We start from the raw sequence: 56928 nt of genomic DNA, 5'->3' as shown, positions 1-56928 counted from the left end.
CCGCGGTTCTTCCGCTGGCGCAAGCACGCCGCCCGGCTGGCCGCGAAGTGCGACCTGGTGGTGCTCGGCGGGGGAGCGACGGCGGCCGGGCCGCTGCTGCTGTGCTCGCTGCGGGCCCTGGTGGAGCGCACCGAGGACGTCCTGCTGCCGCTCGGCCCCGGCCTGCACCGGCGCGGCTTCGCCACGGCGGTGGTCCGGTTCGGGGCGGTCCGGCTCGGGGTGATCAGCACGCACCTGTCGCTGGAGCGGGAGGAGCGGGGGCAGCAGACGGGGATGCTGCTGGAGCGCGTCGCGTCGATGGACGTCCCGTACGTGATCGTCGGGGGCGATGTGAACGAGACTCCGGTCGGGGATGCGTTCGGGAGGTTGGCCGGGGTGTTGCAGGACTGCTGGGCGGTGGCGCCGTGGGGTGGCGAGCACACGTTTCCGGCGGGGCCGGGGGTGCGGGCCGATCGGCGGATCGACGCGGTCTTCGCTTCGTCGGGGGTGGAGGTGTTGGCCTGCGGGGTGCCGGTCGGGTTGCCCGGGGTGGCGGACCGTGATCTGGGGGCGGCCACCGATCATTTGCCGGTGCTGGCCGTGCTGCGGCTTCCGGCGGGGCCGTAGGGCGGTGGCCCCGGGGCGGCCGCTGCGCGGGCCCGCTCCCCGCCCCGCCCTTTCGCCGTTTTCCGGGACCGCGCCCCGGCCCCCGTCCGGGGGCTCCGCCCCCGCAACCCCCACGCCTCAAACGCCGGGGGGCGGGGGCCGGCGGGCGCCGTTCGCCCGACGTGGGTGGGGGTGGGGCGGGCGTCGCGCCGGCCGCCGCGCCGGACGGGGCCGGCGCGGCCGCCGGGGCGGCGCGGGTCAGACCACCGCGCCGCGGCCCGGGTCGTCGTCCTCGTCCTCGTCGCCGTGGGCCATGCGGGCCACCAGGGTGGCGAAGCCGCCCAGGAAACCGCCGATGCCCAGGGTGGTCAACCACCAGGTCATGTTCCACTGGAGCAGCACCGCCAGGAGCAGCAGCACCGGGCCGCCGATCACCGCCAGCCACGCGAACTTCGCCGTCGTGTCCGCGGGCGGGAGCTCCGGCTCCGGCGGGACGAAGTGACCCTCCTCCGCGCCCGGGTCGTCGTCCTTCGGTTCGGCCGGCGAGTGGTCCCGGGGACCGGTGCCCGGCCCGGTCGCGCCCACGCCCGGGGCGAAGACCACCGAACTGCCCAGCGGCGGCAAGGGGTCCGGGTCGGTGCCCTTCCCCTTCCCCTCCCCCTTACCGTGGTCCTCGTCCGCCACCGGCGCCGGCGGGGCCGGCTTCACGTCCTCCTCGGGCAGCATCAGGTTCTCGATCGGCCGGAACGGCCGGGCCCCGGGCGGGTCCGGGGGCTCCTGTCCGTACCCGGCGACGATCGCGGCCCACGCCGCCTCCTCGTCCAGCGGGGGAACGCCCCCGGACGACTCCTCGTGCTCAGCCACCGCTGGCCGCCCCCTCCCTGCCGACGCTCTTCGCGAGCCGACCGACGAACGCATAGCTGTCCGCGAAGATCCGCTCCGCGTCATGGTCCAACGTCGCGACGTGGTAGCTCTGTTCCAGCAGGGTCTCGGTGACGTCCGTGGAGGACACCCGGGCCAGGATGCGCGCCGAGTCGACCGGCGGTACGACGTGGTCCTGCGGGCTGTGCAGCAGCAGCACCGGCTGCGTGACCTGCGGGAGTTCGGCGTCGACCAGCCGGAAGAACGTGCGCAGCGAATGCGCGGCCCGGGTCGGGACCCGGTCGTAGCCGATCTCGACGGAACCCGGCTTCGCGATGTCGCTCGTGATGCCCGGGGTCGAGCGGATGAAGTGCTTGGCCACCGGGAGGGCGACGGCGAGCCGGTCGTGCACCTTGTTGGCCGGGTTGACGAGGACGATGCCGCTGATGTCGTCCCCGTGCTTGGCGGCCAGCCGCAGGGTCAGCGCGCCACCCATCGACAATCCGAACACGAACACCTGCTCGCAGGAGTCCAGCAGCTCCCGCAGCGCGCGGTCCACCTCCGCGTACCAGTCCTGCCAACCCGTGAGCTGCATGTCCTGCCAGCGCGTCCCGTGCCCGGGCAGCAGCGGCAGCGACACGGTCAGGCCGCGCGCGGCCAGGTACTCGGCCCAGGGGCGGAGCGACTGCGGCGAACCGGTGAAGCCGTGGCAGAGAAGCACGCCGACCTCTCCGCCCTCGTGGCGGAACGGCTCTGCTCCAGGGAGGACGGGCACCAGAGTCTCCTTAGTCGATCAGGATGCGCGGGGGTACGGGGAGCGTTGCGCTGTGTGACTTCACCGTACGCGACGGGGGTGGTACCGACCAGGGTCGTAGGGCCGCCGCGGGCGGAGCCAGGGGATAAGGTCTGTTCGACAGATACAGGAAGGCTTTCGAGTTGATCTACGGCGCAATGAAGTTCTCCATCGGCGGGTCCCTGAAGCTCGCCTTCAGGCCGTGGGTGGAGGGCCTCGAAAACATTCCCGCGGAGGGGCCGGCGATCCTCGCGAGCAACCACCTGTCCTTCTCGGACTCCTTCTTCCTCCCGGCCGTGCTCGACCGGAAGGTGACCTTCATCGCGAAGGCGGAGTACTTCACCTCCCCCGGGGTCAAGGGCAAGCTGACGGCCGCGTTCTTCAAGGGCGTCGGTCAGCTTCCGGTGGACCGCTCCGGTGCGCGCGGTGCGGGCGAGGCCGCGATCAAGAGCGGCATCGACGTCATCGAACGCGGGGAGCTGTTCGGTATCTACCCCGAGGGGACGCGTTCACCCGACGGCCGCCTCTACCGCGGCAAACCCGGCGGTCTGGCCCGGGTGGCGCTCGCCACCGGCGCTCCGGTGATCCCCGTCGCGATGATCGACACCGAGAAGATCCAGCCCCCGGGCAAGGTGGTCCCGAAGCTGATGCGCCCGGGCATCCGGATCGGCAAGCCGCTGGACTTCAGCCGCTACCACGGCATGGACGGGGACCGCTTCATCCTCCGCTCGGTGACCGACGAGGTCATGTACGAGATCATGAAGCTTTCCGGCCAGGAGTACGTCGACATCTACGCGACGGCCGCCAAGCGGCAGATCGCCGACGCGGAGAAGGCCGAGAAGGCCGATAAGGCCGATAAGGCCGATAAGGCCGATAAGGGTGACAGGCCCGACAGGGGCGGCAAGGGCGACACCGTCGCCGAGTAGGTGGGCGGCGGACGTACCGCCCGCGGGGGGTGGGGGAGATGGCGAAGCGCGAGCGCGTCGTACGCATGTCGGTCGAGCAGCCGCTGTGGCGGGCCCTGACCGCCTACCGGCTGCTCACCGTGGTCTACGCGGTGCTGCTGTTCGCCTTCTCCCACAAGGAGTTCGACCGGCCCGGCGTCGCGATCGGCTACCTCTGCCTCCTCGCGGTCTGGACCCTGGCCACCCACCCCAGGGTGGCGAACGCGGCCAGTTGCACCCGGGGCTTCCTCGGCGCGGACCTCACCGTCGCGCTGACCGGGATCCTGCTCACCCCGCTCGCCGACTCCCACGAACGGATAGCGGACGGCGGCTCGACGCTGCCGAGCATCTGGACCGCCGGATCGGTGCTCGCCTTCGCCATCAAGGGCGGCTGGCGCTGGGCCGCCTTCGCCTCCTCCTTCGTGGCCGCCGCCAACCTCGTCATCCACGCGGGCCAGCCCACCCGCGACACCCTGCACAACGTCCTGCTGGTCTGGGTCGCGTCCATCGCGATCGGCTACGTCGTCGAGGTCGCCCGGGCCAGTGAGGCCACCCTCGCCCGCGCCCTGGAGATCGAGGCCGCCACCCGCGAACGCGAGCGCCTGGCCCGCGACATCCACGACGGGGTCCTCCAGGTCCTCGCCATGGTCCAGCGGCGCGGCACCGAACTGGGCGGCGAGGCCGCCGAGCTGGGGCGGATGGCGGGGGAGCAGGAGGTCGCCCTGCGCACGCTGGTCTCCACCGGCCTCGTGCACCCCTCACGGGTCTCCCGCGACGAGTCCCTCGGCGCGCTCGTCGACACGTACGAGGTGGACGAATCGGAGTCCGGGACCGGCGAACTGGACCTGCGCACGCTCCTCGCCCCGCACGCCGGGTCGCGGGTGAGCTTCGCCGAGCCGGGGACGCCGGTGATGTTGCGGGTGCCCGCGGCCCGGGAGCTGGCCGCGGCCGTCGGCGCCGCCCTGGACAACGTGCGCAAGCACGCCGGGGACGGCGCCCGGGCCTGGATCCTGGTGGAGGACTGGGGCGACGAGGTGATCGTCACCGTCCGGGACGACGGCCCGGGCATCCCGTCCGGCCGGCTCGACCAGGCGGCGGGCGAGGGCAGGATGGGGGTCGCCCTGTCCATCCGGGGCCGCCTGCGCGAGCTCGGCGGCAGCGCCGAGCTGGTGTCCGTCCCCGGACAGGGCACCGAAGTGGAACTGAAAGTACCGAGGGGGAGGACCCAGTGAACGCGCCGAACGAGCCCCATGGCCCGAACGAACTCCACGACATCAAGGTGATGGTCGTCGACGACCACCCGATGTGGCGCGACGCGGTCGCCCGCGATCTGGCCGCCGCCGGGTTCGACGTCGTGGCCACGGCCGGCGACGGTCCCGAGGCGCTGCGCCGCGCCCGCGCCGTCGTCCCGCAGGTACTGGTCCTCGACCTCAACCTGCCGGGCATGCCCGGGGTGCGGGTCTGCAAGGAACTCGTCGGCGCCGATCCCGCCCTGCGCGTCCTGGTCCTGTCGGCCAGCGGGGAGCACGCGGACGTGCTGGAGGCGGTGAAGTCCGGCGCGACCGGCTACCTGATGAAGTCCGCCGGAGCGCAGGAACTGATCGACGCGGTCCGCCGCACGGCCGCCGGCGACCCGGTGTTCACCCCCGGGCTGGCCGGCCTCGTGCTCGGCGAGTACCGGCGGCTGGCCACCGATCCCGCCCCGGTCGCCGCCGACGAGCCCAAGGCCCCGCAGCTGACCGACCGGGAGACCGAGGTCCTGCGGCTGGTGGCCAAGGGGCTCTCGTACAAGCAGATCGCCGAACGCCTGGTCATCTCGCACCGCACGGTGCAGAACCACGTCCAGAACACCCTCGGCAAGCTCCAGCTGCACAACCGGGTGGAGCTCGTCCGGTACGCCATAGAGCGCGGGCTCGACGACGCCTGACCGGACCCGCGCCGCCGCCGCGGTCCACGCCGGCCCGCCGGATCGCCGCGAACCGGGTGTCGAACGTCGTACTTACGTCTTCGTACGAGTGAACCGATGTACGCGACGCCCCGCGATTCCACCTGAATCGCCCTCGCCCGACCCCTTGCTGTGACGTGGGTCACCACTAGCGTGACCGTCATGGCGAAGGGAGATTCCATGAAGGTCGGAGTGCTCACGGGCGGCGGCGACTGCCCCGGACTCAACGCGGTGATCAGGGCCGTCGTCCGCAAGGGCGTGCAGGAGTACGACTACGGGTTCATCGGGTTCAAGGACGGCTGGCGCGGGGCCGTCGAGGGCAACACCGTCCCGCTCGACATCCCCGCCGTCCGGGGCATCCTCCCCCGGGGCGGCACCATCCTCGGGTCCTCGCGCACGAACCCGTTCAAGACGGAGAACGGCGTGCGCTCCATCAAGGAGAACCTCGCCAAGTTCGAGGTCGACGCCCTCATCGCGATCGGCGGCGAGGACACCCTCGGCGTGGCCGCCGAGCTGTACGCGGAGTACGGCATCCCCTGCGTCGGCGTCCCCAAGACCATCGACAACGACCTGTCGGCCACCGACTACACCTTCGGCTTCGACACGGCCGTGGGCATCGCCACCGAGGCCATCGACCGGCTGCACACCACGGCCGAGTCCCACATGCGGGTCCTGGTCGTCGAGGTGATGGGCCGGCACGCCGGCTGGATCGCCCTGCACTCCGGCCTCGCGGGCGGCGCCAACGTCATCCTCATCCCCGAGCAGCGCTTCGACATCGACAAGGTCTGCGCCTGGGTCACCTCCCGGTTCAAGGCGAGCTACGCCCCGATCGTCGTCGTCGCCGAGGGCGCGATGCCGACCGACGGCGAACTGGTCCTCAAGGACGCCACCACCGACTCCTTCGGGCACGTCCGCCTCTCCGGCGTCGGCGAGTGGCTGGCCAAGGAGATCGAGGCGCGCACCGGCAAGGAGGCCCGTACGACGGTCCTCGGGCACGTCCAGCGCGGCGGCACCCCGAGCGCGTTCGACCGCTGGCTGGCCACCCGCTTCGGGTTGCACGCCGTCGACGCCGTGCGGGACGGGGACTTCGGCAAGATGGTCGCGCTGAAGGGGACCGACATCGTCCGGGTGCCGATCATCGAGGCCACCTCGAAGCTGAAGACCGTGGACCCCGCGCTCTACGAGGAGGTCGGCGTCTTCTTCGGCTGACCGGCCCGGGATTCCCGACGAACGCGGGGGCTGGGTTGCCGGGCGCCGCCGGACCGTGGGTCGTATCGTGACGAACGACCCATGGTCCGACATACCGTACGGGAGCACGCGTGGAGATCCTGGCCTTCGGAGTGACCGCCGACGAGAAGCCGCTCCTGGAGCGCGCCTTCGCGGGGGAGCACGAGGCCCGCTGCCTCGAAGTCTTCCTGACCGAGGACACCGCGCCCATCGCCGCCGGGTACGAGATCGTCTCCTCCAGCGTCAACGCCGACCTGAACGCCCGGGTCCTGAACATCCTCGCCGCCGGCGGGACCAGGATGATCGCCCAGCGGTCCACCGGCTTCAACAACATCGACCTGGACGTGGCCGCCCGGCTCGGCATGACCGTCGGCCGGGTCTCCTTCTACTCGCCCTACTCGGTGGCCGAATTCGCCTGGACCCTGGCGATGGCCGTGAACCGGCGGATCGTCCGCGCCTCGATCCGCACCCGCGACTTCGACTTCCGGCTGGACGGGCTGATGGGCCGCGACATGCGCGGCCGCACCGTCGGCGTCCTCGGCACCGGCAAGATCGGCGAGGCCTTCACCCGGATCGCGCACGGCTTCGGGATGAACCTGCTCGGCTGGGACGTCGCCGAGAACCCGGCCTGCGCGGCCCTGGGCATGACGTACGTGCAGAAGGAGGAACTGTTCGCCTCCTCCGACCTGATCAGCCTGCACGTGCCCCTGCTGGACTCCACCCACCACATCATCGACGCGGCCGCCCTGAAGGCCATGCGCGACGACGCGATCCTGGTGAACTCCAGCCGCGGCGGACTGATCGACACCGAAGCCCTGGTCACGGAGTTGCGGGCGGGCCGCTTCAGCGGGATCGGCCTGGACGTGTACGAGGCGGAGGCCGGGGTGTTCTTCCTCGACAAGTCCCTGGAGACCGTGGAGGACGACACCCTGGCCCGGCTGGTCACCTTCCCGCACGTGGTGGTCACCTCCCACCAGGCGTACTACACGAGCGACGCCGTGGGCCAGATCATCGAAACCACCGTGCGGAACGTGGCCGACTACCTCGCCGGCCGCCGCTCCGAGAACACCCTCGTGCCCGGCCCCGCCTGACCGGGCCCGGGCGGGGCCCACACCGCGCTCACACCGGCGCCCGCACCCCGATCAGCAGGTCGCGGACCAGCTCCACGCCGCGCAGGGTCAGCACCGACTCGGGATGGAACTGGACGCTCGCCACGCCCGCGGCCGGCGACCGCAGCGCGTGGACCTCACCCGTCACCGGGTCCCGGGACACCTCCACCCCCTCGGCGGCCAGCCGCGCGGCCAGGTCGTCGGCGCAGTGCGCGGTGTACGTGTTGTAGAAGCCGACCACCTCCTCGGCCCCGAACAGGTCGATGCGGGTCTGCGCACCCTGCGCGGGCTCCGCCTTGCGCACGAGCGGCAGACCCAGCTCGGCCGCCAACAGTTCGTGCCCCAGGCAGACGCCCAGGATCCCGCCCCGGTGCGCGGCCAGCAGCTCCCCGGTCAGCGCGCGCAGCGTCCGCATCTTCGTGTCGTCGGCGTCCGCCGGGTCGCCGGGCCCCGGGCCCAACACGACCGGGCCCTCCCAAGCGGTCGCCGCCGCCCGCAGCCCCGGGTCGTCGTAGCGGCGTACGGTCACCTCCAGGCCGGTCACCCGCAGCAGGTGCGCCAGCATCGCGGTGAAGGTGTCCTCGGCGTCCACCACCAGGGCGTGCCCGGTGACCCGCGCCGGGCGGTCCTGCATCCGCAGCCAGAACGGGGCCAGGTCCCGGCGCCGGGCCGCGAGCGCCTCCCGCACCCGGGGATCGTCGGCCGCCCGGGCGCCGGCGAAGGCCGGCCGGGGCGCGGCCTCCCGCACGCCGAGCGCGGCCAGCACCCCGGCGGCCTTCGCGTGGGTCTCCGCGACCTCGCCGGCCGGGTCGGAGTGCCGGACCAGGGTGGCGCCGACCGCCACCCGCAGGGCGCCGTCCGGGGCGATGTCGGCGGTGCGGATCAGGATCGGGGAGTCCAGGGTCTGCGCTCCCGCCGCGTCCGTGCCGAGGAGCGCCAGCGCCCCCGCGTAGTAGCCCCGGCCGCCCTTCTCGTACCGCTCGATGACCCGGCAGGCGTTCTGCACGGGCGAGCCCGTCACCGTCGCCGCGAACATGGTCTCCCGCAGCACCTCGCGGGCGTCCAGCGAGGACCGGCCGCGCAGCTCGTACTCGGTGTGCGCGAGGTGCGCCATCTCCTTCAGTCGCGGCCCGACGACGACCCCGCCCATGTCGCCGACCGTGCACATCATCTTCAGTTCCTCGTCGACGACCATCGACAGTTCCTCGGTCTCCTTGCGGTCACCGAGGAAGGCGAGCAGCGAATCGACCGTCGGGCCGCCCGCGGGATACCGGTACGTCCCGCTGATCGGGTTCATCACGACGGTGCCGCCCGACATCCGTACGTGGACCTCCGGACTGGCCCCGACCAGGGTGCGGTCCCCGGTGTGGACGACGTACGTCCAGTACGCGCCCCGCTCGCCCTCCAGCAGCCGCCGGAACAGGGCCAGCGCGTCCGCCCGGCCGAAGCCGTCGATCCGGCCGCCGTAGGTGCGCCGGATCACGAAGTTCGCGCCCTCGCCGCGGCCGATCTCGTCGCGGATGACCCGCTCGACGGTGGCCGCGTACTCCACGTCGCCGACGTCGAAGCCGCCGCCCTCGACCCGCACCTCGTGCGCGGGCAGCGCGGCCAACGCCTCGGCGAGCGGCACCTCCCAGGCCTCCTCGGCGGCCAGCACGCTCAGCGGGGTGCCGTCGTCGCGCACGTCGAAGCCGCGCTCGCGGATCTGCCGGAACGGTACGAGGGCCAAGGTGGGCAGCGGGCCGACGGGCAGGTCGGCGAGCCGCTCGGCCTCGTGGACCGGACCGACGAGCACCTCGACGGTGTCGTGGTCACGGCCCGGGGTCCGCCGACGCAGCAGCGCGAACGGCGGGGCGGAGTCGTGGAGCAGGCGGCTGAATCCCGTGGTCATGGTGGGGCGTCCTTCCGGAGGGAGGGACGGCCCGGGCTCCTGCGCGGTGCAGGTCGCACCACATGCGGAAGGCCGCCCCTCGGGGCGGCCTTCGCGTCACTCGTACGTGTCAGTGGGTACGCGCGAGGAGTGGGCCGCCGGAAGCGGGCCACCACCAGTTCTGGTGCGAGTGCGCGTACATGCCGACGACCCTAGCCCACACCGCGCGCGTCCGGGGAGATGGTCGTCTCACGTAGTGGGCAACGGGCTGGACGGGACGTAGGACGCCGTAATGTGTACGAGGTGACCGTGAACGCTGAAACCCAAGCCCCCGCCGCCAAGGCGACCTGGCGAGACCTTCCCGCGGCGCAGCAGCCTTCGTACCCCGATGCCGAGGCACTGCGCGCTGTCGTCGCGGACCTCGAGTCGTATCCTCCCCTCGTCTTCGCGGGTGAGTGCGACCAGCTGCGCGCCCGTCTGGGAGCCGTCGCCAAGGGCGAGGCGTTCCTGCTGCAGGGCGGCGACTGCGCCGAGGCCTTCGACGGGGTGTCCGCCGAACACATCCGAGCCAAGCTGAAGACGCTGCTCCAGATGAGTGCCGTCCTGACGTACGCGGCCTCCGTGCCGGTCGTCAAGGTCGGCCGCATCGCCGGCCAGTACTCCAAGCCGCGCTCCAAGGACACCGAGACCCGCGACGGCGTCACCCTGCCGACCTACCGCGGCGACTCCGTCAACGGCTTCGCCTTCACCGAGGCGGACCGCATCCCGGACCCCGAGCGGCTGAAGCGGATGTACCACGCCTCCGCCTCCACGCTCAACCTGGTGCGCGCCTTCACCACCGGTGGTTACGCCGACCTGCGCCAGGTGCACGCCTGGAACCAGGACTTCGTGAAGTCCTCCCCGTCCGGGCAGCGCTACGAGCAGCTCGCGCGGGAGATCGACAACGCGCTCAACTTCATGAAGGCCTGTGGCACCGACCCGGCCGAGTTCAAGGCCGTCGAGTTCTACGCCTCCCACGAGGCGCTGCTCCTCGACTACGAGGGCGCGCTGACCCGCACGGACTCGCGCACCGGCAAGCTGTACGACACCTCGGGCCACATGGTCTGGATCGGCGAGCGCACGCGCCAGCTGGACCACGCGCACATCGAGTTCTGCTCGCAGATCGCGAACCCGATCGGCATCAAGCTCGGCCCCACGACGACCGTCGACGAGGCCCTGACCTACATCGACCGCCTCGACCCCGAGCGCGAGCCGGGCCGGCTGACCTTCGTCGTCCGCATGGGCGCCGACAAGGTCCGCGACAAGCTCCCCGAGCTGGTCGAGAAGGTCACCGCCTCCGGCGCGACCGTCGCCTGGGTCACCGACCCGATGCACGGCAACACCTTCGAGGCGGCCTCCGGCCACAAGACGCGCCGTTTCGACGACGTGCTCGACGAGGTCAAGGGTTTCTTCGAGGTCCACAAGGCGCTGGGCACCCACCCGGGCGGCATCCACGTCGAGCTCACCGGTGACGACGTCACCGAGTGCGTGGGCGGCGGCGACGAGATCTTCGTCGACGACCTGCACCAGCGCTACGAGACGGCCTGCGACCCGCGGCTCAACCGCAGCCAGTCCCTGGACCTGGCGTTCCTGGTCGCCGAGATGTACCGGGACCAGTAGGGATCACTCAGTACCTTCGTACGACGATGGGGCGCGGATCGATGTGATCCGCGCCCCATCGTCGTATCGAGGGCTTTTAGGGTTGCCTAACTTTGGGTACGGTTAGGTAAGCCTCACCGAATCGGGGAGGGCCGTCGAACCGTTCCTCGCCAGGGAGGTGAACCGCGTGTACGTCTGCTCGTGCTTCGGGATCACCGACAAGCAGGTCAAGGACCACGCGGCGGCCGGGGCCTGTACCCCCCGCCAGATCGCCTCGGCGACGAAGGCCGGCACCGACTGCGGCTCGTGCGTGCGCACCATCCAGGGCATCCTGGGCCGCGGGGCGTGCCCGCGCCGGGAACTGCTGGACCAGGGCCGGACGGCCGCCGTCCTCTCGGCCGACGAACCCGCGCTGGCCGAAGCGGCCTAGAGTCCGGGGTCCCGGCGGCCTAGCTCTCCGGCTGCTCGATCAGCTGCGCGATGTAGAGCGGCTCGCCGATGCTCTCGATCAGTTCCAGCTGGGTGTCGAGGTAGTCGATGTGGTGCTCCTCGTCCTCCAGGATCTCCTCGAAGAGCCGCGCCGAGGTGACGTCACCCTTGCCGCGCATGACCTCGATGCCGCGCTTGAGGCGGTCGATCGCCTCGACCTCGACCTGCCGGTCCGCCTGGAACATCTCCGTGAGGGTCTGACCGACGCGCACGTGGAAGAGACGCTGGTAGTTCGGCAGCCCGTCGAGCATCAGGATGCGCTCGGTGATCTTGTCCGCGTGCTTCATCTCGTCGATGGACTCGGCACGGGTGTAGTTGGCGAGCTTCGTCCAACCCTTGTTGTCCTGGATGCGGTAGTGCAGCCAGTACTGGTTGATGGCGGTGAGTTCGCCGGTCAGCTGCTCGTTGAGAAACTCAAGGACCTCGGGGTCGCCCTGCATCGCAGAAGCTCCTTCCAAGCAATGTCATCTAAGTGACTGGGCAGGTGCGCGCATCCTTGCACCGCCGCCGGAGGCCGTCCAGTAAGTGCCTCCTTAGTGGGAGTTGCCAGGACTTGCCCTGATGGGCCCGGACCTGGTCATGACCACCCTGCCCAGTCTGTCACCATGGACTCATGGGTCAGCCGGAAAACCGGGAATCTCCGGGAGCAGAGCAGTTCGAGCTCCCTCCGGGGCAGCGGTTGCAGCGGGGCTGGCCCGTCACCCACTACGGTCCTGTACCGAAGTTCAAGCCGGACCGGTGGGAGTTCCGCGTCTTCGGCGCGACCGTCGACGGCGAGAAGCGCTGCTGGAACCACGAGGAGTTCGCGGCGCTGCCGTTCGACTCCGTCGTCGCGGACCTGCACTGCGTCACCAAGTTCAGCATGCTGGGCGCCGAATGGGGCGGCGTGCGCGCGCGCACCCTCCTGGAACTGGCGCCGCCGACCCCGCAGGTCACGCACGTGATGGTGTGGGCCGAGTACGGCTTCAGCTCCAACATGAGACTCGCCGACTTCGCCGCCGAACGGACCGTCTTCGCCACCCACATGGGCGGCGAACTGCTGACGGCCGAACACGGCTTCCCGCTGCGCCTGGTGGTACCGCACCTGTACGCGTGGAAGGGCCCCAAGTGGGTCCGCGGCATCGAGTACATGACCGCCGACCGCCGCGGCTTCTGGGAGGAGCGCGGCTATCACAACGTCGGCGACCCCTGGCGCGAGCAGCGCTACTCGTACCAGGAGGAGCCGGGCGACGGCCCCGAGCTCTAGGCCGTGAAGTGGCCCCCGCTCAGTGGTGGTAGCGGTGGACGACCGCGTGACCCTTGCCGCGGCCGATCATCCACCGGTTCACCGGCACGGTGATCACGAAGGCCGCGGCCAGCGCGATCGCCAGGACGATCCAGAACAGCGGGTCCGCGAGGTGCGCGTCCATCGCGCCCGGCCACAGCGCGATCACCCCGTTGTCGATCAACTCCATGACCGCGATCGAAAGCGTGTCCGCGGCCAGCGCCACCCGGACGGCCGAGCGGAAGTCCACCCCGGCCGCGAGGACCCCGCGCAGCGTGAGGGCGTAACCGAAGACGAACGCGAGGATGATCGCGAGGATCATCGTCGGTACGTTGCCCCAGCCCAGCGCGGTCCCGATGACCATGCCGAGCACCTCGCCGATGGCGCATCCGGTGAGGCAGTGCAGGGTGGCCCGGGCCGCCGCACCCCACGTGACCTTGCCGCCGGCGGGCGGGTGTGCGGGTCCGTGGTGGCCGGATGCGTGCCCCGGGTCGTGTCCCGGTTCGTGGGTGCCGTCGTGCTCGTCGCCGTGTTCGTGGTGCGCGTGCGCGTGTTCCATGGCCAAGCCCCTCGCATGGGAAACGCCGTATGCGGTTCTGTCCCGGTGACAGAACCGTATACCCCCCCAGGGTATTCCTCAAGCAACGTGGCGATCAGTGCGAGGTGCGCAGCTCCTTCAGCAGGGCCACGTCCGCCGCGTGCCCTTCCTTGCCGCCGGGCGTCTCGATGACCAGCGGGACGCCGGCCGTCTCGGGATGCGAGAACAGTTCACCGAAGGCCTCCGGGCCGATGTGCCCCTGGCCGATGTTGGCGTGCCGGTCCTTGTGGGCGCCGACACCCTCCTTGGAGTCGTTGGCGTGGATCAGTTTCAGCCGGCCCGGTCCGACGGCGTCCACCAGCAGGTCCAACGTCTGCTTGGTGCCGCCCGGCTCGGCCAGGTCGTGACCGGCCGCGAAGATGTGGCAGGTGTCCAGGCAGATCCCGAGCCCGGGGTGGTGGTCGAGCGCCTCGAAGTACGGCCCGAAGTCCCAGGTGCGCGAGCACAGCGAGGAACCCTGCCCGGCCGTGGACTCCAGCAGCAGGAAGGGGTCGTCGTCATGGGTCAGCTCGTCCAGCAGCGGCAGCATGTGCTCCCTGACCTGCGCGTACGCCGCGTCGCGCGGGCGGCCGCCGGTCGCCGAGCCGGTGTGGACGACCACCCCGAGCGCGCCGATCTCCCGGGCCCGGCGCAGCGAGTGCCGCAGTGACTCCACCGACTTCTCCACGGTGGCCTCGGTGTGCGAGCCGAAGTTGATCAGGTACGGCGCGTGCACGTACGCCGGTACGGAGAGCTCGGCGCACCGCGCGCGGAACAGCTCGTCCTGCGCCGGGTTCCCCTTCGGCGTGGCCCAGCCCCGGGGATTGGCGACGAAGACCTGGACGGCCTCCGCGCCCATCTCGGCGGCGTACGCCAGGCCCACCGAGGCGAGTCCGCCGGCGACGGGCACGTGCCCGCCCACCGGATTGCGCGTCGCCGCCGCGTCGCGGGAGACGGCGGGAGGCGTCGGCGTCGAGTTGGTCACCGCGGGGGTGACGGACGGGTTCACAGGCCCCTCGTCCGCACCGTGATCGTGCTGCCCTCGGGGGCGTTCAGGCCGCCGAGCACCGACTGGGAGTCCACCGTGTCGCTGAAGGACAGGAACGGCCGGTCCACCTTGACCTGGAAGCCGAGGCCCTCCAGCGTCCTGCGGGCCGTGTCCAGGTCCTTGCCGGTCACGTCCGGTACCTGCACCTGGCGGGGGCCCTTGGACAGGGTGAGGGTGACCGTGTCACCGGCGGCCGCCTGGGCGCCGGCGAGCGCCGACTGGTTGGCCACCGTGCCCGGCGCCGAGGGCGAGTTGACCTGCTCACCGGCCGTCCTCACGGTGAGGCCGAGGCCCTCCAGCGCTTCCCGCGCCTGGTCCAGGGTCCGGCCGGTGACGTTCGGCACCTGGACGGGCCGCCCCTTGCTGACGACCAGCGCGACCGCGGTGTCGGGCGCCCGCCGCTGACCGCCCGCCGGGTCGGTGCTGATGACCGAGCCCCGGGCGACGTCCTGGCTGAAGGCCTGCGTGACGATTCCGGGCGCCAGGCCCGTCTTCGTCAGTTCGGCTTTGGCCTCCTCCAACGGCCGACCCTTGAGGTCGGGCACGCCGACGACCTCGGGGCCGCGCGAGACGGTGAGCACCACGGCGCCGTTCCCGCGGATCCGCTTGCCGCCCTCGGGGTCGGTGTTCATCACCGTCCCGCGCTCGAAGGCGTCGCTGAACTTGCGGTCGATCCGCTTCACCCCGAGCCCGGCCGCCGACAGCTGGGACTTCGCCCGCTCCTCGGACTTGCCGAGCAGGTTCGGGACCTTCGTGAACTGGCCGGAGTTGATGTACCAGACGCCCGTGCCGAGACCGAGCGCGAGCAGCACGCCCGCGACGATCAGCAGCGGCCCGCGCCGGGGCCCGCGCGGCAGCCGGCGGCTCGGGGGCGGCGGCGCCGAGGAGGCGAGCGGCGTCGAGGGGGCGAGCGGCGTCGACGCCAGCCGCGAGGTGTGGAGCACCGGCTGCTGATCGTCCACCGCGCGGGGAATCACCCCCGTACGGTCCTCGGCGGCGGTGCGCGTCCGGGCCAGCGCCTGCGGCGGTACGGCGTCCAGCTCGCCCTCGCCGAGGCCGTCCCGCACGCCGCGGACCAGGCCGAGGAGGGCGGCGGCGTCGGAGGGGCGCAGCTCGGGGTTGCGGGCGGCGGCCTGCGCGACGAGCGCGTCGAGACCGGCCGGCAGGCCCGGGACGAGGGCCGACGGGGGCGGCACGTCCTCGTTGAGGTGCTGGTAGAGCACCTGGGCGGGGCTGCCGCCGTTGTGCGGCTTGCTGCCGGTGAGCATTTCGTAGAGCACGACGCCGCAGGCGTAGACGTCCACGCGGGTGTCGGTGATACCGTTCTCGATCTGCTCGGGCGCCAGGTAGGAGACCGTGCCGAGGACCGAGCCGGTGGTGTTCGTGACGGAGCCCACGGAGCGGACCAGCCCGAAGTCGGCCACCTTCACCCGGCCGTCGTCGCCGATCAGGACGTTCTCCGGCTTCATGTCCCGGTGCACGAAACCGGCCCGGTGGGCGGCGCCGAGGGCGGCGAGGACCGGTTCGAGGATGTCGAGGGCGGCCCTCGGCTGGAGCGCGCCGCGCTCGCGGAGCACGTCGCGCAGGGTGCAGCCGGAGACGTACTCCATCGCGAGGTAGGTGTACGGACCGTCGGTCCCCTGATCGAAGACGGCCACCACGTTGGGGTGGGCGAGGCGGGCCACGGACTTCGCCTCGCGGATGAAGCGGTCGACGAAGGCGCCGTCGGCGGCCAGCGCCGGGTGCATCACCTTCAGCGCGAGGACGCGGTCCAGGCGGGTGTCCACGGCCCGGTAGACCGTGGCCATGCCGCCGGCCGCGATGCGGGCATCGATGCGGTAGCGGCCGTCGAGCACGCGCCCGACGAGGGGGTCATCCAGGGTCGTATCCACCCGGCGATTCTACGAGCGCCCACCGCGCCACCGGCCCGGATGGGGGTGGTTGCAGCGCAGCTGTGACGCACGTCCCCCTCCGGGCAGGCGCCCGCAGACCCCTGCCGGCCCCGCCCGGCAGGGCCAGTACCGCAGGGTCAGGAGGTGAAGGCGGGGCGTTCGGGGTCGAGGGCGGCGCGGCCCTCGACGGGGGAGGAGGCTTCGGCGAAGCGCCGCTGCGGGATGCGACCGGCGCGGTGCGCGAGGCGTCCCGCCGAGACGGCGTCCCGCATGGCCGCGGCCATCAGGACCGGGTCCTGGGCCCGGGTCACGGCGGAGGCCAGCATCACCCCCGCGCAGCCCAGCTCCATGGCCAGCGCGACGTCCGACGCCGTGCCGGCCCCCGCGTCCAGGATGACCGGGACACCGGCCCGCTCGACGATCAGCTCGAAGTTGTGCGGGTTGCGGATGCCCATGCCCGAACCGATGGGGGAGCCGAGCGGCATGATCGCCGCGCAGCCCACGTCCTCCAGCTTGCGGGCGAGCACCGGGTCGTCGTTGGTGTACGGCAGGACGGTGAAGCCCTCGTCCACCAGGACCTCGGCGGCGTCCAGCAGCTCGACGCCGTCGGGCAGCAGGGTGCGCTCGTCCGCGACCACCTCCAGCTTGATCCAGTCCGTGCCCAGGGCCTCCCGTGCGAGGCGGGCCGTGAGCACGGCCTCGCCGGCGGTGAAGCAGCCCGCCGTGTTCGGCAGCACGGCGATGTCGAGCTTCGTCAGGACCGACAGCACCGAGCCCTGCACCGTCGGGTCCAGGCGGCGCATCGCCACCGTCGTCAGTTCCGTCCCGGACGCGGTCAGCGCGCGTTCCAGGACGTCCAGGCTCGGCGCGCCGCCGGTGCCCATGATGAGGCGGGAGGAGAAGGTCCGGCCGCCGAGCGCGAAGAGATCGTCCGCCATCGCCGTCAGCCTCCCTGGACCGCGGTGAGGACCTCGACGCGGTCGCCGTCGCCCACGGGGGTGTGCGGCCACTGCCCGCGCGGGACCACGGTCTCGTTGAGGGCGGCGGCGACGCCCTTGGGCGCCCGGGACAAAGTGGCGACCACCGCGTCGAGGGTGGTGCCGGCCGCGAACTCGCGCGGCTCGCCGTTGACGGAGATGGTCATGCGTAGGACTCCTGACGTGCGGGGGAGAAGCGGCGGGGGGTGAAGGGGCGGGCGATCTCCGGTACGACACCGGTCGCCAGCAACTCCGCCATCACGTCCCCGGTGAGGGGCGTCAACAGGACCCCGTTGCGGTAGTGGCCGGTGGCCAGGTGCAGGCCCGGCAGCTCGGTCGGGCCGAGCAGCGGCGCGTTGTCCGGCGAGCCGGGGCGCAGCCCCGCCAGGGTTTCCACCAGCGGGAGTTCGGTGATGCCGGGCACCAACTCGTGGGCGTCGCGCAGCAGCTCGTAGACGCCGCCGGCGGTGACGGTGGTGTCCCAGCCGAGTTCCTCGCTGGTGGCGCCGACGACGAGCTCGCCGCTCTCGCGCGGCACCAGGTAGACGTGGCTGCCGCGCACGACCGCCCGTACGGTCCGCGACAGGAACGGGCCGTACGCGGCCGGTACCGACAGCCGCAGCACCTGCCCCTTCACCGGCCGTACGGGAACGGCCACCTGGGGCGGTACGCCGGCCAGCCGGCCGCTGAGCGAGCCGGCGGCCAGCACCACCTGGTCGGCGAGCACCTCCGTACCGTCGTCCAGGACGGCGCCCGCCGCCCGGTCCCCGCTGGTGAGGAGCCGGTCCGCCCGGCTGCGGCGCAACGTCACCCCGGAGCGTTCGCAGGCGGCCAGCAGCGCGGCCGCGAGCCGGCGCGGATCGACCTGGTGGTCCCCGTCGACCCGCAGCCCGCCGCGCACCCCGGGCGCCAGCATCGGCTCCAGGCGGCGGCACTCGCGGCCGGTGAGCCACTCGGACTCCAGCCCGCAGCGGCGCTGGAGCGCGTGGAGTTCGCGCAGGTGGAGGCGGTCGTCGGCGTCGAGGGCGACGGCCAGGGTGCCGCAGGCCCGGTAGCCGATGTCCATGCCGCCGGCGGCCTCGTGCAGTTCGGCGGCGAAGTCCGGATAGCGGGCGGCGGAAGCCACGTTGAGCCCGAGCAGGGTCTCCTCGCCGTAGTGCAGTTCCGTGACGGCGGCCAGCATGCCCGCCGCGACCCGGGCCGCGCCGCCGCCCGGGTCCGGGTCGGCCAGTACGACGCGCAGGCCGCGCCGGGCGGCCCGCCAGGCGATGACCAGGCCGATGATCCCGCCCCCGATGACGAGGACGTCGGATCCCTTCCGAGATGAGTGCATGGGCGTCCAGCCCCTCCCTTCGCCGGCATGACCCGGATCAGGTTCGTACGGTCGGAGGCCGGCCAGCCTCCCTCTCAGCCCGGTGCGCCCGGACTCCCGCGATGGGTAACGGTGGCCAGACTAACCCCGTGGCCGGTGGCGGGTAAGGCTGCCTCCCCGCTGCCTCCCGCCGTCCCGCCACCGCCCCGGCGCTGTTCGGCCCGTGGGCTCCCCGCCGTCCCGCCCGGGCCGCCGCACCCGCTATTCCTGACGAATCGTCAGGGAACTAGGCTGGGTCGGGTGAGCGAGCAGACGCAACAGACGAAGCCCGGTGTCGTGATCGTCGGCGCCGGAATGGCCGGGGTGCAGACCGCGGTGGCCCTGCGCGAACAGGGCTTCACCGGCCCCGTGACCCTGCTGGGAGCCGAACCCCACCAGCCCTACGACCGGCCCCCGCTGTCCAAGGCGGTGCTGCTCGGCAAGGCGGAGGACTCCGCCTTCGACGTCGACTTCGAGGGCCTGGACATCGAGCTGCGGCTCGGCACCGAGGTCACCGGCTTGCGGCACGCCGCCCGCGAACTGGACACCGGGGCCGGACCCGTCCCGTACGGGGCCCTCGTCCTGGCCACCGGCGCGCGACCGCTGACCCTGCCCGGCACCGAAGGCGTCCCCGGCGTGCACCTGCTGCGCACCCTCGACGACGCCGCCCGGCTGCGGCCCGTCCTGGCCGCCGCCCCCGCCACCGTCGTCGTCGGGGCCGGCTGGATCGGCGCCGAGTTCGCCACCGCCGCCCGCGCGGCGGGCTGCGCCGTGACCGTCGTCGAGGCGGCGGACCGGGTCCTGGCGGGCGCCCTCCCGGCCGAGGTCACCGCCCCGATGGCGCACTGGTACGCCGAGGCGGGCGCCGAGCTGATCACCGGCGCGAAGGTGGCCGGCGTCGAGGAGGGCCGGGTCCGGCTCGCGGACGGCCGGGAACTGGCGGCGGACGCCGTCGTCGTCGGCATCGGCGCCCGCCCCGCGACGGACTGGCTGGCCGGCACCGGCGTCGACCTCGGCCCCGACGGCTCCGTCACCGCGGACGCCCACCTGCGCACCACCCTCCCCGGGGTGTACGCCGTCGGCGACTGCTCCTCCTTCCCCTCGGCCCGCTACGGTGCGCGGCTGCTGGTCCACCACTGGGACAACGCCCTCCAGGGGCCGCGCGCCGTCGCGGCGAACATCCTGGCGGGGGAGCCCGTACGGGCCTACGACCCGGTGCCGTACTTCTGGTCGGAGCAGTTCGGCCGCTTCGTCCAGTACGAGGGACACCACGCCGGGGCCGACACCCTGCTGTGGCGCGGCGACCCGGGCGGGGCGGGCTGGTCGGTGTGCTGGCTGCGGGACGCCGCCCTGGTCGCGGTCCTGGCCGTCGGCCGGCCGCGGGACCTCGCACAGGGCCGCAAGCTCATCGAGTCGGGCGTCCGGCTCGACCCGGCCCGGGTGGCGGACCCCGCCGCCCCGCTGAAGTCCGCCACCGCCTGACGGCCGGGGCGGGCCGGGACACGGGCGGGGACGCGGCCGGGCGGAGCGGGGAAGTCCGCACCGCGCCGCCCGGGCGGGAGGCGGCCCGGACCCCGGACGGACGGGCCAGGTACCGGCGGCCCGTCCGAGATGGCAGGCTTGTGTCCGTGACCGAGATTGACGCAAAGATCGATGCCCTCGTCCCCTCCTGGCTGCACCTCCCCGACATCGCGGAGATGCTCGACATCGAGGTGACCCGGGTCCGCCAGATGGTCAAGGAAGGCCAGCTCATCGCCGTACGCCGGGGCGAGAACCGCACCCTGCAGGTTCCGGCCCAGTTCATCGACGGCGACAAGGTCGTGAAGGGCCTCGTGGGCCTCCTGACCGTGCTGCGCGACGACCGCTTCTCCGAGGAGGAGATCCTGGAATGGCTCTTCACCGAGGATCCGACCCTGCCCGGCAGCCCCGTGCAGGCGTTGAGTGAGAATCGCGGCACGGAGGTGAAGCGCCGCGCGCAGGCGCTCGCCCTCTGATGAGCTGATCCACCGGTGTGCGGGCCGGTCCCACCGACCCGCACACCGCCACCACCACGGGGGGAACACCCATGCAGCAGCTGTCCGACGCCCGGCTCTACCTGTGCACGGACGCCCGCAGGCGGCAGGGTGACCTCCCCGAGTTCCTGGACGCCGTCCTGGCCGGCGGCGTGGACATCGTCCAGCTCCGGGACAAGGGCATGGAGGCCGGCGAGGAGCTGGAACACCTCCAGGTCTTCGCCGAGGCGGCCCGCCGCCACGGCAAGCTCCTCGCCGTCAACGACCGCGCCGACGTCGCGCACGCCATCGGCTCCGACGTCCTGCACCTCGGCCAGGGAGACATCCCCGTCCCGGCCGCCCGCGCCATCCTCGGTGGCGGCGTCCTCATCGGCCGCTCCTGCCACTCGGAGTCCGAGGTCGACGAGGCGGCCGCCGAGCCCGGCGTCGACTACTTCTGTACCGGCCCCTGCTGGCCCACCCCCACCAAGCCGGGCCGACACGCCCCCGGCCTCGACCTCGTCCGCCACGCCGCCGCCCTGCGCCAGGACCGGCCCTGGTTCGCCATCGGCGGCATCGACGCCGGCAACCTGGACGAGGTCCTGGACGCCGGCGCCACCCGCGTCGTCGTCGTACGGGCCCTCACCGAGTCCTCCGACCCCGGCGCGGCCGCCGCGGACCTCGCCCGGCGCGTGCGCGCCCGCGCCGAGGTCGCCGCGGGCTGAGGCCGCCGGGGCACGGCGTTCCGGGTCGACGTCACGGCCCGGGAACCTCCCCGCAGGGTGTCCAAAAATGTGTCCAATGGATGGACGCGGCTTCGATGACCGGCAAGCCGCGTCTAACCTGCCCGTATGGCCCTTGGTACCGCTTCCACCTGGTCGGATCGTGCGCACACGGTCCGCGATCTCATCGCGTCCGGGGGCTCGTACTCATTCGAGTTCTGGGCTCCCAAGACGGAGAAGGGCGAGCGCAACCTCTGGAACGCGCTCCGCCGGATCGAGGCGGTTTCCCCGAGCTTCGTCTCGGTGACCTACGGGGCCGGTGGCTCCACCCGCGGCGGCACCGTCCGCGCGACCCAGCAGATCGCCGCCGACACCACCCTGACACCCGTCGCGCACCTCACCGCCGTGGACCACTCGGTCGCCGAGCTGCGCCACGTCATCGGCCAGTTCGCGGACGCCGGGATCCGCAACATGCTCGCGCTGCGCGGGGACCCGCCGGGCGACCCGATGGCGCCGTGGGTCAAGCATCCCGAGGGCGTGGACTACGCCGCCGACCTGGTCCGGCTGCTCAAGGAGTCCGGGGACTTCTGCGTCGGCGTCGCCGCGTTCCCCGAGATGCACCCCCGCTCGGAGGACTGGGACACGGACATCCGGCACTTCGTGGACAAGTGCCGCGCGGGCGCGGACTACGCCATCACCCAGATGTTCTTCGATCCGGAGAATTATCTGCGGCTGCGCGACAGCGTCGCGAAGGCGGGCTGCGACACCCCGATCATCCCCGAGGTCATGCCTGTTGTGGGCGTCAAACAGCTCGACCGGCTGCCGCAACTCAGCACCGCCGTCTTCCCCGAGAACGTGAAAGAGCGCATGCTCGCGGTCAAGGACGATCCCGCCGCTGTACGCTCCATTGGCATCGAGTTCGCCACGGAGTTCTGCGCGCGGCTGCTGTCCGAGGGTGTTCCGGGACTGCACTTCATCACGCTGAACAATTCCACGGCGTCCCTCGAGATCTACGAGAACCTGGGCCTGCACCAGCGGGCCTGACCGGCCAATCCCCGTTCCCGTGCGGGCGGCCGTACCGAGAGGGGCCACGCATGGGAATGACGGTCCTCTACATCGCGTTCGGTGTCGTCGCGTTGTGGTTGCTTGCCGAGGTCCTGATGCAGTACAAGGCCCGGCTCCGCTGGCGCCTGCTCGCCTTCACCGGGTTCCTCGGCGTCGTGGCGGGGGTGGTGCTGCCCTCGGTGTACGTGATCGGCGCGGGCGCCGTCGCCTTCGCCCTGGGCCAGACCCTGGTGACCCTGTCCTTCCGCAAGGGCTTCGTGGCCGGCTGGTCGCTGCGCAAGGGCGGGGAGCCCGCCCCGCAGGAACAGGGCCGACGCCGCCGCGCGGGCAAGGGACCCCGCTCGGACACCGGGCTGGAGGTGACGGCGCTGGAGTACGGATCCCAGGGCCCGGACGCCTCCGGCGCGGACCTCTCCGCCGGGCGCCGCGGCCACGAGGGACGCGACGGCCACGAGGGACGCGACGACGGCGACGTGGACTCGACGCGGGTCTTCACCCCGGAGCCGGTCCCCGAGGACACCGGCTCGTACGGCATACAGAGCTTCGCCCCCCGCCAGGGCGACGGGTCCGCGCCCCAGGGCCGGCCCGAGCAGGACGCCCAGCAGTACGCGGCGTACTACGACCAGCAGCAGGGCGGCCAGGGCTACGACTGGTCCGGCGGCTACCCGACCGGCGAACAGCAGGTCTACGCCGCCTACTCGGACCCGTACATCGGCACCGGCGGCACGGTCGCCCCGCCCGCCTACGACTACTCCGGCTACGCCCCGTACGACCCGGCGCAGCAGCAGTACTCGATGGACACCCCGCCCGGCGGAGTCTGGGTCCCGCAGCAGCGCGCCAACGAGGCGCAGCCCCCGTACCCGGGCCAGGACGGCCGGGACCAGCAGGGCTACCCGTACCAGGGTCAGCAGGGCCACCCGAACGACCAGCACGGCCAGCACGACCAGCACGACCAGGGCAACGGCAACGGCAACGGCAACGGCAACGGCAACGGCGAGTACGACCAGTACCGCTACTGACGGCCGCCGGGCGGGCGCCACCGGGTCGGGGCCACCGCTGGTCGGGCCACCGCGACCCGGGCCACCGCGACCGGGGTTACTGCGACCCCCGGAAGCGGTCCCCCTCCACGATCAGCCCGGCCACCAGCGCCCCGGTCATCCCGGCGTGCGGGAGCCCGCCGCCCGGGTGGGCCCAGCCGCCCGCGAGGTAGAAGCCGGGCAGGGCCGTCGTGTTCGCGGGGTAGAGCAGCCGACCGCCCGCCCCCGCGAGGGCCGGCGGGGGCACGGACCCGCCGAGGGCGCCGGTCGCCGCCTCCACATCGGCCGGGGTGCGCACCTCGTGCCACAGCAGCCTCTCCCGCAGCCCCGGTACCGCCCGTTCGGCGCGGGCGAGCAGCTCCTGCGCCCCGGGAAGGCCCTGCGGCGCCCCCGGGTCGCACACGGCGCTCACGGTGACGGCCTCGTGGTCCGCGTCGGGCCGGGTCGTCGGGTCGTCGGGGCGCAGGACGGTGACCGTCCCCGCGTCGGCACCGTCCCGGTGGGCCGGGTCGCGGTGGACCAGGGTGCGGTGCACGGCGTCCGCCGGCCGGGCCCCGCGCAGGGCGAGCAGCAGGGTGACCCGGCTGGGCACCCCCGCGCCGCGGGCCGGCACGGCGTCCGGGGCCCAGGCGGGGGAGTCGGCGGGCAGTTGCCTCGGGTCGATGCCGCAGACGACGAGGTCGGCGGGCTCCTCGGTGCCGTCGTCGAGCAGCAGCCCGGCGGCCCGGCCGTCCCGCGTCAGGACGTCCCGTACGCCGGAGCCGAGGACGAACTCCACCTTCCGTTCCAGGCAGCGTTCGTGGACGGCGGTGGCCAGGGCGCGCAGCCCGCCCCGTACGTACCAGCTGCCGAAGGTCTGCTCCATGTACGGCAGCGCGGCGGCGGAGGCGGGCGCGGAGCCGGGATCGATGCCGTACGTCTCGACCCGGGCGGTCAGCAGCTCGGCGAGGGCACCGCCCAGCTCGCGCCCGGCCACCTCGGCCAGGGTCGGCGGGCGCCGGCGCAGCAGCCCGCTCCCGCGCAGCGCCGGGTACGGGTCGCGGCCCAGCGCTCGCCGGTCGGGGCGCAGCGGCTCCTCCAGCAGGGGGCGGCGGGTGGCGTCCCAGGTGTCGCGGGCGCGGCCCAGCACCGCGTTCCAACGGTCGCCCGCGCCCCGGCCGAAGGCCCCGTCGAGGGCCGCGGCGACCCCGCCGCGCGAGTTGCCGGGCAGGGTGACGGTGGTGGCGCCGGAGTCGCCGAGGACGTGCCGCACGGCCGGGTCCAGCTGGACCAGGTCGACGTGGTCCTCCAGGGGCCGCTTGCCGGTCTTGATGAACAGATCGCGGTAGACCGCGGGCAGGTGCAGCAGGCCCGGGCCGGTGTCGAAGGCGAAGCCGTCGCGCCGGTACCGCCCGACCGAGCCCCCGTAGTCGGGTCCGCGTTCGTGGACCGTCACCCGGTGGCCCGCCACGGCCAGTCGGGCCGCCGTCGCCATCGCGCCCATCCCGGCGCCGATCACCGCAATTCGTGCCATGGGGCTGAGCCTATCGAGGGAGGTCGGGGGTCAGTCCGGTGGTGCCCCGCCGGCCGCGCGGACCTCGGCGGCGAGGCGTTTCTCCTCGCGGCGCTGGGCCCGCCGGCGCAGGAAGCGGCGGATCCGGCTCCATAGGTAGATCACCATGGCCAGGCCGGTGATCAGCAGTACGGCCGCGATGACGGCGGCGGCCTGCGGGTTGAACATGGCGAAGGTGACGATCGCGCCGACGCCGAGGTCCTCGGCCGTGCTCATCACGATGTTGCTGACGGGCTCCGGTGAGGTGTTGATGGCCATCCGGGTGCCGGCCTTGACGAAATGGCTGGCCAGCGCCGTGGAACCGCCGACCGCACCGGCGGCGAGGTCCGACAGGGAGCCGCTCTGCCCGGCCAGCAGGGCGCCGACCACGGCCCCGGACAGCGGCCGGATGACGGTGTGGACCGAGTCCCACAACGAGTCCACGTAGGGGATCTTGTCGGCGACGGCCTCGCAGAGGAACAGCACGGCCGCCGCGATCAGGACGTCGGGGCGCTGGAGCGCGGCGGGTACGTCGTCGCTCAGTCCGGTCGCGCCGAAGATGCCGAGCAGGAGGATCACGGCGTACGCGTTGATCCCGCTGGCCCAGCCGCTGGTGAAGACCAGGGGGAGCACACTCACCCGGTCATCATGCCGCAGGACGGTTGCTCCGGCAGGCGGAAACGGCGGAGGGGACGGCCGCCCTCGGGCGTCCGTCCCCTCACCGATCGGTTCGCGCGGGGCTCACTGCCCCTGTTCGTCACGGCGGCGCTGCCACCGTTCCTCGATCCGGGTCATCATCGACCGACGCTGTCGACTGCGGCCGGGGGCCGAGCCGTCTGCACTTCCGGAGACGGGCTGCTCGCCAGGCTTGGGTGCCTTGCGCCAACCGGTGACCACGAGGACCGTACATCCCAGCATGACGAGGAAACCCACCACGCTGATCCAGAGCACGTTCGGCACGATCACACCGGTCATGAGGAGCGCGATACCCACCACAATGCCTGCGACTGCTTGGTAGACCCGTCGCCGGGTGTACGTGCGCAGTCCACTACCCTCAAGCGCTGTCGCGAACTTGGGGTCTTCGGCGTACAGCGCTCGCTCCATCTGCTCGAGCATTCGCTGCTCGTGCTCCGAGAGCGGCACGGGAGTCCTCCTCATCCGTCGGTCGCGGGGTGAGCGACCAGGGGTCCCCTTCAGGATAGGCGGGGAATCGCCCCCGTGACACCCGCCCTCTACGCCACATTCTGCGAATCCACCGAGCCGGTGAGGCACGGTGTCAAATCTGTGGTCAAACCGTACCGCCGCCAGTGCGGTCACTGAGGCGCTTATTCCCCAATGAGCAGTCCGCCATGCCGACCGGTGCTTCCGATCATACGGGGAGGAGCGCCGATTGGGAGGGTGTGCGGCCGAGCCCGGTTCGCGCATGCCCGCAGATCAGGCGGGCTTCTCACCCAGAACGTGCAGTTGCGTGGCGACCGCGTGGAAGGCCGGGAGCTCGGCCGCGGCCTCCTCCAGACGTAGCAGTGCCTCCACCGCGCCGGGTTCGGTGTCGACCAGGACCCCGGGGACCAGGTCGGCGAAGATCCGTACGCCGTGCACCGCGCCGACGGCGAGGCCCGCCCCGCCGACCAGCTCCCCGAGCTGCTCGGCGGTGAAGCGGCGCGGCACCGGGTCGCCGGCGCCCCAGCGGCCGGCCGGGTCGGTGAGGGCCGTACGGGCCTCGGTGAAGTGGCCGGCCAGCGCGCGGGCGAGCACGGCCCCGCCGACGCCGGAGCCGAGCACGCTGAGGACGCCGCCCGGGCGCAGAGCCGCGACCGCGTTGGCGACGCCCTCGGCCGGGTCGTCCACGTACTCCAGCACGCCGTGGCAGAGCACCACGTCGTACGCGTCGCGCTCGACCACGTCCAGCAGGCCCTGGGCGTCGCCCTGGACCCCGCGCACCAGATCGGCGACGCCCGCCTCGGAGACCCGGCGCTCCAGCCCGAACAGGGCGTTCGGGCTGGGGTCGACCACGGTCACCCGGTGGCCCAGGTGAGCCACCGGCACGGCGAACTTGCCGGTGCCGCCGCCGGTGTCCAGTACGTCCAGCACGTCCCGCCCGGTCGCCTTCACCCGGCGGTCGAGGGCCTCCTTGAGGACCTCCCACACCACGGCGGTGCGAAGGGAGGCACGGGGGCGGGAATTGTCCGACACGACTGATGACTCCTCGGCGCGTATGAGTGGGGGAGCGGTGCGATCCCCACCCTATGGCCTCGGACAGCCGGGCAGGTCATCCCGCCTCCGGACGCTCCGGTCCCGGTGTCCTCGGCAGCGGCAGGGCCTGCGCCACGGGTTGCAGCGCGAGCATCCGCTCGACCAGGCGCAGGAACATCCCCGTCTCCCGCACCAGGTCGTCCGCCTGCCGGTCGGTCGCCGCGTCCCGTATCCCCGCCTCGGCCCGCGCCCGGCGGGCCGCGCCGGAGGCGAACAGGGCGCTCCACTCCGTCAGCTCCGGCGCTATCTCCGGGAGCACCTCCCACGCGCTGCGGATCCGCGGCCTGCGCCGCGGATGGACCGGCTCGGAGCGCCCGCGCGCGGCGAGCACCGCCGCGGCGGCGCGCAGCGCCGCCAGGTGTGCGGTGGCGTACCGCTCGTTGGACCGGGGCAGCCGGGCCGCCTCGGCCAGGCCGTCGCGGGCCTTGGCGAGCAGGTCCAGGGCGGCAGTGGGGTCTCCCCGCGGCGGAGCCGTCGGGGAAGGTGCGGCCGACCTGCGCGGGACGGGGTGGACACGGGACGGGGACGGTGTGGCCATGACGAACCTCCTGTCGTTGCGTGGTGCTCGGCGGTGTTGCGGGTACGCGTGCGGTGTGCGCGTGCCCCTCCATCGTGACGACCGGCACTGACAATCACCCTGACCTGCGCTTTTGCCCCCAAAGTCCCCCTCGGGTACGGCCCTTGGCCCTGAACCTGATAGTTTTTGAACTGACCGGTCAGTTCAAAAGAAGGGGGATGGCGTGGACAGCCCGCACGGCGCGGCCGTCAAGGCCGAGGACTTCGGACTCAAGGGCCCGCGCGGCTGGGCCTTCCGGGGCGTGGGGATCGACGCGGCGCCCGGCTCGCTCATCGCGCTCGAAGGCCCGTCCGGCAGCGGTCGGACCTGCCTGCTCCTCGCCCTCACCGGGCGGATGAAGGCCACCGAGGGGTACGCCGAGATCGGCCGCCACCGACTGCCGAAGAAGATGGCGGCGGTCCGTCGGATCTGCGCCCTCGGCCCGGTCCCCGGGGTCAACGACCTCGACCAGGCGCTCACCGTCACCGAGCAACTGCGCGAGGGCGCCCTCCTCCAGCGGCACTACACCGGCCCCGTGCGCGCCCTGCTGCGCCCGCGCGGCGAGGGCCGGACCGCCGCCAAGGTCCTGATCGCGGAGGCCTTGACCGTGGTCGGCCTCGACCTGGCGACGCTGCCGAAGGGGCCGCGCACCTCGGTGCGCGACCTGGAGCGGCCGGAGGCCGTACGGCTCTCCGTGGCCATCGCCCTGCTGGGCAACCCCCGCCTGCTGGCCCTGGACGACCTGGACATCAAGCTCTCGGACTCCGAGCGCGACGAGGTCTGGGCCCTGCTCCGGTCCATCGCCGCCCGCGGCACCACCGTGCTCGCGGTGTGCAGCAAGGCCCCGGCGGACGTGACGGTGCTGCGCACGGTCCCGACCCCGACGAAGGCCAAGGCTCCGACGAAGACCCAGGCTCCGGCGAAGACCGAGGCTACGGCGAAGACCGACAAGACCAACGCGAAGACCGACGCGAAGACCAAAGCGAAGACCAAGGCCAAGGCTCCGGCCGAGGCCGAGGCCGCCGCACCGGCCGGGCGCGGGACCGCGGAGCCCGCTCCCGTCGCCTCCCGAGGTGCCGGTCCGAAGATCACCTGGGGCCTCTCCGAAGGAGCCGCGCCCGCACCGGACGCGGCGGCCGCCCGGAAGGCGGCCCCGGACAACGACACGGACGACGCCCCGGCGGAAGCCGGAACCAAGGCCGAGGCCAGGACCGACGGCACGACCGACAGCAGGACCGGCGCCCCAGCCGACACCGCACCGGACCCGGAAACGGCCATGGATACCGACACCGCACCGGACCCGAAAACGGCCACGGAAACGGCCACGAAAACCTCCGCGGACACCGGCACGACCACCAAGAACGCCCAGGCCACCACCCCCCACCACGACCCGAAGGGAGCGGCGGACGATGCGATCGCCGAAGCTGGCCGCGCTTGAGCTGAAGCGGTTCGGGCGGGGCAAGCTGCCCCGGGCCGCGCTCGTCGCGCTGCTCCTGCTGCCGCTGCTGTACGGAGCCCTGTACCTCTGGTCCTTCTGGGACCCGTACAGCCGTCTCGACAAGGTTCCCGTCGCCCTCGTCAACGTCGACAAGGGCGCCACCGTCGACGGCAAGCGGATCGAGGCCGGTGACGAGATCACCAAGAAGCTGCACGACAGCAAGACCTTCGACTGGCGCGAGGTGAGCCCCGCCGAGGCGGCGAGGGGCCTGGAGGACGGGACGTACTACCTGTCCCTGACCATGCCCGCCGACTTCAGCGCGAAGATCGCCTCCAGCTCCGGCGACGACCCGGCCACCGGCGCCCTCCAGGTCCGCACGAACGACGCGAACAACTACATCGTCGGCTCGATCTCCAAGACCGTCTTCTCCGAGGTCCGCTCCGCGGCGTCCACCAACGCCTCCCGCGGCTTCCTCGACAAGATCTTCGTCAACTTCTCCGACCTGCACGACAAGACCGCCGAGGCCGCCGACGGCGCCGACAAGCTGAAGGACGGCGCGGGCAAGGCGCAGAAGGGCGCCAAGGACCTCGCCGACGGCCTCGACACGGCCAAGGAGAAGACCGGCGAGCTCAACGGCGGGCTGAAGAAGCTCAACACCTCCGCCGGACAGCTGGAGACCGGTGCGAAGGACCTCGCCGCAGGCACCCAGATCCTCGCCGACAAGGTCAACGGCGCGGCCGCCAAGGCCAAGCCGTTCGTCAGCGACCCGAAGTCGCTGGCGGCCAACGCGGCGCTCGTCGCGGACTCCGCCAAGGTGGTCCGGGAGCACCTCGACACCTTCATGAAGGCCGCGCCCGTCGCGGCCGGCGTCACCAAGCGGGCCCAGACCGGGGCGGACAAGTACTACACCGACCACTGCGTGACCCCCGGCGCCGAACCGCACCTGGCCTCCTGCCCCGACTTGAAGAAGGTCAAGGACGACGTCTCCGAGGGCGCGGCGGCCGCCGCCGACGCCAACAAGGTCGCGCAGGCCGCCGGCACCGACCTCGGCAAGCTCCGCGGCCAGCTCACCGAACTGGAGAACAAGGCGCGCGAGCTCGTCGACAAGGCGCCCTCCCTCGCCTCCGACCTCGACCAGGCCGTCACCAAGGTCAACGCCCTCAACAGCGGCGCCCAGAAGGTCTCCTCCGGGATGGGCCAGCTGCACACCGGCATCGGCACCGCCATGAAGGGCTCCGGCGCCATCAACGAGGGCGTCGGCAAGCTCGGCGACGGCGCGCACACCCTCGACGGCGGCATCTACAAGCTGGTCGACGGCTCCGGCGAACTCGCCGGCGGTCTGCACGACGGCGCCGGCAAGATCCCGGACTACGACCAGCAGGCGCGCGACGCCCGCACCCAGGTCATGTCCGACCCGATCCGGCTCGCCAACCAGTCCCTGCACAAGGCGCCCAACTACGGCACCGGCTTCGCCCCGTACTTCATCCCGCTGTCCCTGTGGGTCGGCGCGATGGTCGCCTACATGCTCATCGCACCGATGAACAAGCGGGCCCTGTCCACCGGCGCCTCGCCCTGGCGGATCGCCCTCGCGGGCTGGCTGCCCGTCGTGGGGATCGGCGCCGCCCAGGTCGGCCTGCTGATGTCCGTCCTGCACTGGGCGCCCGGCCTGGGCCTGGAAATGGCCCGGCCGGCGCTGACCATCGGTTTCCTCCTGCTGGTCACCGGCTGCTTCGCGGCGATCGTCCAGTGGCTGAACGCCAAGTTCGGCGCCGCCGGCCGCATCCTGGTGCTGGCCGCCCTGATGCTCCAGCTGACCTCCGCGGGCGGTACGTACCCCGTTCAGACCAGTCCGGGCTTCTTCAACGCCATCCACCCGTACCTCCCGATGTCGTACGTCGTCGAGAGCCTGCGCCGGCTGATCACCGGCGGCGACCTCGCCCCGGTGTGGCAGGGCAGCGCGGTCCTGATGGCCTTCACGCTCGGGGCGCTCGCCCTCACCGCGCTCGCCGCCCGCGGCAAGCAGGTGTGGACGATGGACCGGCTGCACCCGGAACTGAGCCTGTGAGGGGCTGTTGACCTGTGAGAATCAGCGCCATGGAAAGCAGCAGCACCGGTACGGGCACGGGCGGCGCACGCCGCCGGGCCACCCGGCAGAAGCTCTACGAAGCCGCCGTCACCCTCATCGCCGAACAGGGGTTCTCCGCGACCACGGTCGACGAGATCGCGGAGCGGGCGGGCGTGGCCAAGGGCACCGTCTACTACAACTTCGCCAGCAAGACCGACCTCTTCGAGGAGCTCCTGCGGCACGGGGTGGGGCTGCTCACCGCCTCGCTGCGGGCGGCGGCCGAGGAGACGGAGGCCCGCGGCGGCAGCCGCGTCGAGGCCCTGGACGGGATGATCCGCGCGGGGCTGGTCTTCATCGACCGCTACCCCGCCTTCACCCAGCTCTACGTCGCCGAACTGTGGCGGACCAACCGGGCCTGGCAGTCGACCCTGATGGTGGTCCGCCAGGAAGCCGTGGCGGTCGTCGAGACGGTGCTGCGCGAGGGCGTCGAGCGGGGCGAACTCAGCGCCGAGATCGACGTCCCGCTGACGGCGGCGGCGATGGTCGGAATGGTGCTGGTGGCGGCGCTGGACTGGCAGGCATTCCAGAGCGAACGCTCGCTGGACGATGTCCACTCGGCGCTGTCGCTGCTCCTGCGGGGCCGGGTCAGCGGCAGTCGATGACGCCGGTCGGACCCCCCGGTCGGCGGTGCCGACCGGGCACGTCCGCGACGTAGAACTGAGTATCCGTACCCAGGCGCCGAAATGAGTACCCGTACGGATGGGCTCCCACCTGCGAGGACAGCAGACTGGGGGTGACGGACAGGGCTTCGGCCCGCACCGCGGACACGGGGCCGCGGAGCGGGCCGGATCCCTGACCGGACGGGGAAACAGGGGGGAACGGGCCACGGGAGAGCCCGGACACGGGAACGCCGGTGGGTCGGGGCTCGGGGGGAACGAGCCCGGACACACCGGCGTTTTCCGTGCGTAAGGAGCCGCGGGCGGCGGCCGACCGGCCCGCCCTCAGCCCCGCCCGCGCAGCGGGATCCGGATGCGGCCGACCACGGCCGACACCCGCTCCGACAGCGCGGCCCAACGGGCCGCGACAACCCAGGACACCCGGGCCGCCGACCGCGGCAGCAGCAACGCCCGCAGCCGCCCGGCCCGGCCGACGCCCGCCAGCAGGCCGGCCCGGGCCAGCAGGACGTCGTCCGCGAGACCGGGGGAGGACAGGTCGGCGCCGGGCGGCGCGTACAGCGCCCGTTCGACCGCGCCCGCCACCCGGTGGACCGCCCCGGCCGGCTCCGCCTCCAGCTTGCCCAGCGTCACGACGCGATCCGCGGCCCGCCGCGGCGACAGCGCCTCGTCCGGGAGCACGTTCACGTCCCAGGCGGCGTCACCCAACTCCCGCCAGGCGTCCAGCACCTCCCGCGAACCCAACCGGCGCGCCCGGACCCGACCGCGCCACACCACCGGCAGCAGCGGCAGCGCGAGCACCGCCAGGGCCGCACCCGTCCAACCGAGGACCGCGCCGACCGAAGGACCGCCCGAACCCGGGGCGCCGTCCTGCTTCAGCGCCGGACCGCCGCACTCGCCGAGCCGCTTCAGCTCGGGCGGGCACTCGTTCGCCGTCGACGGCGCCGCCGAGGGCTGGGTGACGGGCTGCGACGGGAGCGCGGACGGCGCCGACGGCTGCGGGGCCGGGGACTCGGCGCGGCTGTAGTCCGGCACCGAGATGCCCGCGCGGGGCGTCGGCTCGAACCGGGTCCAGCCGACGCCCTCGAAGTACAGCTCCGGCCAGGCGTGCGCGTCCCGCATGGAGACGTTGACGCTGCCGTCCGCCTGCTTCTCGCCCGGGGTGAAGCCGACCGCGACCCGCGCCGGGATCCCGAGGGTCCGCGACATGGCCGCCATCGAGAACGCGAAGTGGACGCAGAAGCCCTCCTTGTCGTTCAGGAACCGGGCGATGGCCTGCGAACCCGTACCGGAGGAGACCTTCGTGTCGTAGCGGAAGCCGCCGTTCACCGCGAAGAAGTCCTGGATCCTGACCGCCCGCGTGTAGTCGTCCTTCGCCCCGGCCGTGACCCGCCGGGCCGTCTCCGACACCACCGGCGGCAGGTTGTCCGGCAGCTTGGTGTACTCCGCCCGCACGAAGGGGTTCGGGCCCGGCGCGGACTGCAACTGCGCCGCCGTGGGCCGCAGCAGCAGGCTCCGTACCGTGTACTGCGCGCCCTGCACGTTCTGGAAGCGGTCCTTGCCCAGCTGGTCGCCGACCAGGGTCCGGCCGGCCGGCTCGAAGCGCCACTTCCCGCCGATGTCCACCTGCGTCGCCGGGTACGGCATCGGCAGGTAGCGTTGGGCGTAGGTGTCCGCCGCCGAAACGGTGGTGCGCACCTCGCTCGCGCTCTCGCGGACCCGCTCGCTCAGCCCCGTGGGGGTCGGCATCCGCTCGGGGACGTCGGTGAGCGGGCGCCCGGAGGCCTCCCACTTCACCCCGTTGAACTCGTCCAGCGCCAGGATCCGCAGGTACTGCTCGCCCAGCTGCGGGCTGTCGGTGCGGTACCGCAGGACGACCCGGTTGTCCTGCGCGTTCAGGCTGCTCTGCAGGGAGACCAGCGGGTTCACCGCCGAGATCGTCCCGCCGGTCCCGCCGCCCGTACCGTCGTCCCCGCCGGGCGGACCCAGTACGCCGCTGCCCAGCGCGGGCAGCAGGGCCGGCGCGAGCAGCGCCAGACCCAGCGCGGCCACGCCGATGCGGCGCCCGGTGCGCACCGGGGCGACCGCCTTGGCGCCCGCCCCGCCCCCGTAACCGGAGGCGGCCGAGACGCGCCCGCCGGGGGCCGCGCCGAAGACCCGCCCCCACTGGGCGAGCCGGTCGCGGCCCTCGGAGAGCAGCAGCATCAGGTAGCCGCCGCCGGCCAGCACGAAGGCGAACCAGGCACCGTCCTGCCCGGCGGACAGCCCGGCGGCCACCGAGTACAGCGCCAACAACGGCAGTCCCGCCGCCGCGGCGGCGCGCACGGTCACCGCGAGGACGTCGACCAGCAGGCCGATCAGCAGGACGCCGGACAGCAGCAACAGGCGGATGCCGTCCGTCGTCGGGGCCGGGATCGCGAACTCCGCGACGTCCCGGGTGCCCTGCTGGAACAGCGCCCCGAAGTCGGTGACGAGGAACGCCAGCGGCCCTGATCCGGTGGACTCGGCCTTCCCGGCGAAGAGGAACGCCAGCAGCAGCAGGGACACCAGCAACTGGGCCGCCACGGTCAGCGACCGGGCCAGCGGCACGCGTCGGGCCCCGGCGCCCACCGCCGCCTGCACGCCCAGCAGCGCGGCCGCCTGGAGCAGCCAGCCGGAGGATTCCACCAGCGGGGCCAGTGACCAGGAGGTCAGGAGCGTCGCCAGCATCGCGAAGAACGTCACCCGCGCCCGTCCGCTCATTCCCGGCCTCCGAAGCTTCCCGCGCCGAGCGGAGCGTTCCCCGCCTGCCGCCACAGCTCGCCGAACGCGGCGCCGGGCGGTACGGACACGGCCGTCCAGCCCGCGTCCCGCAGTCTGCGCAGCCGTTCCTCCACCCGCGTGGGCTCGCCCGCCCAGGTCGCCGGGTCCAGTACGAACGCCACGGCGCCCGCGCTGCGCCGGCGCATCCGCGCCGCCGTCTCCGCCTGTACGTCGTCCAGGTCGCCGAAGAACGCGATGAGCAGGCCGTCCCCGCCGGACGCGGCGAAACCGGCGCCGGCGCCGCGCAGGGCGTCGTGGGCGGCGGAGAGCCCGGACCCGTCGGAGTGCCCGACCACCGCGAGGGTGTCCATCATCAGTCCGGCCGCCTCGGCGGACTCCTGCCCGCCCGAGGAGAAGCCGCCGCCCTCGCCACCCGCGCAGTCGCCGGTGTCGGTCAGCAGCCGGGCCGAGAAGCCCTGTTCGAGCACGTGCAGCAGGGTGGAGGCGGCCGCGGAGACCGCCCATTCGAAGGCGGAGTCCGGACCGGCGCCCTCGTACGCGCGGCGGCGGGTGTCCAGCAGCACGGTGGCCTTGCTGCGCTGCGGCTGTTCCTCGCGGCGCACCATCAGCTCGCCGTAGCGTGCGGTGGAGCGCCAGTGGACCCGGCGCAGGTCGTCGCCGCGCCGGTAGGTGCGCGGGATCACGTCGTCGTCCCCGGCCAGGGCCAGCGAGCGGCGGACGCCGTCGCCGTATCCGTTCGCCTCGCCGGTCATCCGGACCGGGGGCAGGGGTTCGGTGCGGGGGACGACGGTCAGGGTGTCGTAGGCGCTGAAGGAGCGGGTCAGCTCGACCAGCCCGAAGGGGTCGGTCAGCCGCAGTTGGAGCGGGCCCAGCGGATAGCGGCCGCGCAGGTCGGAACGGACCCGGTAGGAGACCTCGCGACGGCCGCTCGCCTCGACCCGGTCCAGGACGAACCGGGGCCGGGGCCCCAGTACGTACGGCACCCGGTCCTGGAGCATGAGCAGCCCGGTCGGGACGCGGGAGACGTTCTCCATCCGCAGCTGGACCCGGGCCTCACCGCCGGCGGGCACCCGCGAGGGGGTCAGCCGGCGGCTGCCGGAGACCCGGTGGCGGGTGCGGTGCAGGGCCAGTACGCAGATCAGCGGGAGGACGACCAGCAACAGCCCGACCCGCAGCAGTTGGCTCTGGCCCAGCACGTACGCGCACGCGGCGGCGGCGGCCCCGGCGGCCAGGAACGACCGGCCCCGGGTGGTCAGGCCGGCCAGCGAGGCCCGAAGCCCGCCCGCCTCCCTCGGCAGCCCGCCGGCGCCGCGCGGGGCACCGGCGCCCATCAGAAGCCCCGGATGCCCGCGCCGGGCGGCATCTCGCCGCGGGCGTGCGCGGCGGGAACGGGGGTGCGCTGGAGGATGTCGTGGACGACCTGCTCGGCGGTGCGCCGGTTCAGCTGCGCCTGCGCCGTGGGCAGCAGCCGGTGCGCGAGGACGGGCGCGGCCAGCGCCTGCACGTCGTCGGGCAGGACGTAGTCCCGGCCGGACAGCGCGGCCGAGGCCTTCACGGCGCGCAGCAGGTGCAGGGTGGCGCGGGGGGAGGCGCCCAGGCGCAGGTCGGGGTGGCTGCGGGTCGCGGAGACCAGGTCGACCACGTAGCGGCGGACCGGTGCGGCCACGTACACCTCGCGGACGGCCTCGATCAGCTTGATGATCTCGTGGGCGTGCGCGACGGCCGTCAGGTCGTCGAGCGGGGAGACCCCGCCGTGCACGTCGAGCATCTGGAGCTCGGCCTCGGGGCTGGGGTAGCCGACGGAGACGCGGGCCATGAAGCGGTCGCGCTGCGCCTCGGGGAGCGGGTAGGTGCCCTCCATCTCCACCGGGTTCTGCGTGGCGACCACCATGAACGGGCTGGGCAGGGCGTACGTGGTGCCGTCGATGGTGACCTGGCGTTCCTCCATCGACTCCAGCAGCGCCGACTGGGTCTTGGGGGAGGCTCGGTTGATCTCGTCACCGATGACGATCTGCGCGAAGATCGCGCCCGGCTTGAACTCGAACTCGCGGCGCTGCTGGTCGTAGATGCTGACGCCGGTGATGTCGGAGGGCAGCAGGTCCGGAGTGAACTGGATGCGCTGCACCGAGCAGTCGATGGACTTGGCGAGCGTCTTGGCCAGCATGGTCTTGCCGACGCCGGGGACGTCCTCGATCAGCAGGTGTCCCTCGGCGAGCAGCACCGTCAGCGCGAGGCGCACGACCTCGGGCTTGCCCTCGATCACGCCCTCGACCGACTGGCGGACCCGCTCTGCCGTGCTGGTCAGATCCGCGAGGCTGGCTCGGTCGTCGTACGTGGTCACCTGGTTCTCCTCGGCCCTTTCCCAGGGCCGACGCCGTTGGCGCATGTACCGGCCCACCCCTGAACGCGGACACCGGCCCCGGAGGTCGTCCGGGGGGCGCCACACCGCATTCTTGACGCCGTTACGGCCCCGTGTCACTCAAGAGGCGGGATCGATCTCCCGCAGCAGCCCGGTGTGCACGTCGAAGACGAAGCCTCGCACATCGTCGCGGTGGAGCATGAAGGGGTTCGTGCGGACCCGCTGCATGGACTGGCGGACGTCCTGGTCGACGTCCCGGAAGGCCTCGACGGCCCAGGCGGGGCGCTGGCCGACCTCGTCCTCCAGCTCGTGCCGGAAGTCCTCGGTCAGGCTTTCGAGACCGCAGCCGGTGTGGTGGATGAGTATCACCGCGCGGGTGCCCAGCGCCCGCTGGCTGATGGTGAGGGAGCGGATGGTGTCGTCGGTGACCACCCCGCCCGCGTTCCGGATGGTGTGGCAGTCACCGAGTTCCAGACCCAGGGCGGCGTGCAGGTCGAGGCGGGCGTCCATACAGGCCACGACGGCCACCTGGAGGACCGGGCGGGCGTCCATGCCCGGGTCGGTGAACGCCGAGGCGTACTTCCGGTTCGCCTCGACGAGGCGATCGGTGACGGAGGCGCCGGATGCCTGGGGCGCGGGGGTGGCTGGCAGGGATGCGGAAGTCGTCATGGTGAAGACGTTAGTGGTCACAGGCCGGTGAGGCATGGAGTGAGGGTGGACAAAGAAGGTCAACGAGCCTTGTTGTGAGCTAACCCACAGGGGTGGGGCGGAGGCCGCCATTCAGGTGATTCGCGGCTTTTGCGGATTCACCGTGAGAGGGGCGCACCGGGCGCGGGGCGGTTCGTTGACCGTGGCGACCGTTGCACTAAAGTGACGCGAACCGGCCGGAGCCCGGCCCTCAGCGGCCGCCCGGCCCCCTGGTAAAACTCCGCGTGCGCGGCGCGGCGTACGCCTGCCGCGCCGTTATCTGAGAGGGCGCTTTGACTAGCGAGTCCCGACATGTCCCGGTGATGCTCCAGCGGTGCCTGGACCTGTTGGCCCCGGCGCTGGAGAGGCCGGGGGCCGTCGTCGTCGACTGCACCCTCGGCCTCGGCGGCCACAGCGAGGCCCTGCTGACCCGGTTCCCCGAGGCCCACCTGATCGGCCTCGACCGCGACAAGGAAGCCCTGCGGCTCTCCGGCGAGCGCCTCGCGCCGTTCGGCGACCGCGTCACCCTCGTCCACGCGATCTACGCGGACCTGGCCGAGGTGCTGGACGGCCTGCGGATCCCCACCGTCCAGGGCATCCTCTTCGACCTGGGCGTCTCCTCCATGCAGCTCGACGAGGCCGACCGCGGGTTCGCCTACGCGCAGGACGCCCCGCTCGACATGCGCATGGACCAGAGCACAGGCATCAGCGCCGCCGAGGTCCTCAACACCTACGCCCCCGGCGAGCTGGTCCGGATCCTGCGCCAGTACGGCGAGGAGAAGCAGGCCAAGCGGATCGTGTCGGCGGTCGTCCGCGAACGGGACAAGAACCCCTTCACCAACAGCGCCCGGCTCGTCGAGCTGATCCGCGACTCCCTCCCGCAGGCGGCCAAGCGCACCGGCGGCAACCCCGCCAAGCGGACCTTCCAGGCCCTGCGCATCGAGGTCAACGGCGAGCTCTCCGGTCTGGAGCGGGCCATCCCGGCGGCGGTGGACCGGATCGCGGTGGGCGGCCGGATCGCGGTGCTCTCGTACCACTCCCTGGAGGACCGGCTCGTCAAGCAGGTCTTCGCGGCGGGCGCGGCCTCCACCGCGCCGCCCGGGCTGCCGGTGGTGCCGGAGAAGTACCAACCGAAGCTGAAGCTGCTGACGCGCGGCGCCGAACTGCCGACCGAGGAGGAGATCGCCGAGAACCGGCGGGCCGCCCCGGCCCGGTGCCGCGGCGTCGAGCGCATCCGCGAGGCGCGGCTGTGACCCCGGCGGGCCGCTCCGGTGGCGGCAGGGCCGGCAAGGTGGCCACCCTGACCCGCGGGCAGGCGGCCCGCATCGGCCGGGCGCTCGGCGGCGGCCCGGCCGCACGGCCCGGCGGGACGCCGGGGCAGGCGCCCCGGATGCCGTTCGTCCTGCTCGTCGTGGCCCTCCTCGGCGGCGGCCTGATCAGCCTGCTGCTGCTGAACTCCGCACTGAACGAGGGCTCCTTCCAGCTGAGCAAGCTGAAGAAGGAGACCACCGCGCTGACCGACGAGGAACAGGCCCTCCAGCGCGACGTCGACGGCTACTCGGCCCCCGACGCCCTCCAGCGCCGGGCCCACGAACTGGGCCTGGTACCCGGCGGCAGCCCGGTCTTCATCGGCGCGGACGGCAAGGTCGCCGGCGCCGTCTCGACGGCCGAGGCCCCGCCGCCGCCCTCCCCGCCGCCCACCGCCCAGCCCGCCCCGGGCCAGAGCGCGACCCCCGCCGGGGCGCCGTCCGGGGCCCCCGCGCCCGCGCCCGTGCCCGCGCCCGCGGGCCGGGCCCCGGCGGCCTCCGGCGCCCCGGGCTCCCCGAACCCGGCGGCCCCCGACCCGGCCGCCCAGGACCCCGCCGCGCAGGGCCCCTCGTCCGGCCCGGGCGGCACGCCCCAGCCCCCGCAGCAGCAGCCCTCCCCGACCCCAGGCAGGTGACGTGGTGACCCCGCTGACAGGCGGTTCCGCCGTACCCGGGCGCGGCCCCGCGGGGCCCCGCCCGGCCCCGCCCCTCGCCCGCGAGCAGGGTCCCGCCCGGACCCCCGGGCACGCCGGCGGCACCCGTACCGCGGAGGTGGGCGCGTGAGCCCCAAGGAGCCGCCCCGGCGGCGGGTGCCCGGCCCCGCACGGCCGCGCCCCGGCGACCGGGCCCGCGCGAACGCCCGTCCGGCCTCGCGCCCCGCGACCCGGCGACCCGCCGCCGCTGCGCGCGCGCCGCACCTGATCCGGCTGGGCAGCCCCCGACCCCGGCTGCGGCTGGTCGGCGTGGGGCTGACCCTGGTGATGCTGGCCTTCGTCGTCCGGCTCCTCCAGGTGCAGGCCGTCGACGCCTCCTCGTACTCGGCGAAGGCCTCCGAGAACCGCTTCGCGAGCCACACCCTGGCCGCCGAACGCGGCGAGATCACCGACCGCAAGGGCGTCGCCCTGGCGACCAGCGTGGACGCGTACGACATCACCGCGGACCCGAAGATGTTCACCCCGCAGGAGAGCAAGGCGCCCGACGCCCCCGAGCAGGCCGCCGCGCTCCTCGCGCCCATCCTCGGCAAGGACGCCAAGGAACTCACCGCGCGCCTGAAGACCAAGAACACCCGCTACGTCGTCCTGGCCCGCCGGCAGACCCCCCAGGTCTGGAACCAGATCAAGGACCTCAAGCGGCTGTTCGCCGACAAGGCCGCCGCGGACAAGAAGAGCAACGGCCCCGGCGCCAACGTCATCGCCGGCGTCTTCAACGAGAACAGCAGCAAGCGCGTGTACCCGAACGGCGCCCTCGCCGCCGGGATACTGGGCTACGTCAACGCCGAGGGCAAGGGCGGCGGGGGCCTGGAGTCCTCCCTCGACAAGAAGTTGGCCGGCAAGGACGGCGAGCTCACCTACGCCCAGTCCGGGGGCCGTCGCGTGCCCACCGCGGGATCCAGCGAGAAGCCCGCCGTACCCGGCGACGACATCGAGCTGACCATCGACCGCGACATCCAGTGGGCCGCGCAGAGCGCCATCACCGAGCAGGTCGAGAAGTCCGCCGCCGACCGCGGCTACGTCATCGTCCAGGACACCCGCACCGGCGAGGTGTTGGCCATGGCCAATTCCCCCGGCTTCGACCCCAACGACCTGACCCGGGCCAGCTCCGCCGCCATGGGCAACGCGGCCCTCCAGGACGTGTACGAGCCCGGATCCACGGCCAAGGTCATCTCGATGGCGGCGGTCCTGGAGGAGAAGAAGGCCACCCCCGCGACGCACGTCGAGGTCCCCAACCGACTGCACCGCGGCGACCGCCTGTTCAAGGACGACATCGACCACCCCACCTGGTACCTCACCCTCAACGGGGTCCTCGCCAAGTCCTCCAACATCGGCACCATCCTGGCCACCGGCCAACTCGGCGCCACCCAGCCCGAGGCCAACAAGGTCCTGCACTCCTACCTGACCAAGTTCGGCATCGGAGCGCCCACCGGCCTGGGCTACCCCGGCGAATCGCGCGGCATCCTCGCCGAACCCGGAGCCTGGTCCACCTCCCAGCAGTACACGATCCCGTTCGGCCAGGGCCTGTCCGTGAACGCGATGCAGGCGGCCTCCGTCTACTCGACCGTCGCCAACGACGGCGTCCGGATCACCCCCACCCTGGTCCGCGGCACCAGGGGCCCCGACGGCCGCTTCACCCCGGCGCCGGCGCCCGAACGCACCCAGGTGGTCAGCAAGGAGACCGCCAAGACCCTCGCCGAGATGCTCGAATCCGTGGTCGACGACCAGGAGGGCACCGGCACCAAGGCGCGCATCCCCGGCTACCGGGTCGGCGGCAAGACGGGCACCTCCAACCGGGTGGACCCGGCCACCGGCCGCTACAAGGGCTACACCGCCTCCTTCGCCGGGTTCGCCCCCGCCGACAACCCGCGGATCACCGTCTACTGCGCCATCCAGAACCCCACGAAGGGCAGTTACTTCGGCGGCCAGATCTGCGGCCCGATCTACAAGACGGTCATGGAGTTCGCCCTCAAGACCCTCCAGGTCGCCCCTTCCGGCACGGCACCCGCCGGACTCCCGGTGACCTTCGAGGGAGGCCCGCCGCCCGCCGCCCCGAACACGACGCAGCCCAGCCCGCAGCCCGGTCAGTGACCCGGCCGACCAGCCAGAAAAGCGTGAGGCACCATCAGTGACAACGATCACCCCGAATGCCGGGAACCAGTCGCCCGAGGACGCCCCGGCCGGGGGCTCGCTTCGCGGGCGGGCCGCAGCGCCCGGTACGCTCACCGCCGTGCCCCACGCTGATCAGCCCAGAAACGCCCAGAAAGACGCCCCGGCAGCGCCGCCGGGAGCGCCCCGGCCCGTGTCCACCGGCCCCACCCCACTGGGTGAGCTGGCCACGCTGCTGGGACTGCCCGATCCGGGCGCCGCGCAGATCACCGGCATCACGCACGACTCCCGTGCGGTACGCCCCGGAGACCTGTACGCGGCCCTGCCCGGCGCCCGCCTGCACGGCGCGGACTTCTCCGCCCAGGCGGCCGCCCTCGGCGCCGCGGCCGTCCTGACCGACCCCGCGGGCGCCGAACGCGCCGCCGCGACGGGCCTGCCGGTCCTGAGCGTGGACGATCCGCGCGGCCGGATGGGCGAGCTCGCCGCCACGATCTACGGACGCCCCGGCGAAGGCCTGCTGCGCCTCGGCATCACCGGTACCTCCGGCAAGACCACCACCGCGTACCTCGTCGAAGGCGGGCTCCGCGCGGCGGGACTCGCCACCGGGCTCATCGGCACCGTCGAGATGCGCGTCGGCGACGAACGCATCAAGTCCGAGCGCACCACCCCCGAGGCCACCGACCTCCAGGCCCTGTTCGCCGTCATGCGCGAACGCGGCGTCGAGGCCGTGGCGATGGAGGTCTCCAGCCACGCGCTGGTGCTCGGCCGGGTCGACGGCTGCGTCTTCGACGTCGCCGTCTTCAACAACCTGAGCCCGGAACACATGGAGTTCCACTCCGACATGGAGGACTACTTCCAGGCGAAGGCCCAGCTCTTCACCGAGCGCCGGGCCCGCCTCGGGGTGGTCAACGTCGACGACGAGTACGGTCGCCGCCTCGCCAAGGAGGCGCCGATCCCGGTCGTCACCTTCTCCGCGACGGGCGACCCCGCCGCCGACTGGCGCGCCGAGGACGTGGTCAGCGGCCACATGGACTCCACCCTGACCCTGGTCGGCCCCGCCGGGCAGCGGGTACGGGCCACCGCGCCGCTGCCGGGCCCCTTCAACGTCGCGAACACCGTCGCCGCGATCGTCACCCTCGCCGCGGCCGGCCTCGACCCGCAGACCGCCGCCGACGGCGTCGCCGCGGTCCCCGGGGTACCGGGCCGACTGGAGCGGGTCGACGCGGGCCAGGAGTACCTGGCCGTCGTCGACTACGCCCACAAGACCGACGCCGTCGAGTCCGTCCTGCGGGCCCTGCGCGAGGTCACCACCGGCCGGTTGCACATCGTGCTCGGCTGCGGCGGCGACCGCGACACCACCAAGCGGGCCCCCATGGGCGCCGCGGCCGCCCGGTACGCCGACGTGGCCGTCCTGACCTCCGACAACCCGCGCTCCGAGGACCCCCTCGCGATCCTCGCCGCCATGTTCGCCGGCGCGGTGTCCGTGCCGCCCGAGGAGCGCGGCGCCGTCCTCGTCGACGCCGACCGGGCGGCGGCCATCGCCGCGGCCGTGGCGCGCGCCGAGCCCGGCGACACCGTCCTCGTCGCGGGCAAGGGCCACGAACAGGGCCAGGACACCGCGGGCGTCGTACGGCCCTTCGACGACCGCGCCGTGCTCCGCGCGGCCATCGAGAACCAGCAGCGCAGCGCCCGACAGGCCGAGGTGAACCAGTGATCGACCTTTCCCTCGCCGAGATCGCCGACATCACCGGCGGGCGGCCCCACGACATACCGGACCCCTCGGTGCGGATCGGCGGCCCCGTCGTCATCGACTCCCGTCAGGTCGAGCCCGGCAGCCTCTTCGCCGCCTTCGCGGGCGAGCAAGTCGACGGCCACGACTACGCCGAGCGCGCGGTCGCGGCCGGCGCCGCGGCCGTCCTCTCGGCCCGGCCCGTCGGTGTTCCGGCGATCGTCGTCGACGACGTGGAGAAGGCGCTCGGAGCCCTCGCCCGCGCCGTCGTCGGCCGCCTCGGCACCGATGTGGTGGCCCTGACCGGTTCGGCCGGCAAGACCTCCACCAAGGACCTCATCGCCCAGGTGCTCCAGCACCACGCGCCCACGGTGTGGACACCGGGCTCCCTCAACAACGAGATCGGCCTTCCGCTCACGGCGTTGAAGGCCACCGCCGAAACCCGCCACCTGGTCCTGGAGATGGGCGCGCGCGGCATCGGCCACATCGCGTACCTCACCGGTCTGACCCCGCCGCGCATCGGCCTCGTCCTGAACGTCGGCACCGCCCACATCGGCGAGTTCGGCGGCCGCGAGGCCATCGCACAGGCCAAGGGGGAACTGGTCGAGGCCCTGCCGGCCGCCGAGGACGGCGGAGTTGCCGTGCTGAACGCCGACGACCCCCTGGTCCGGGCCATGGAGAGCCGCACGAAGGCCCGTACGGTGTTCTTCGGCGAGGCCGAGAGCGCCGACGTACGGGCCACCGAGGTCCGGATGACGCCGGGGGGACAGGCCTCGTTCACACTCCACACCCCGACCGGGTGCAGCGATGTGACCTTGCGGCTGTACGGTGAGCACCACGTGTCGAACGCGCTCGCCGCGGCCGCCGTCGCCCATGTACTGGGCATGTCCGTCGAGGAGATCGCCACCGCGCTCTCCGGAGCGGGCACGTTGTCCCGGTGGCGGATGGAGGTCACCGAGCGTGCGGACGGCGTGACGATCGTCAACGACGCCTACAACGCGAACCCCGAATCCATGCGGGCCGCCCTGCGCGCACTCGCCGCGATGGGCGGCGGCGCCAGGGCCAACGGGGGACGTACGTGGGCAGTGCTCGGCCCCATGGCCGAGCTCGGTGACGCGGCGTTGGCCGAGCACGACGCGGTGGGACGGCTTGCCGTCCGGCTCAACGTGAGCAAGCTCGTAGCAGTCGGGGGCAGGGAAGCGTCCTGGCTGCAACTGGGCGCATATAACGAGGGTTCGTGGGGTGAGGAGTCGGTGCTCGTGTCCGACGCGCAGGCGGCGGTCGACCTGTTGCGCAGTGAATTGCGCCCGGGGGACGTCGTGCTGGTGAAGGCTTCCAGGTCGGTCGGCCTGGAGCGGGTCGCGCTGGCGTTGCTGGAGCGCGAGGGCGAGGTCGCCGGCCGATGAGGCAGATCCTTTTCGCCGGAGTCATCGGCCTTTTCCTCACCCTCGTGGGAACCCCGCTGCTGATCAAGCTGCTGGCCCGCAAGGGCTACGGCCAGTTCATCCGCGACGACGGCCCGCGCGGGCACGCCGGGAAGAAGGGCACGCCCACCATGGGCGGCATCTCCTTCATCCTGGCGACGCTCGTCGCGTACGCCCTGACCAAGGTGATCACCGGAAGCGAGCCGACCTTCTCCGGTCTGCTCGTCCTGTTCCTGATGGCGGGAATGGGCGTGGTCGGTTACCTCGACGACTACATCAAGATCGTCAAGCGGCGCTCGCTCGGCCTGCGGGCCAAGGCGAAGATGTCCGGACAGCTGATCGTCGGCATCGCCTTCGCGGTGCTCGCGCTCCAGTTCAAGGACTCCCGCGGACTCGCCCCGGCCTCCACCAAGCTGTCGTTCGTCACGGACTTCGGCTGGTCGATCGGCCCGGTGCTGTTCGTGGTCTGGGCGCTGTTCATGATCCTGGCCATGTCCAACGGCGTGAACCTCACCGACGGGCTGGACGGCCTGGCCACCGGCGCCGCGGTGATGGTCTTCGGCGCCTACACCTTCATCGGTGTCTGGCAGTTCCAGGAGTCCTGCGCCAACGCGCAGACCCTGACCAACCCGAACGCCTGCTTCGAGGTCCGTGACCCGCTCGACCTGGCCGTCGTGGCGTCCGCCCTGATGGGTGCCTGCTTCGGCTTCCTGTGGTGGAACACCTCGCCCGCCAAGATCTTCATGGGCGACACCGGTTCCCTCGCGCTGGGCGGCGCGCTCGCGGGTCTGGCCATCTGCTCCCGCACGGAGTTCCTGATGGCCCTCCTCGGCGGCCTCTTCGTGCTCATCACGATGTCGGTCGTCATCCAGGTCGGCTCCTTCAAGATGACCGGCAAGCGGGTCTTCCGGATGGCGCCGCTCCAGCACCACTTCGAACTCAAGGGCTGGTCCGAAGTCCTCGTCGTGGTCCGGTTCTGGATCATCCAGGGCATGTGCGTGATCGTGGGTCTCGGTCTCTTCTACGCGGGATGGGCAGCCGACAAGTGACCTCCTGGCACGGCAAGAACATCACCGTCGCCGGCCTCGGCGTGAGCGGCATCAGTGCCGCCCGCGCCCTGGCCGGCCTCGGCGCTTCGGTGACCGTCGTCGACGGCGGCGACAGCGAGGGCCACCGGGCCCGGGCGGCGGAGTTGGAGGCCGCGGGCATCTCCGTACGCCTCGGCGACGCCGAACGGCTGCCCGGCGGCACCGACCTGGTCGTCACCTCGCCCGGCTGGAAGCCCGACAGCCCGCTGTTCGCGGCCGCCGCCGAAGCCGGCGTCGACGTCGTCGGTGACGTGGAGATCGCCTGGCAGCTGCGCGGCGAGAACGCCGCGCCCTGGCTCGCGATCACCGGGACCAACGGCAAGACGACCACCACCCAGATGCTCGCGTCGATCCTGCGCGCCGCCGGTCTGCGGACCGCGGCCGTCGGCAACATCGGCACCCCGATCATCGACGTGGTGACCGGCGAGGAGACGTACGACGTCCTCGCCGTCGAACTCTCCAGCTACCAGCTGCACTGGGCGCCCTCCGTGCGCGCCCACTCCGCGGCCGTGCTCAACCTGGCCCCCGACCACCTCGACTGGCACGGTTCCATGGAGGCGTACGCCGCCGACAAGGGCCGCGTCTACGAGGGCAACACCGTCGCCTGCGTCTACAACGTCGCCGACAAGGCCACCGAGGACCTCGTCGTGGAGGCCGACGTCGAAGAGGGCTGCCGGGCCATCGGCTTCACCCTCGGCGCCCCCGGCCCCTCCATGCTCGGCGTCGTCGACGGCATCCTCGTCGACCGCGCCTTCGTCGAGAACCGGCAGAAGAACGCCCAGGAACTCGCGCAGGTCGAGGACGTCAACCCGCCCGCCCCGCACAACATCGCCAACGCCCTCGCGGCCGCAGCCCTGGCCCGCGCCTTCGGCGTCGAACCCCGCGCCGTGCGCGACGGGCTGCGCGACTTCCGCCCCGACGCCCACCGCGTCGCGCACGTCGCCGAGGTCGCCGAGGTGACGTACATCGACGACTCCAAGGCCACCAACACCCACGCGGCGGAAGCCTCGCTGGCCGCCTTCGAACCCGTCGTGTGGATCGCCGGTGGCCTCGCCAAGGGCGCCACTTTTGACGAACTCGTCCAGAAGTCGGCCCCGCGGCTGCGCGCCGTGGTGCTGATCGGAGCCGACCGGGCGCTCATCGCCGACGCGCTGGCGCGACACGCCCCCGAGGTCCCGGTCACCGACCTCGACCGGACCGACACTGGGGCGATGCTCGCGGCGGTCCGGGAAGCCGCCCGGCTCGCCCGACCCGGCGACACGGTCCTGCTGGCGCCGGCCTGCGCCTCCATGGACATGTTCGCGAACTACAACAAGCGTGGGGACGCGTTCGCCGACGCGGTGCGCGAACTGGCCGCCGAGAGCGCCTAGGTCGATCCAGGGCAGGTTCCCTCCCCGACCCGGCTGCTCGCCTCGCACGAGTGGAGGGGAAGATCACAGATGCCGGCCAAGCAGATGCTGCCGGGCAGGCGGCCGAGCGCCGTGAAGGCGAAGGGCCGGGCCCGCCCGGCGTCCGGCGCCGGGCGGCCCGCGGGACGCGGGCCGCTCGCCCGTGTCCGGCGTACGCAACAGCAGTTGCGCAAGGCCTGGGACCGCCCCCTCACCGCGTACTACCTGATCCTCGGCAGTTCGCTGCTCATCACCGTGCTCGGCCTGGTGATGGTCTACTCCGCCTCGATGATCAAGGCGCTCCAGTTGGGTCTGGGCGACGCGTACTTCTTCAAGAAGCAGTTCCTGGCCGCCCTCATCGGCGCCGTCCTGATGTTCGCCGCCTCCCGGATGCCGGTACGGCTGCACCGGGCGCTGTCCTACCCGGTACTCGCCGGAACCCTGTTCCTGATGGTCCTGGTCCAGGTCCCGGGGATAGGGGTGTCGATCAACGGCAACCAGAACTGGATCTCCCTGGGCGGTCCGTTCATGCTCCAGCCCAGTGAGTTCGGCAAGCTCGCGCTGATCCTGTGGGGCGCCGACCTGCTCGCCCGCAAGGGCGACAAGGCACTGCTGAGCCAGTGGAAGCACCTGCTGGTGCCGCTGGTCCCGGTGGCCTTCCTGCTGCTCGGCCTGATCATGCTCGGCGGCGACATGGGCACCGCCATGATCCTCGGCGCCATCCTGTTCGGCCTGCTCTGGCTCGCCGGAGCGCCCACCCGGATGTTCGTCGGCGTGCTCGCGTTCGCGGGTGTGATCGTCGCACTGCTCATCAAGACCAGCCCGCACCGCATGGACCGGCTCTCCTGCCTCGGCGCGACAGAACCGGGCAAGAACGACCTTTGCTGGCAGGCCGTCCACGGCATCTACGCCCTCGCGTCCGGCGGATGGTTCGGATCCGGCCTGGGTGCCAGCGTGGAGAAATGGGGTCAACTACCCGAAGCCCACACGGACTTCATCTTCGCCATCACGGGCGAGGAACTGGGTCTGGCGGGGACGCTGTCGGTGCTCGCCCTCTTCGCGGCCCTAGGCTATGCGGGTATCCGCGTGGCCGGACGCACGGAGGACTCCTTCGTACGGTATGCCGCGGGAGGCGTGACCACCTGGATCACGGCGCAGGCCGTGATCAACATCGGTGCGGTGCTCGGTCTGCTGCCGATCGCCGGGGTCCCGCTCCCGCTGTTCTCCTACGGAGGTTCCGCCCTGCTGCCGACCATGTTCGCGGTCGGACTGCTCATCGCGTTCGCGCGGGAGGAACCGGCGGCGCGTGCGGCACTCGCGATGCGGCAGCCGAGGTCCGGGCGCCAGCGGAGCGAGCCGATATGGAAGTCGATGAGACGGCGCGTCACGAGGCGTCCGTCCGGAGAGCGGTGAATTTCGGTGCATGTCGTACTCGCCGGTGGGGGGACCGCCGGCCACATCGAGCCGGCGCTGGCCCTCGCGGACGCCCTGCGCAGGCAGGATCCGACCGTGGGCATCACCGCCCTCGGCACGGAGCGCGGACTCGAAACCCGCCTGGTCCCGGAGCGCGGCTACGAGCTGGGTCTCATCCCCGCCGTACCGCTGCCCCGCAAGCCCACGCCCGAGCTGATCACCGTCCCCGGACGGCTGCGCGGCACCATCAAGGCGGCCGAGGAGATCCTCGTGCGCACCAAGGCCGACTGCGTCGTCGGCTTCGGCGGCTACGTGGCCCTGCCCGGCTACCTGGCCGCCAAGCGGCTCGGGGTGCCGATCATCGTCCACGAGGCCAACGCCCGGCCCGGACTGGCCAACAAGATCGGCTCCCGGTACGCCCACGCCGTCGCCGTGTCCACCCCGGACAGCAAGCTGCGCGGCGCCCGCTACGTGGGCATCCCGCTGCGCCGGTCGATCTCCACCCTGGACCGGTCGGCCGTCCGCCCCGAGGCGCGCGCCGCCTTCGGGCTGGACCCCAACCTGCCGACCCTGCTGGTCTCCGGCGGCTCACAGGGCGCCCGCAGGCTCAACGAGACCATCCAGCAGATCGCCCCCACCCTCCAGCGCTCCGGGATCCAGATCCTGCACGCGGTCGGACCGAAGAACGAACTGCCGCGTGTCGACAACATGCCCGGGATGCCGCCGTATGTGCCGGTACCGTACGTGGACCGGATGGACCTCGCGTACGCCGCCGCCGACATGATGCTGTGCCGCGCGGGCGCGATGACCGTCGCCGAACTCTCCGCCGTCGGACTGCCGGCCGCATACGTACCGTTGCCCATCGGCAACGGCGAACAGCGGCTCAACGCCCAGCCGGTGGTCAAGGCCGGTGGCGGTCTCCTGGTGGACGACGCGGAGCTGACACCCGAGTGGGTGCTCGGCCAGGTACTGCCGGTGCTGTCCGATCCGCACCGCCTCTACGAGATGTCCCGCGCCGCCGCCGAGTTCGGCCGCCGGGACGCCGACGACCTGCTCGTCGGTCTGGTCCACGAGGCGATCGCCGCACGCAGAGCCCGCTGAGCGGGGGACGCACAGACCCAGGAGGCACAGGAGTGGCCGGAGCGACGACCGCGCAGCGTGGGGCCGCCCGCAAGGGCAGGGGCCCCGGTTCGCCCAAGCCCCCGAAGCCGCCCAAGTCCTCGAAGAGGACCGGCTCCCGGGGCCCCGGTGGCGGACGTTCGCGCCGGGTCCCCGTCCTCGTCTCCCTCGCCGCCGCCGTGCTCCTCGCCGGCGGCGGCACCTGGGTGCTCTACGGATCCTCCTGGCTCCGCGTCGAGAAGGTCACGGCCTCCGGCACCGAGGTGCTCACCCCCGAGCAGGTCCTCACCGCCGCCGCCGTGCCCGTCGGCGCACCCATGGTGGGCGTCGACACCGACGAGATCGCGCAGCGCCTGCGCACCAAGTTGCCCCGCATCGATTCGGTCGATGTGGCGCGCTCCTGGCCGCACGGAATCGGGCTGAAAGTGACGGAACGCAAACCCGTCCTGCTCATCAAGAAGGACGCGGAGTTCGTCGAAGTGGACGCATCGGGTGTGCGATTCGACACGGTCGCGAAACCTCCCGCGGGTGTTCCGGTCCTCGAATGGGACGCGGCGCGCTCCCCGAGCGCCCGCCGCTTCGACGAGCAACGGCTGCTGAGCGAGGCGGTGGGCATCGCGGGAAGCCTCCCGAAGGCCGTCGCGGCGCAGACGGTGCAGGTCAAGGTGCGGTCGTACGATTCGGTCGTACTGGAGCTCACCGAGGGGCGAACGGTCGTGTGGGGGAGCGGCGAACTGGGTGAGGCGAAGGGCCGGGCGTTGACCGCCTTGCTCAAAGCCGCGCCCAAGGCTGTCCACTTCGACGTGAGCGTTCCCACCGCCCCGGCGGTGTCCGGGAGTTGACGTCGAGTCGAACAGCGACGCACCCTGGTTGGCCACCGATACGGGTGATCACATAGGGTGAAAAGAAAAACGGGAGGTTCGGCGTGTTCGTTGAACACGCGCTACTTGTCGACTTAGTGTCCTGTTCGGAAGAGTCCAAGGAACAGACACACCCCTAACCCTAAACTTCAGGGTGAGGGTTCGGGTCGGCGCGTACGGACCGTCCCAATTTCGGCATCAGTCGTCGCAACGCAGGCCCGCGAGGCGGCGACACGTAACTCGAGGCGAGAGGCCTTCGACGTGGCAGCACCGCAGAACTACCTCGCAGTCATCAAGGTCATCGGTGTCGGCGGCGGTGGTGTCAATGCCATCAACCGAATGATCGAGGTCGGTCTCAAGGGCGTCGAGTTCATCGCCATCAACACGGACGCCCAGGCGCTGTTGATGAGCGACGCCGACGTCAAGCTCGACGTCGGCCGCGAACTCACCCGGGGCCTCGGCGCCGGAGCCAACCCGGCCGTCGGTCGCAAGGCGGCAGAGGACCACCGCGAGGAGATCGAGGAGGTCCTCAAGGGGGCCGACATGGTCTTCGTCACCGCCGGTGAGGGCGGCGGCACCGGCACCGGCGGCGCACCCGTCGTCGCCAACATCGCGCGCTCGCTGGGCGCCCTGACGATCGGTGTGGTCACCCGACCCTTCACCTTCGAGGGCCGGCGTCGCGCGAACCAGGCGGAGGACGGCATCGCCGAGCTCCGCGAAGAGGTCGACACCCTCATCGTCATTCCCAACGACCGCCTGCTGTCCATCTCGGACCGCCAGGTCAGCGTCCTCGACGCCTTCAAGTCGGCCGACCAGGTCCTCCTGTCGGGCGTCCAGGGCATCACCGATCTCATCACCACCCCGGGTCTGATCAACCTCGACTTCGCGGACGTCAAGTCCGTGATGTCCGAGGCGGGCTCGGCGCTGATGGGCATCGGCTCGGCCCGCGGCGACGACCGCGCGGTGGCCGCCGCCGAAATGGCGATCTCCTCGCCGCTGCTGGAGGCGTCCATCGACGGCGCCCGCGGCGTGCTGCTCTCCATCTCCGGTGGCTCGGACCTCGGTCTCTTCGAGATCAACGAGGCCGCGCAGCTGGTCAGCGAGGCCGCGCACCCCGAGGCGAACATCATCTTCGGCGCCGTCATCGACGACGCGCTCGGCGACGAGGTGCGCGTCACCGTGATCGCCGCCGGCTTCGACGGCGGACAGCCCCCGGCCCGCCGGGACAACGTCATCGGTGCCGCGTCCACCAAGCGCGAGGAGCCGGCGCCCGCGCCGGTCCGCGCCCCCGAGCCGGTCCGCCCGGCCTTCGGCGGGCTCGGTACGGTCACCCCGCGTGAGGAGCCCCCGGCTCCGGTGGAGATCCCGGCCGAGACCGCGCCGCCCGCGCCGCAGGTCCCGACGGCCCGGCCGTACCAGGACAGCCCGGCCGAGGAACTGGACGTCCCGGACTTCTTGAAGTGACCTTGGGGCAGCACAGCGAGAACGGCGCCCACTTCGCCTTCACCGACCGGTGGGGCGGAGTGAGCGCCGTTCCGTACGAGGAGCTCAATCTCGGCGGCGCGGTCGGAGACGACCCGGCCGCCGTTCGTGCGAACCGGGACGGCGCGGCGCGCACCCTGGGCATCGACCCGGACCTGGTGGTCTGGATGAACCAGGTGCACGGGCGGGACGTGGCCGTGGTCGACGGACCGTGGGGCGCCGGGCAACCGGTTCCCGCCGTCGACGCGGTGGTGACGGCGCGTCGCGGCCTGGCCCTGGCCGTGCTCACCGCCGACTGCACCCCGGTCCTGCTCGCCGACCCCGTCGCGGGAATCGCGGGCGCCGCCCACGCCGGGCGGCCGGGACTGGTCGCGGGGGTGGTCCCCGCCGCCGTGGAGGCGATGGTCGCCCTCGGCGCCGACCCCGCGCGCATGGTCGCCCGTACGGGACCGGCCGTCTGCGGGCGTTGCTACGAAGTACCGGCCGAGATGCGGGAGGCCGTCGCCGAGGTGGCGCCGGCCGCGTGGGCCGAGACCAGCTGGGGGACGCCGGCCCTGGACGTGGTCGCCGGAGTGCACGCGCAACTGGTCGGGGCGGGGGTGGCTTCCGTTCACCGCTCCCCGGTCTGCACACTGGAGTCGCGGGACCACTTCTCGTACCGCCGCGACCGGGTGACCGGGCGGCTCGCCGGATATGTGTGGTTGGAACGGATTGATGACAGACCGTAAGTCTGAACTCGCGCAGAACCTCGCGCGGGTGGAGGAGCGCATCGCGTCCGCCTGCGCGGCCGCGGGCCGCGCGCGGGAGGAGGTGACCCTCATCGTGGTCACCAAGACCTACCCCGCGAGCGACGTACGACTGCTGGCGGACCTGGGTATCCGTCATGTTGCGGAAAACCGCGACCAGGACGCCGCCCCCAAAGCCGCGGCCTGCGCGGATCTGCCGCTCGACTGGCACTTCGTCGGCCAGTTGCAGACGAACAAAGTCCGTTCGGTGGCGGGATACGCGCACGTGGTGCAGTCGGTCGACCGGCCCAAGCTCGTCACGGCACTGTCGACGGCGGCCGATGCCGCCGGTCGCGAACTCGGCGTCCTGGTACAGATCGCCCTCGACGCCGAGTCGGGCGAACGGGGCGCCCGGGGCGGCGCGGCCCCGGACCTGCTGCCGGAGTTGGCGGACCTCGTGGCGCGGGCGCCCGGACTGCGGATCGACGGTGTCATGACCGTCGCCCCCCTGTCCGGCACGTACGCGGGACGCGAACGGGCCGCCTTCGAGAGGCTGGTGGAATTGTCATCCCGCCTGCGCGAAGACCATCCGACTGCCACGATGGTGTCGGCCGGAATGAGCGCGGACCTGGAACAGGCGGTGCAGGCGGGTGCGACACATGTACGCGTCGGCACTGCGGTGCTCGGCGCGAGACCCCGGCTCGGGTAACGTCGCGAAGAAAGTCGGACCACAGCAGAAAATATGGTCATTTCCGCAGATGAGCGGACAGACCACGTGGATCGCGGGCAGTTGGTGACTTTGGTGACACAGCGACCTTGCTGACTGACACAGCGACACCTGCGACAGGGCGATCCACCACAGAGCGGAGGACTCGGAGAATGGCCGGCGCGATGCGCAAGATGGCGGTCTACCTCGGCCTCGTGGAGGACGACCGGTACGACAACCCGGGGTACGACCCCGATGACGAGTTCGAACCCGAGCCGGAGCCGGAGCGTCCGCGTGACCGCGACCATCGGCAGCAGCCCGTGCACCAACCGCCCGTAAGGGACGAACCGGTACGAGCCGTACAGCCTCCGGCACAGCGGGAACCCCTCCCGATGCCGGTAGAAAGCGGACGTCCGGCGCGAATTGCCCCCGTGGCATCCATCACACCTGACCGCACCAACCTGGAGAAGAACGCACCCGTGATCATGCCCAAGGTCGTCTCCGAGCGGGAGCCGTACCGCATCACGACGCTGCACCCCCGGACCTACAACGAGGCCCGTACCATCGGGGAACACTTCCGTGAGGGCACTCCGGTGATCATGAATCTCACGGAGATGGACGACACGGACGCGAAGCGTCTGGTCGACTTCGCCGCCGGCCTCGTGTTCGGTCTGCACGGCAGCATTGAACGCGTGACACAGAAGGTGTTCCTGCTGTCGCCTGCTAACGTCGATGTCACGGCGGAGGACAAGGCCCGCATTGCGGAGGGCGGGTTCTTCAACCAAAGCTAGACCGATCCGTCAGATACGGGACCGGGAACAGAGCGGAAGCAGGGGAGAGGGAAGCGCGGGATGGGCGTCGCACTGCAAGTGGTCTACATCGCGCTGATGTGCTTCCTCATCGTGCTGATCTTCCGACTGGTCATGGACTACGTGTTCCAGTTCGCACGTTCATGGACACCCGGCAAGGCGATGGTGGTCGTCCTGGAGGCCACCTACACTGTCACCGATCCACCGCTCAAGCTTCTTCGGCGTTTCATCCCGCCGTTGCGTCTCGGGGGCGTGGCACTCGACCTGTCCTTCTTCGTTCTGATGATCATCGTTTACATCCTCATCAGTTTCGTGAGCACCGCTGCGAGAAGCGTGTGAACGATGTGCTCCCCACACGCGCGGGGATGCTCCAGGTCTTGCCGACTGCCGACGACTACGTAGAGGTGAAGAAGACATGCCGCTGACTCCCGAGGACGTGCGGAACAAGCAGTTCACGACCGTCCGCCTGCGAGAAGGCTATGACGAGGACGAGGTCGACGCCTTCCTCGACGAGGTCGAGTCCGAACTGACGCGCCTGCTGCGCGAGAACGAGGACCTGCGCGCCAAGCTGGCCGCCGCCACGCGCGCCGCCGCGCAGAACCAGCAGAACCAGCAGAACCAGCAGCAGCAGGGGATGCGCAAGCCGGAACCCCAGGACCAGCGCGGCCCCGGCGCCCCCGTGCCCGCGGCCATATCCGGCCCGCCGCAGCAGCAGCAGCCGCAGATGGGCCCGCCGCAGCTTCCCCCGGGCCCCGGTGGACACGGACCGCAGGGTCCGGGCCAGATGGGCAACCCCATGCAGCAGCAGCAGTCCATGGGTGGCCAGCACCCCATGGCGCCGCAGCAGCAGATGGGCCAGCAGTCGATGCAGCAGCAGATGGGCCAGCAGCCCATGCAGCAGCAGTCCATGGGCGGCCAGAACCAGCTCGGCCAGCCGATGGGCCAGCAGATGCAGCCGATGGGGCAGCAGATGCAGCCCATGGGGCAGCAGATGCACCAGCAGCAGCCGCAGCTTCCGCAGCAGGGCCCCGGTGGCGACAGCGCCGCCCGCGTCCTGTCGCTCGCGCAGCAGACCGCCGACCAGGCGATCGCGGAGGCCCGTTCCGAGGCCAACAAGATCGTCGGCGAGGCCCGTTCGCGCGCCGAGGGTCTGGAGCGGGACGCCCGTGCCAAGGCGGACGCGCTGGAGCGGGACGCGCAGGAGAAGCACCGCGTCGCGATGGGCTCCCTGGAGTCCGCCCGCGCCACGCTGGAGCGCAAGGTCGAGGACCTGCGGGGCTTCGAGCGTGAGTACCGTACGCGCCTGAAGTCGTACCTGGAGTCGCAGCTGCGCCAGCTGGAGACCCAGGCCGACGACTCCCTGGCTCCGCCGCGCGGGCCCGCCGGTCCGGCGCTGCCGCCGTCGCAGTCCCCGTCCATGGCTCCGGCCGGGGCGATGGGGCACTCGATGGGGAACCCGTCCATGGGTGGTCCGTCCCCGATGGGTGGCCCCTCGCCGATGGGTGCCGGACCGTCCTACGGTGGCCAGCAGCAGATGTCCCCGGCGATGACGCAGCCGATGGCTCCGGTGCGGCCTGCTGCTCCGCAGCCGATGCAGGCGCCGTCTCCCATGCGGGGCTTCCTGATCGACGAGGACGACAACTAGGCGTTGTCGGAGCCGTCTTCGCTTCGGCGGGGTCGGTGGTTCCACGGGCCGGGCCCGGTTCCCCTGCGGGGGTGCCGGGCCCGGCCCGTTCCCGTACCCGGGGGTGGGTGGCGCCGCGGGTGCCGCTGCGCGGGGCGTGTCCCCGCCCCGCCCTTCCTCCGTTCCCCGGGCTGCGCCCGGACCCGTCGTGCGGCGCCGTTGCCGGGGGGCGCTGCCCCCGGACCCCGCGCCTCAAGCGCCGGCGGGGCTGGGTGGGGTGGGCTGCGCGCGGGCCCCGTGTGTGTGCGGCGCTGTTGGCGGGGGCGCTGCCCCCGGACCCCCGCGCCTCAAGCGCCGGTGGGGCTGGGTGGGGGTGGGCTGCGCCCGGACCCGTCGTGCGGCGCCGTTGCCGGGGGGCGCTGCCCCCGGGGCTCCGCGGCTCCAGTGCCGGTGGGGCTGGGTGGGGGTGGGCTGCGCGCGGGCCCTGTGTGCGTGCGGTGCTGTTGGCGGGGGCGCTGCCCCCGGGGCTCCGCGGCTCCAGCGCCGGTGGGGCTGGGTGGGGGTGGGCTGCGCGCGGGCCCCGTGTGTGTGCGGTGCTGTTGGCGGGGGCGTTGCCTCCGGGGCTCCGCGGCTCCAGCGCCGGTGGGGCTGGGTGGGGGTGGGACGGGGGCAGGCGTTGGGAATGGGGGCGGGCCGGCCCCCCCGGGGGGGGGGGGGGCGGGGC

The 56928-nt window shown here is 72.5% G+C and carries 51 protein-coding genes, 1 pseudogene and 1 riboswitch (1 of these 53 only partly in view); of the genes and pseudogenes, 33 read left to right on the top strand and 19 right to left on the bottom strand.

Features of this window, described 5'->3' with window-relative positions; all coding sequences use genetic code 11:
• Window positions 1-606, top strand: the 3' portion of a protein-coding gene (locus AB0D46_RS21945; protein WP_362879737.1) for an endonuclease/exonuclease/phosphatase family protein. Its footprint begins 165 nt before the window's first position; the window shows 606 of its 771 coding nt (coding positions 166-771); its start codon lies off the left edge, out of view; the stop codon is at window positions 604-606.
• 237 nt (window positions 607-843) lie between these two features.
• Here the strand turns inward: AB0D46_RS21945 and AB0D46_RS21940 are convergent, their stop codons facing one another.
• Both AB0D46_RS21940 and AB0D46_RS21935 read right to left on the bottom strand, forming a co-directional pair.
• A complete protein-coding gene (locus tag AB0D46_RS21940; protein WP_362879736.1) occupies window positions 844-1449 on the bottom strand; it encodes a hypothetical protein in 606 nt (201 codons plus the stop codon).
• The gene (locus AB0D46_RS21935; RefSeq protein ID WP_362879734.1) at window positions 1442-2221 is read right to left on the bottom strand and encodes an alpha/beta fold hydrolase; all 780 of its coding nucleotides are present in this window, start codon (window positions 2219-2221) and stop codon (window positions 1442-1444) included. Before AB0D46_RS21935 ends, AB0D46_RS21940 begins: the two co-directional genes overlap by 8 nt.
• A gap of 176 nt (window positions 2222-2397) precedes the next feature.
• On the opposite strand from AB0D46_RS21935, the gene AB0D46_RS21930 reads away from it, so the two are divergent.
• The 5 genes from AB0D46_RS21930 (at window position 2398) to AB0D46_RS21910 (ending at window position 7446) form a co-directional block, all read left to right on the top strand.
• A complete protein-coding gene (locus tag AB0D46_RS21930) occupies window positions 2398-3165 on the top strand; it encodes a lysophospholipid acyltransferase family protein (protein WP_362879780.1) in 768 nt (255 codons plus the stop codon).
• Between the two features lie 38 nt (window positions 3166-3203).
• Complete coding sequence (locus AB0D46_RS21925) at window positions 3204-4415, top strand: DUF5931 domain-containing protein (protein WP_362879732.1); 1212 nt, start codon at window positions 3204-3206, stop codon at window positions 4413-4415.
• Between the two features lie 50 nt (window positions 4416-4465).
• A complete protein-coding gene (locus AB0D46_RS21920; protein WP_362879779.1) occupies window positions 4466-5110 on the top strand; it encodes a response regulator transcription factor in 645 nt (214 codons plus the stop codon).
• A gap of 198 nt (window positions 5111-5308) precedes the next feature.
• Window positions 5309-6337, top strand: coding sequence for a 6-phosphofructokinase (locus AB0D46_RS21915; protein ID WP_362879777.1), 1029 nt, complete (start codon window positions 5309-5311; stop codon window positions 6335-6337).
• Window positions 6338-6447: 110 nt separating this feature from the next.
• On the top strand, window positions 6448-7446 hold the full coding sequence (locus AB0D46_RS21910) for a 2-hydroxyacid dehydrogenase (RefSeq protein WP_362879730.1): 999 nt from the start codon (window positions 6448-6450) through the stop codon (window positions 7444-7446).
• Window positions 7447-7474: 28 nt separating this feature from the next.
• Here the strand turns inward: AB0D46_RS21910 and AB0D46_RS21905 are convergent, their stop codons facing one another.
• Window positions 7475-9355 carry an anthranilate synthase family protein gene (locus AB0D46_RS21905; protein ID WP_362879728.1) on the bottom strand — a complete coding sequence of 627 codons (1881 nt, stop codon included), beginning with the start codon at window positions 9353-9355 and terminating at the stop codon, window positions 7475-7477.
• A 282-nt stretch (window positions 9356-9637) separates the two neighbouring features.
• On the opposite strand from AB0D46_RS21905, the gene AB0D46_RS21900 reads away from it, so the two are divergent.
• Complete coding sequence (locus AB0D46_RS21900) at window positions 9638-10993, top strand: class II 3-deoxy-7-phosphoheptulonate synthase (protein ID WP_362879726.1); 1356 nt, start codon at window positions 9638-9640, stop codon at window positions 10991-10993.
• Window positions 10994-11150: 157 nt separating this feature from the next.
• A complete protein-coding gene (locus AB0D46_RS21895) occupies window positions 11151-11402 on the top strand; it encodes a (2Fe-2S)-binding protein (RefSeq protein ID WP_362879724.1) in 252 nt (83 codons plus the stop codon).
• 19 nt (window positions 11403-11421) lie between these two features.
• On the opposite strand, the gene bfr is transcribed toward AB0D46_RS21895, so the two are convergent.
• Window positions 11422-11901 carry a bacterioferritin gene (bfr, locus tag AB0D46_RS21890; protein WP_281204637.1) on the bottom strand — a complete coding sequence of 160 codons (480 nt, stop codon included), beginning with the start codon at window positions 11899-11901 and terminating at the stop codon, window positions 11422-11424.
• Between the two features lie 173 nt (window positions 11902-12074).
• Here bfr and AB0D46_RS21885 point away from each other — a divergent pair, with 173 nt between their 5' ends.
• Entirely contained in the window at window positions 12075-12707 is a 633-nt protein-coding gene (locus AB0D46_RS21885; protein WP_362879723.1) for a sulfite oxidase-like oxidoreductase, read from the top strand.
• Between the two features lie 19 nt (window positions 12708-12726).
• Here AB0D46_RS21885 and AB0D46_RS21880 read toward each other — a convergent pair whose 3' ends face one another.
• The 6 genes from AB0D46_RS21880 to thiO all read right to left on the bottom strand — a co-directional run bounded on the left by AB0D46_RS21880 (window position 12727) and on the right by thiO (window position 18552).
• Window positions 12727-13284 carry a DUF4396 domain-containing protein gene (locus AB0D46_RS21880; RefSeq protein WP_362879721.1) on the bottom strand — a complete coding sequence of 186 codons (558 nt, stop codon included), beginning with the start codon at window positions 13282-13284 and terminating at the stop codon, window positions 12727-12729.
• A 94-nt stretch (window positions 13285-13378) separates the two neighbouring features.
• Window positions 13379-14287: a deoxyribonuclease IV gene (locus tag AB0D46_RS21875; protein WP_362879776.1), complete on the bottom strand. Its 909-nt coding sequence runs from the start codon at window positions 14285-14287 to the stop codon at window positions 13379-13381.
• Between the two features lie 20 nt (window positions 14288-14307).
• Window positions 14308-16242, bottom strand: a complete 1935-nt coding sequence (gene pknB / locus AB0D46_RS21870; RefSeq protein ID WP_362879719.1) for a Stk1 family PASTA domain-containing Ser/Thr kinase — start codon at window positions 16240-16242, stop codon at window positions 14308-14310.
• Between the two features lie 137 nt (window positions 16243-16379).
• Entirely contained in the window at window positions 16380-17180 is an 801-nt protein-coding gene (locus AB0D46_RS21865; RefSeq protein ID WP_362879717.1) for a thiazole synthase, read from the bottom strand.
• Between the two features lie 5 nt (window positions 17181-17185).
• Window positions 17186-17386 carry a sulfur carrier protein ThiS gene (gene thiS / locus AB0D46_RS21860; RefSeq protein WP_362879715.1) on the bottom strand — a complete coding sequence of 67 codons (201 nt, stop codon included), beginning with the start codon at window positions 17384-17386 and terminating at the stop codon, window positions 17186-17188.
• Window positions 17383-18552, bottom strand: coding sequence for a glycine oxidase ThiO (thiO, locus tag AB0D46_RS21855; protein WP_362879713.1), 1170 nt, complete (start codon window positions 18550-18552; stop codon window positions 17383-17385). Before thiO ends, thiS begins: the two co-directional genes overlap by 4 nt.
• A riboswitch (TPP riboswitch) is annotated at window positions 18550-18662 on the bottom strand. Its footprint overlaps the gene before it by 3 nt.
• Before the next feature lie 169 nt (window positions 18663-18831).
• On the opposite strand from thiO, the gene AB0D46_RS21850 reads away from it, so the two are divergent.
• The 5 genes from AB0D46_RS21850 to AB0D46_RS21830 all read left to right on the top strand — a co-directional run bounded on the left by AB0D46_RS21850 (window position 18832) and on the right by AB0D46_RS21830 (window position 23367).
• Window positions 18832-20052 carry an FAD-dependent oxidoreductase gene (locus AB0D46_RS21850; protein WP_362879712.1) on the top strand — a complete coding sequence of 407 codons (1221 nt, stop codon included), beginning with the start codon at window positions 18832-18834 and terminating at the stop codon, window positions 20050-20052.
• 146 nt (window positions 20053-20198) lie between these two features.
• Entirely contained in the window at window positions 20199-20564 is a 366-nt protein-coding gene (locus AB0D46_RS21845) for an Rv2175c family DNA-binding protein (RefSeq protein ID WP_362879710.1), read from the top strand.
• A gap of 71 nt (window positions 20565-20635) precedes the next feature.
• Complete coding sequence (thiE, locus tag AB0D46_RS21840; protein WP_362879708.1) at window positions 20636-21286, top strand: thiamine phosphate synthase; 651 nt, start codon at window positions 20636-20638, stop codon at window positions 21284-21286.
• Between the two features lie 126 nt (window positions 21287-21412).
• Window positions 21413-22327, top strand: a complete 915-nt coding sequence (gene metF / locus AB0D46_RS21835) for a methylenetetrahydrofolate reductase [NAD(P)H] (protein WP_362879706.1) — start codon at window positions 21413-21415, stop codon at window positions 22325-22327.
• Between the two features lie 50 nt (window positions 22328-22377).
• The gene (locus AB0D46_RS21830) at window positions 22378-23367 is read left to right on the top strand and encodes a hypothetical protein (RefSeq protein WP_362879705.1); all 990 of its coding nucleotides are present in this window, start codon (window positions 22378-22380) and stop codon (window positions 23365-23367) included.
• Window positions 23368-23443: 76 nt separating this feature from the next.
• Here the strand turns inward: AB0D46_RS21830 and AB0D46_RS21825 are convergent, their stop codons facing one another.
• From AB0D46_RS21825 to AB0D46_RS21805, 5 genes are all read right to left on the bottom strand, one after another.
• A complete protein-coding gene (locus AB0D46_RS21825) occupies window positions 23444-24898 on the bottom strand; it encodes an NAD(P)/FAD-dependent oxidoreductase (protein ID WP_362879703.1) in 1455 nt (484 codons plus the stop codon).
• Between the two features lie 30 nt (window positions 24899-24928).
• Window positions 24929-25555 (bottom strand): DUF4126 domain-containing protein, encoded by a 627-nt coding sequence (locus AB0D46_RS21820; protein ID WP_362879702.1) that lies wholly within the window; start codon window positions 25553-25555, stop codon window positions 24929-24931.
• Between the two features lie 102 nt (window positions 25556-25657).
• A complete protein-coding gene (locus AB0D46_RS21815) occupies window positions 25658-26059 on the bottom strand; it encodes a DUF3040 domain-containing protein (RefSeq protein ID WP_362879700.1) in 402 nt (133 codons plus the stop codon).
• Between the two features lie 291 nt (window positions 26060-26350).
• Window positions 26351-27109, bottom strand: a complete 759-nt coding sequence (locus AB0D46_RS21810; RefSeq protein ID WP_362879699.1) for a methyltransferase — start codon at window positions 27107-27109, stop codon at window positions 26351-26353.
• A 76-nt stretch (window positions 27110-27185) separates the two neighbouring features.
• Window positions 27186-27707, bottom strand: a complete 522-nt coding sequence (locus AB0D46_RS21805) for an SAV_6107 family HEPN domain-containing protein (RefSeq protein WP_362879697.1) — start codon at window positions 27705-27707, stop codon at window positions 27186-27188.
• 202 nt (window positions 27708-27909) lie between these two features.
• On the opposite strand from AB0D46_RS21805, the pseudogene AB0D46_RS21800 reads away from it, so the two are divergent.
• The 3 genes and pseudogenes from AB0D46_RS21800 to AB0D46_RS21790 all read left to right on the top strand — a co-directional run.
• A pseudogene (locus tag AB0D46_RS21800) lies at window positions 27910-28602 on the top strand (ATP-binding cassette domain-containing protein); the annotation flags it as partial.
• 532 nt (window positions 28603-29134) lie between these two features.
• Window positions 29135-31228, top strand: a complete 2094-nt coding sequence (locus AB0D46_RS21795; protein ID WP_362879696.1) for a YhgE/Pip domain-containing protein — start codon at window positions 29135-29137, stop codon at window positions 31226-31228.
• Window positions 31229-31257: 29 nt separating this feature from the next.
• Window positions 31258-31890 (top strand): TetR/AcrR family transcriptional regulator, encoded by a 633-nt coding sequence (locus tag AB0D46_RS21790; protein WP_362879694.1) that lies wholly within the window; start codon window positions 31258-31260, stop codon window positions 31888-31890.
• Window positions 31891-32229: 339 nt separating this feature from the next.
• On the opposite strand, the gene AB0D46_RS21785 is transcribed toward AB0D46_RS21790, so the two are convergent.
• From AB0D46_RS21785 to AB0D46_RS21770, 4 genes are all read right to left on the bottom strand, one after another.
• Window positions 32230-34644: a transglutaminaseTgpA domain-containing protein gene (locus tag AB0D46_RS21785; RefSeq protein WP_362879693.1), complete on the bottom strand. Its 2415-nt coding sequence runs from the start codon at window positions 34642-34644 to the stop codon at window positions 32230-32232.
• Window positions 34641-35996: a DUF58 domain-containing protein gene (locus tag AB0D46_RS21780; protein WP_362879692.1), complete on the bottom strand. Its 1356-nt coding sequence runs from the start codon at window positions 35994-35996 to the stop codon at window positions 34641-34643. The genes AB0D46_RS21785 and AB0D46_RS21780 overlap by 4 nt, the downstream gene beginning before the upstream one ends.
• Window positions 35996-37006 (bottom strand): MoxR family ATPase, encoded by a 1011-nt coding sequence (locus AB0D46_RS21775; protein WP_362879690.1) that lies wholly within the window; start codon window positions 37004-37006, stop codon window positions 35996-35998. The genes AB0D46_RS21780 and AB0D46_RS21775 overlap by 1 nt, the downstream gene beginning before the upstream one ends.
• A 138-nt stretch (window positions 37007-37144) precedes the next feature.
• Complete coding sequence (locus AB0D46_RS21770; RefSeq protein WP_362879688.1) at window positions 37145-37693, bottom strand: carbonic anhydrase; 549 nt, start codon at window positions 37691-37693, stop codon at window positions 37145-37147.
• A 311-nt stretch (window positions 37694-38004) separates the two neighbouring features.
• Between AB0D46_RS21770 and rsmH the strand changes: the two genes are divergently transcribed.
• The 16 genes from rsmH (at window position 38005) to AB0D46_RS21690 (ending at window position 56225) form a co-directional block, all read left to right on the top strand.
• Window positions 38005-38964 carry a 16S rRNA (cytosine(1402)-N(4))-methyltransferase RsmH gene (gene rsmH, locus AB0D46_RS21765; protein ID WP_362879686.1) on the top strand — a complete coding sequence of 320 codons (960 nt, stop codon included), beginning with the start codon at window positions 38005-38007 and terminating at the stop codon, window positions 38962-38964.
• Between the two features lie 137 nt (window positions 38965-39101).
• A complete protein-coding gene (locus AB0D46_RS21760; RefSeq protein ID WP_362879775.1) occupies window positions 39102-39653 on the top strand; it encodes a hypothetical protein in 552 nt (183 codons plus the stop codon).
• 144 nt (window positions 39654-39797) lie between these two features.
• Entirely contained in the window at window positions 39798-41819 is a 2022-nt protein-coding gene (locus AB0D46_RS21755; protein WP_362879685.1) for a penicillin-binding protein 2, read from the top strand.
• A 37-nt stretch (window positions 41820-41856) separates the two neighbouring features.
• On the top strand, window positions 41857-43551 hold the full coding sequence (locus tag AB0D46_RS21750) for a UDP-N-acetylmuramoyl-L-alanyl-D-glutamate--2,6-diaminopimelate ligase (protein ID WP_362879683.1): 1695 nt from the start codon (window positions 41857-41859) through the stop codon (window positions 43549-43551).
• Window positions 43548-44972, top strand: a complete 1425-nt coding sequence (murF, locus tag AB0D46_RS21745) for a UDP-N-acetylmuramoyl-tripeptide--D-alanyl-D-alanine ligase (protein WP_362879681.1) — start codon at window positions 43548-43550, stop codon at window positions 44970-44972. The genes AB0D46_RS21750 and murF overlap by 4 nt, the downstream gene beginning before the upstream one ends.
• Window positions 44969-46039 (top strand): phospho-N-acetylmuramoyl-pentapeptide-transferase, encoded by a 1071-nt coding sequence (gene mraY, locus AB0D46_RS21740; protein WP_362879680.1) that lies wholly within the window; start codon window positions 44969-44971, stop codon window positions 46037-46039. The genes murF and mraY overlap by 4 nt, the downstream gene beginning before the upstream one ends.
• On the top strand, window positions 46021-47448 hold the full coding sequence (murD, locus tag AB0D46_RS21735; protein ID WP_362879678.1) for a UDP-N-acetylmuramoyl-L-alanine--D-glutamate ligase: 1428 nt from the start codon (window positions 46021-46023) through the stop codon (window positions 47446-47448). Before mraY ends, murD begins: the two co-directional genes overlap by 19 nt.
• Before the next feature lie 69 nt (window positions 47449-47517).
• Window positions 47518-48879, top strand: coding sequence for a putative lipid II flippase FtsW (gene ftsW / locus AB0D46_RS21730; protein WP_362879677.1), 1362 nt, complete (start codon window positions 47518-47520; stop codon window positions 48877-48879).
• A gap of 6 nt (window positions 48880-48885) precedes the next feature.
• Complete coding sequence (murG, locus tag AB0D46_RS21725) at window positions 48886-49980, top strand: undecaprenyldiphospho-muramoylpentapeptide beta-N-acetylglucosaminyltransferase (protein WP_281206005.1); 1095 nt, start codon at window positions 48886-48888, stop codon at window positions 49978-49980.
• A gap of 32 nt (window positions 49981-50012) precedes the next feature.
• Window positions 50013-50840, top strand: a complete 828-nt coding sequence (locus AB0D46_RS21720; RefSeq protein ID WP_362879675.1) for an FtsQ-type POTRA domain-containing protein — start codon at window positions 50013-50015, stop codon at window positions 50838-50840.
• 279 nt (window positions 50841-51119) lie between these two features.
• Window positions 51120-52322 carry a cell division protein FtsZ gene (gene ftsZ, locus AB0D46_RS21715; protein ID WP_362879674.1) on the top strand — a complete coding sequence of 401 codons (1203 nt, stop codon included), beginning with the start codon at window positions 51120-51122 and terminating at the stop codon, window positions 52320-52322.
• Window positions 52319-53068 carry a peptidoglycan editing factor PgeF gene (pgeF, locus tag AB0D46_RS21710; protein WP_362879672.1) on the top strand — a complete coding sequence of 250 codons (750 nt, stop codon included), beginning with the start codon at window positions 52319-52321 and terminating at the stop codon, window positions 53066-53068. Before ftsZ ends, pgeF begins: the two co-directional genes overlap by 4 nt.
• Complete coding sequence (locus AB0D46_RS21705; protein WP_362879671.1) at window positions 53055-53774, top strand: YggS family pyridoxal phosphate-dependent enzyme; 720 nt, start codon at window positions 53055-53057, stop codon at window positions 53772-53774. Before pgeF ends, AB0D46_RS21705 begins: the two co-directional genes overlap by 14 nt.
• Before the next feature lie 170 nt (window positions 53775-53944).
• Entirely contained in the window at window positions 53945-54562 is a 618-nt protein-coding gene (gene sepF / locus AB0D46_RS21700; RefSeq protein WP_281206000.1) for a cell division protein SepF, read from the top strand.
• 60 nt (window positions 54563-54622) lie between these two features.
• On the top strand, window positions 54623-54919 hold the full coding sequence (locus AB0D46_RS21695; RefSeq protein WP_030155988.1) for a YggT family protein: 297 nt from the start codon (window positions 54623-54625) through the stop codon (window positions 54917-54919).
• Window positions 54920-54995: 76 nt separating this feature from the next.
• On the top strand, window positions 54996-56225 hold the full coding sequence (locus tag AB0D46_RS21690) for a DivIVA domain-containing protein (RefSeq protein WP_362879670.1): 1230 nt from the start codon (window positions 54996-54998) through the stop codon (window positions 56223-56225).
• Window positions 56226-56928 lie beyond the last annotated feature (703 nt).

Origin of the sequence: Streptomyces sp. NPDC048383 (genome assembly GCF_040651775.1) — a bacterium.
Classification (GTDB): Bacteria; Actinomycetota; Actinomycetes; order Streptomycetales; family Streptomycetaceae; genus Streptomyces.
The sequence above is the reverse complement of the archived record's forward strand: the minus strand, read 5'-3'. Positions and strand labels throughout refer to the sequence as shown.

What these genes read in the sequence shown, in the direction of transcription:
- AB0D46_RS21930 (WP_362879780.1), top strand. Translation starts at nt 2,398, where the DNA reads ATGAAGTTCTCCATCGGCGGGTCCCTGAAGCTCGCCTTCAGGCCGTGG.
- AB0D46_RS21925 (WP_362879732.1), top strand. Translation starts at nt 3,204, where the DNA reads ATGGCGAAGCGCGAGCGCGTCGTACGCATGTCGGTCGAGCAGCCGCTG.
- AB0D46_RS21920 (WP_362879779.1), top strand. Translation starts at nt 4,466, where the DNA reads ATGGTCGTCGACGACCACCCGATGTGGCGCGACGCGGTCGCCCGCGAT.
- AB0D46_RS21915 (WP_362879777.1), top strand. Translation starts at nt 5,309, where the DNA reads ATGAAGGTCGGAGTGCTCACGGGCGGCGGCGACTGCCCCGGACTCAAC.
- AB0D46_RS21905 (WP_362879728.1), bottom strand. Translation starts at nt 9,355, where the DNA reads ATGACCACGGGATTCAGCCGCCTGCTCCACGACTCCGCCCCGCCGTTC.
- bfr (WP_281204637.1), bottom strand. Translation starts at nt 11,901, where the DNA reads ATGCAGGGCGACCCCGAGGTCCTTGAGTTTCTCAACGAGCAGCTGACC.
- AB0D46_RS21885 (WP_362879723.1), top strand. Translation starts at nt 12,075, where the DNA reads ATGGGTCAGCCGGAAAACCGGGAATCTCCGGGAGCAGAGCAGTTCGAG.
- AB0D46_RS21880 (WP_362879721.1), bottom strand. Translation starts at nt 13,284, where the DNA reads ATGGAACACGCGCACGCGCACCACGAACACGGCGACGAGCACGACGGC.
- AB0D46_RS21865 (WP_362879717.1), bottom strand. Translation starts at nt 17,180, where the DNA reads ATGGCGGACGATCTCTTCGCGCTCGGCGGCCGGACCTTCTCCTCCCGC.
- thiS (WP_362879715.1), bottom strand. Translation starts at nt 17,386, where the DNA reads ATGACCATCTCCGTCAACGGCGAGCCGCGCGAGTTCGCGGCCGGCACC.
- thiO (WP_362879713.1), bottom strand. Translation starts at nt 18,552, where the DNA reads ATGCACTCATCTCGGAAGGGATCCGACGTCCTCGTCATCGGGGGCGGG.
- thiE (WP_362879708.1), top strand. Translation starts at nt 20,636, where the DNA reads ATGCAGCAGCTGTCCGACGCCCGGCTCTACCTGTGCACGGACGCCCGC.
- metF (WP_362879706.1), top strand. Translation starts at nt 21,413, where the DNA reads ATGGCCCTTGGTACCGCTTCCACCTGGTCGGATCGTGCGCACACGGTC.
- AB0D46_RS21830 (WP_362879705.1), top strand. Translation starts at nt 22,378, where the DNA reads ATGGGAATGACGGTCCTCTACATCGCGTTCGGTGTCGTCGCGTTGTGG.
- AB0D46_RS21825 (WP_362879703.1), bottom strand. Translation starts at nt 24,898, where the DNA reads ATGGCACGAATTGCGGTGATCGGCGCCGGGATGGGCGCGATGGCGACG.
- AB0D46_RS21805 (WP_362879697.1), bottom strand. Translation starts at nt 27,707, where the DNA reads ATGGCCACACCGTCCCCGTCCCGTGTCCACCCCGTCCCGCGCAGGTCG.
- AB0D46_RS21795 (WP_362879696.1), top strand. Translation starts at nt 29,135, where the DNA reads ATGCGATCGCCGAAGCTGGCCGCGCTTGAGCTGAAGCGGTTCGGGCGG.
- AB0D46_RS21790 (WP_362879694.1), top strand. Translation starts at nt 31,258, where the DNA reads ATGGAAAGCAGCAGCACCGGTACGGGCACGGGCGGCGCACGCCGCCGG.
- AB0D46_RS21785 (WP_362879693.1), bottom strand. Translation starts at nt 34,644, where the DNA reads ATGAGCGGACGGGCGCGGGTGACGTTCTTCGCGATGCTGGCGACGCTC.
- AB0D46_RS21780 (WP_362879692.1), bottom strand. Translation starts at nt 35,996, where the DNA reads ATGGGCGCCGGTGCCCCGCGCGGCGCCGGCGGGCTGCCGAGGGAGGCG.
- AB0D46_RS21770 (WP_362879688.1), bottom strand. Translation starts at nt 37,693, where the DNA reads ATGACGACTTCCGCATCCCTGCCAGCCACCCCCGCGCCCCAGGCATCC.
- AB0D46_RS21760 (WP_362879775.1), top strand. Translation starts at nt 39,102, where the DNA reads ATGCCGTTCGTCCTGCTCGTCGTGGCCCTCCTCGGCGGCGGCCTGATC.
- mraY (WP_362879680.1), top strand. Translation starts at nt 44,969, where the DNA reads ATGAGGCAGATCCTTTTCGCCGGAGTCATCGGCCTTTTCCTCACCCTC.
- murD (WP_362879678.1), top strand. Translation starts at nt 46,021, where the DNA reads ATGGGCAGCCGACAAGTGACCTCCTGGCACGGCAAGAACATCACCGTC.
- ftsW (WP_362879677.1), top strand. Translation starts at nt 47,518, where the DNA reads ATGCCGGCCAAGCAGATGCTGCCGGGCAGGCGGCCGAGCGCCGTGAAG.
- AB0D46_RS21705 (WP_362879671.1), top strand. Translation starts at nt 53,055, where the DNA reads ATGACAGACCGTAAGTCTGAACTCGCGCAGAACCTCGCGCGGGTGGAG.
- sepF (WP_281206000.1), top strand. Translation starts at nt 53,945, where the DNA reads ATGGCCGGCGCGATGCGCAAGATGGCGGTCTACCTCGGCCTCGTGGAG.
- AB0D46_RS21695 (WP_030155988.1), top strand. Translation starts at nt 54,623, where the DNA reads ATGGGCGTCGCACTGCAAGTGGTCTACATCGCGCTGATGTGCTTCCTC.
- AB0D46_RS21690 (WP_362879670.1), top strand. Translation starts at nt 54,996, where the DNA reads ATGCCGCTGACTCCCGAGGACGTGCGGAACAAGCAGTTCACGACCGTC.